60 protein-coding genes, 1 other RNA gene and 1 pseudogene (1 of these 62 running past the window's edge) are annotated in these 57,671 nt (G+C 31.3%); 46 read left to right on the top strand and 16 right to left on the bottom strand.

Translation table 11 applies throughout. The features are described 5' to 3' along the window. From AMN88_RS00310 to AMN88_RS00300, 3 genes are all read left to right on the top strand, one after another. Positions 1–209 carry the 3' end of a DUF2939 domain-containing protein gene (locus AMN88_RS00310; protein WP_075535913.1) on the top strand. The gene continues 328 nt to the left of window position 1, outside the view, so the window shows 209 of its 537 coding nt (coding positions 329–537); its start codon lies beyond the left edge, outside the window; its stop codon occupies positions 207–209. Positions 210–364: 155 nt separating this feature from the next. Beyond that, positions 365–592 carry a hypothetical protein gene (locus tag AMN88_RS00305; RefSeq protein ID WP_256997761.1) on the top strand — a complete coding sequence of 76 codons (228 nt, stop codon included), beginning with the start codon at positions 365–367 and terminating at the stop codon, positions 590–592. Continuing rightward, complete coding sequence (locus AMN88_RS00300; protein WP_075535912.1) at positions 589–1,029, top strand: opioid growth factor receptor-related protein; 441 nt, start codon at positions 589–591, stop codon at positions 1,027–1,029. Before AMN88_RS00305 ends, AMN88_RS00300 begins: the two co-directional genes overlap by 4 nt. Before the next feature lie 54 nt (positions 1,030–1,083). On the opposite strand, the gene ssrA is transcribed toward AMN88_RS00300, so the two are convergent. After that, positions 1,084–1,383, bottom strand: a transfer-messenger RNA (tmRNA) gene (ssrA, locus tag AMN88_RS00295). Positions 1,384–1,387: 4 nt separating this feature from the next. On the opposite strand from ssrA, the gene thyX reads away from it, so the two are divergent. After that, positions 1,388–2,335: an FAD-dependent thymidylate synthase gene (thyX, locus tag AMN88_RS00290; protein WP_075535911.1), complete on the top strand. Its 948-nt coding sequence runs from the start codon at positions 1,388–1,390 to the stop codon at positions 2,333–2,335. On the opposite strand, the gene AMN88_RS00285 is transcribed toward thyX, so the two are convergent. Beyond that, a complete protein-coding gene (locus AMN88_RS00285; RefSeq protein ID WP_082254597.1) occupies positions 2,316–3,191 on the bottom strand; it encodes an Mrp/NBP35 family ATP-binding protein in 876 nt (291 codons plus the stop codon). The genes thyX and AMN88_RS00285 overlap by 20 nt on opposite strands. On the opposite strand from AMN88_RS00285, the gene hflK reads away from it, so the two are divergent. From hflK to AMN88_RS00165, 24 genes are all read left to right on the top strand, one after another. Further along, positions 3,192–4,292 (top strand): FtsH protease activity modulator HflK, encoded by a 1,101-nt coding sequence (hflK, locus tag AMN88_RS00280; RefSeq protein WP_075535910.1) that lies wholly within the window; start codon positions 3,192–3,194, stop codon positions 4,290–4,292. It begins immediately after the preceding gene. A 1-nt stretch (position 4,293) separates the two neighbouring features. Beyond that, complete coding sequence (hflC, locus tag AMN88_RS00275; protein ID WP_075535909.1) at positions 4,294–5,166, top strand: protease modulator HflC; 873 nt, start codon at positions 4,294–4,296, stop codon at positions 5,164–5,166. Between the two features lie 7 nt (positions 5,167–5,173). Next, positions 5,174–5,359: a DUF2065 domain-containing protein gene (locus AMN88_RS00270; RefSeq protein ID WP_075504557.1), complete on the top strand. Its 186-nt coding sequence runs from the start codon at positions 5,174–5,176 to the stop codon at positions 5,357–5,359. A 1-nt stretch (position 5,360) separates the two neighbouring features. Then, the gene (locus AMN88_RS00265; protein ID WP_075535908.1) at positions 5,361–6,776 is read left to right on the top strand and encodes a Do family serine endopeptidase; all 1,416 of its coding nucleotides are present in this window, start codon (positions 5,361–5,363) and stop codon (positions 6,774–6,776) included. A 2-nt stretch (positions 6,777–6,778) separates the two neighbouring features. After that, positions 6,779–7,687: a tRNA (adenosine(37)-N6)-dimethylallyltransferase MiaA gene (miaA, locus tag AMN88_RS00260; protein ID WP_075535907.1), complete on the top strand. Its 909-nt coding sequence runs from the start codon at positions 6,779–6,781 to the stop codon at positions 7,685–7,687. A gap of 52 nt (positions 7,688–7,739) precedes the next feature. Next, positions 7,740–9,506: an acetolactate synthase 3 large subunit gene (locus tag AMN88_RS00255; RefSeq protein ID WP_075535906.1), complete on the top strand. Its 1,767-nt coding sequence runs from the start codon at positions 7,740–7,742 to the stop codon at positions 9,504–9,506. A 5-nt stretch (positions 9,507–9,511) separates the two neighbouring features. Continuing rightward, positions 9,512–10,060: an acetolactate synthase small subunit gene (ilvN, locus tag AMN88_RS00250; protein ID WP_075535905.1), complete on the top strand. Its 549-nt coding sequence runs from the start codon at positions 9,512–9,514 to the stop codon at positions 10,058–10,060. 18 nt (positions 10,061–10,078) lie between these two features. Further along, positions 10,079–11,101, top strand: coding sequence for a ketol-acid reductoisomerase (gene ilvC / locus AMN88_RS00245; RefSeq protein ID WP_075535904.1), 1,023 nt, complete (start codon positions 10,079–10,081; stop codon positions 11,099–11,101). 82 nt (positions 11,102–11,183) lie between these two features. After that, positions 11,184–12,746, top strand: a complete 1,563-nt coding sequence (locus AMN88_RS00240) for an ABC transporter substrate-binding protein (protein WP_075535903.1) — start codon at positions 11,184–11,186, stop codon at positions 12,744–12,746. Positions 12,747–12,808: 62 nt separating this feature from the next. Then, the gene (locus tag AMN88_RS00235) at positions 12,809–13,792 is read left to right on the top strand and encodes an ABC transporter permease (protein ID WP_256997758.1); all 984 of its coding nucleotides are present in this window, start codon (positions 12,809–12,811) and stop codon (positions 13,790–13,792) included. Continuing rightward, positions 13,785–14,714, top strand: coding sequence for an ABC transporter permease (locus AMN88_RS00230; protein WP_075535902.1), 930 nt, complete (start codon positions 13,785–13,787; stop codon positions 14,712–14,714). The genes AMN88_RS00235 and AMN88_RS00230 overlap by 8 nt, the downstream gene beginning before the upstream one ends. Then, positions 14,711–16,393 carry a dipeptide ABC transporter ATP-binding protein gene (locus tag AMN88_RS00225; protein ID WP_082254598.1) on the top strand — a complete coding sequence of 561 codons (1,683 nt, stop codon included), beginning with the start codon at positions 14,711–14,713 and terminating at the stop codon, positions 16,391–16,393. The genes AMN88_RS00230 and AMN88_RS00225 overlap by 4 nt, the downstream gene beginning before the upstream one ends. 102 nt (positions 16,394–16,495) lie before the next feature. Beyond that, positions 16,496–18,067: a 2-isopropylmalate synthase gene (locus AMN88_RS00220; RefSeq protein ID WP_075504548.1), complete on the top strand. Its 1,572-nt coding sequence runs from the start codon at positions 16,496–16,498 to the stop codon at positions 18,065–18,067. After that, entirely contained in the window at positions 18,067–19,101 is a 1,035-nt protein-coding gene (locus AMN88_RS00215; RefSeq protein WP_075504547.1) for a rod shape-determining protein, read from the top strand. Before AMN88_RS00220 ends, AMN88_RS00215 begins: the two co-directional genes overlap by 1 nt. A 5-nt stretch (positions 19,102–19,106) precedes the next feature. Further along, complete coding sequence (gene mreC / locus AMN88_RS00210) at positions 19,107–19,955, top strand: rod shape-determining protein MreC (RefSeq protein ID WP_075535900.1); 849 nt, start codon at positions 19,107–19,109, stop codon at positions 19,953–19,955. Further along, on the top strand, positions 19,955–20,473 hold the full coding sequence (gene mreD, locus AMN88_RS00205) for a rod shape-determining protein MreD (protein WP_075535899.1): 519 nt from the start codon (positions 19,955–19,957) through the stop codon (positions 20,471–20,473). The genes mreC and mreD overlap by 1 nt, the downstream gene beginning before the upstream one ends. Next, positions 20,466–22,388 carry a penicillin-binding protein 2 gene (gene mrdA, locus AMN88_RS00200; RefSeq protein WP_075535898.1) on the top strand — a complete coding sequence of 641 codons (1,923 nt, stop codon included), beginning with the start codon at positions 20,466–20,468 and terminating at the stop codon, positions 22,386–22,388. The genes mreD and mrdA overlap by 8 nt, the downstream gene beginning before the upstream one ends. Next, a complete protein-coding gene (gene rodA, locus AMN88_RS00195; protein WP_075535897.1) occupies positions 22,389–23,513 on the top strand; it encodes a rod shape-determining protein RodA in 1,125 nt (374 codons plus the stop codon). Positions 23,514–23,556: 43 nt separating this feature from the next. Beyond that, positions 23,557–24,798, top strand: coding sequence for an NAD(P)/FAD-dependent oxidoreductase (locus AMN88_RS00190; protein ID WP_075535896.1), 1,242 nt, complete (start codon positions 23,557–23,559; stop codon positions 24,796–24,798). Beyond that, positions 24,799–25,701 carry a DMT family transporter gene (locus AMN88_RS00185; protein WP_075535895.1) on the top strand — a complete coding sequence of 301 codons (903 nt, stop codon included), beginning with the start codon at positions 24,799–24,801 and terminating at the stop codon, positions 25,699–25,701. It abuts the gene before it with no gap. Next, positions 25,694–26,644, top strand: a complete 951-nt coding sequence (locus AMN88_RS00180) for a D-2-hydroxyacid dehydrogenase family protein (RefSeq protein ID WP_075535894.1) — start codon at positions 25,694–25,696, stop codon at positions 26,642–26,644. The genes AMN88_RS00185 and AMN88_RS00180 overlap by 8 nt, the downstream gene beginning before the upstream one ends. A 2-nt stretch (positions 26,645–26,646) precedes the next feature. Next, positions 26,647–27,546 (top strand): histone deacetylase family protein, encoded by a 900-nt coding sequence (locus AMN88_RS00175; RefSeq protein WP_075535893.1) that lies wholly within the window; start codon positions 26,647–26,649, stop codon positions 27,544–27,546. Then, positions 27,543–27,917, top strand: a complete 375-nt coding sequence (msrB, locus tag AMN88_RS00170; RefSeq protein ID WP_075535892.1) for a peptide-methionine (R)-S-oxide reductase MsrB — start codon at positions 27,543–27,545, stop codon at positions 27,915–27,917. The genes AMN88_RS00175 and msrB overlap by 4 nt, the downstream gene beginning before the upstream one ends. 5 nt (positions 27,918–27,922) lie before the next feature. Further along, positions 27,923–29,155 (top strand): YbiU family protein, encoded by a 1,233-nt coding sequence (locus AMN88_RS00165; RefSeq protein ID WP_075535891.1) that lies wholly within the window; start codon positions 27,923–27,925, stop codon positions 29,153–29,155. On the opposite strand, the gene grxC is transcribed toward AMN88_RS00165, so the two are convergent. Together grxC and AMN88_RS00155 are read right to left on the bottom strand one after the other, a co-directional pair. Continuing rightward, positions 29,152–29,409, bottom strand: a complete 258-nt coding sequence (gene grxC / locus AMN88_RS00160) for a glutaredoxin 3 (RefSeq protein ID WP_023854244.1) — start codon at positions 29,407–29,409, stop codon at positions 29,152–29,154. The genes AMN88_RS00165 and grxC overlap by 4 nt on opposite strands. 3 nt (positions 29,410–29,412) lie before the next feature. After that, positions 29,413–29,709 carry a TIGR03643 family protein gene (locus AMN88_RS00155; protein ID WP_075535890.1) on the bottom strand — a complete coding sequence of 99 codons (297 nt, stop codon included), beginning with the start codon at positions 29,707–29,709 and terminating at the stop codon, positions 29,413–29,415. Positions 29,710–29,826: 117 nt separating this feature from the next. Between AMN88_RS00155 and AMN88_RS00150 the strand changes: the two genes are divergently transcribed. The 15 genes from AMN88_RS00150 (at position 29,827) to AMN88_RS00080 (ending at position 43,204) form a co-directional block, all read left to right on the top strand. Next, positions 29,827–30,441, top strand: coding sequence for a LysE family translocator (locus tag AMN88_RS00150; RefSeq protein WP_075535889.1), 615 nt, complete (start codon positions 29,827–29,829; stop codon positions 30,439–30,441). An 86-nt stretch (positions 30,442–30,527) separates the two neighbouring features. Beyond that, positions 30,528–31,766, top strand: a complete 1,239-nt coding sequence (locus AMN88_RS00145) for an amino acid ABC transporter substrate-binding protein (RefSeq protein ID WP_075535888.1) — start codon at positions 30,528–30,530, stop codon at positions 31,764–31,766. Between the two features lie 64 nt (positions 31,767–31,830). Next, on the top strand, positions 31,831–32,724 hold the full coding sequence (locus AMN88_RS00140; RefSeq protein ID WP_075504533.1) for a branched-chain amino acid ABC transporter permease: 894 nt from the start codon (positions 31,831–31,833) through the stop codon (positions 32,722–32,724). A 14-nt stretch (positions 32,725–32,738) separates the two neighbouring features. After that, positions 32,739–33,788 carry a branched-chain amino acid ABC transporter permease gene (locus tag AMN88_RS00135; RefSeq protein WP_075535887.1) on the top strand — a complete coding sequence of 350 codons (1,050 nt, stop codon included), beginning with the start codon at positions 32,739–32,741 and terminating at the stop codon, positions 33,786–33,788. Beyond that, a complete protein-coding gene (locus AMN88_RS00130) occupies positions 33,785–34,525 on the top strand; it encodes an ABC transporter ATP-binding protein (RefSeq protein ID WP_075535886.1) in 741 nt (246 codons plus the stop codon). Before AMN88_RS00135 ends, AMN88_RS00130 begins: the two co-directional genes overlap by 4 nt. Beyond that, positions 34,525–35,310, top strand: a complete 786-nt coding sequence (locus tag AMN88_RS00125; protein ID WP_075484363.1) for an ABC transporter ATP-binding protein — start codon at positions 34,525–34,527, stop codon at positions 35,308–35,310. The genes AMN88_RS00130 and AMN88_RS00125 overlap by 1 nt, the downstream gene beginning before the upstream one ends. Further along, positions 35,310–36,014, top strand: a complete 705-nt coding sequence (locus tag AMN88_RS00120; RefSeq protein WP_075535885.1) for an AzlC family ABC transporter permease — start codon at positions 35,310–35,312, stop codon at positions 36,012–36,014. The genes AMN88_RS00125 and AMN88_RS00120 overlap by 1 nt, the downstream gene beginning before the upstream one ends. Further along, the gene (locus AMN88_RS00115; RefSeq protein WP_075535884.1) at positions 36,004–36,327 is read left to right on the top strand and encodes an AzlD domain-containing protein; all 324 of its coding nucleotides are present in this window, start codon (positions 36,004–36,006) and stop codon (positions 36,325–36,327) included. The genes AMN88_RS00120 and AMN88_RS00115 overlap by 11 nt, the downstream gene beginning before the upstream one ends. 39 nt (positions 36,328–36,366) lie before the next feature. Continuing rightward, positions 36,367–37,278, top strand: a complete 912-nt coding sequence (gene glaH, locus AMN88_RS00110; RefSeq protein WP_075535883.1) for a glutarate dioxygenase GlaH — start codon at positions 36,367–36,369, stop codon at positions 37,276–37,278. Positions 37,279–37,310: 32 nt separating this feature from the next. Further along, positions 37,311–38,078 (top strand): pyrroline-5-carboxylate reductase, encoded by a 768-nt coding sequence (locus AMN88_RS00105; protein ID WP_075535882.1) that lies wholly within the window; start codon positions 37,311–37,313, stop codon positions 38,076–38,078. A 5-nt stretch (positions 38,079–38,083) separates the two neighbouring features. Next, entirely contained in the window at positions 38,084–38,872 is a 789-nt protein-coding gene (locus tag AMN88_RS00100) for an ABC transporter ATP-binding protein (protein ID WP_082254596.1), read from the top strand. After that, a complete protein-coding gene (locus tag AMN88_RS00095; RefSeq protein ID WP_075535881.1) occupies positions 38,872–39,579 on the top strand; it encodes an ABC transporter ATP-binding protein in 708 nt (235 codons plus the stop codon). The genes AMN88_RS00100 and AMN88_RS00095 overlap by 1 nt, the downstream gene beginning before the upstream one ends. Before the next feature lies 1 nt (position 39,580). Then, a complete protein-coding gene (locus AMN88_RS00090; RefSeq protein WP_075535880.1) occupies positions 39,581–40,591 on the top strand; it encodes a branched-chain amino acid ABC transporter permease in 1,011 nt (336 codons plus the stop codon). A 35-nt stretch (positions 40,592–40,626) separates the two neighbouring features. Next, positions 40,627–41,958, top strand: coding sequence for a branched-chain amino acid ABC transporter permease (locus AMN88_RS00085; protein ID WP_075484366.1), 1,332 nt, complete (start codon positions 40,627–40,629; stop codon positions 41,956–41,958). A 76-nt stretch (positions 41,959–42,034) separates the two neighbouring features. Then, the gene (locus AMN88_RS00080) at positions 42,035–43,204 is read left to right on the top strand and encodes an MFS transporter (protein ID WP_075535879.1); all 1,170 of its coding nucleotides are present in this window, start codon (positions 42,035–42,037) and stop codon (positions 43,202–43,204) included. 32 nt (positions 43,205–43,236) lie between these two features. Here AMN88_RS00080 and AMN88_RS00075 read toward each other — a convergent pair whose 3' ends face one another. The 9 genes from AMN88_RS00075 to AMN88_RS00035 form a co-directional block, all read right to left on the bottom strand. Next, positions 43,237–44,427, bottom strand: a complete 1,191-nt coding sequence (locus AMN88_RS00075; RefSeq protein ID WP_075535878.1) for an ABC transporter substrate-binding protein — start codon at positions 44,425–44,427, stop codon at positions 43,237–43,239. Positions 44,428–44,534: 107 nt separating this feature from the next. Continuing rightward, positions 44,535–46,016, bottom strand: coding sequence for an aldehyde dehydrogenase (locus tag AMN88_RS00070; protein ID WP_075535877.1), 1,482 nt, complete (start codon positions 46,014–46,016; stop codon positions 44,535–44,537). After that, the gene (locus AMN88_RS00065; RefSeq protein ID WP_075535876.1) at positions 46,009–46,794 is read right to left on the bottom strand and encodes an alpha/beta fold hydrolase; all 786 of its coding nucleotides are present in this window, start codon (positions 46,792–46,794) and stop codon (positions 46,009–46,011) included. Before AMN88_RS00065 ends, AMN88_RS00070 begins: the two co-directional genes overlap by 8 nt. Positions 46,795–46,797: 3 nt before the next feature. Beyond that, entirely contained in the window at positions 46,798–47,382 is a 585-nt protein-coding gene (locus tag AMN88_RS00060) for an amino acid synthesis family protein (protein ID WP_075535875.1), read from the bottom strand. A 3-nt stretch (positions 47,383–47,385) separates the two neighbouring features. Continuing rightward, the gene (locus tag AMN88_RS00055; protein WP_075535874.1) at positions 47,386–48,552 is read right to left on the bottom strand and encodes an LLM class flavin-dependent oxidoreductase; all 1,167 of its coding nucleotides are present in this window, start codon (positions 48,550–48,552) and stop codon (positions 47,386–47,388) included. A gap of 105 nt (positions 48,553–48,657) precedes the next feature. Next, on the bottom strand, positions 48,658–49,626 hold the full coding sequence (locus AMN88_RS00050; protein ID WP_075535873.1) for a 2OG-Fe(II) oxygenase family protein: 969 nt from the start codon (positions 49,624–49,626) through the stop codon (positions 48,658–48,660). Beyond that, positions 49,623–50,576, bottom strand: coding sequence for a DMT family transporter (locus tag AMN88_RS00045; protein ID WP_075535872.1), 954 nt, complete (start codon positions 50,574–50,576; stop codon positions 49,623–49,625). Before AMN88_RS00045 ends, AMN88_RS00050 begins: the two co-directional genes overlap by 4 nt. Positions 50,577–50,616: 40 nt before the next feature. Continuing rightward, positions 50,617–51,078: a thioesterase family protein gene (locus AMN88_RS00040; RefSeq protein WP_075535871.1), complete on the bottom strand. Its 462-nt coding sequence runs from the start codon at positions 51,076–51,078 to the stop codon at positions 50,617–50,619. Position 51,079: 1 nt separating this feature from the next. Next, the gene (locus AMN88_RS00035; RefSeq protein WP_075535870.1) at positions 51,080–52,105 is read right to left on the bottom strand and encodes a quaternary amine ABC transporter ATP-binding protein; all 1,026 of its coding nucleotides are present in this window, start codon (positions 52,103–52,105) and stop codon (positions 51,080–51,082) included. Positions 52,106–52,230: 125 nt separating this feature from the next. Here AMN88_RS00035 and AMN88_RS00030 point away from each other — a divergent pair, with 125 nt between their 5' ends. Both AMN88_RS00030 and AMN88_RS00025 read left to right on the top strand, forming a co-directional pair. Beyond that, the gene (locus AMN88_RS00030) at positions 52,231–52,962 is read left to right on the top strand and encodes a class II aldolase/adducin family protein (RefSeq protein WP_075535869.1); all 732 of its coding nucleotides are present in this window, start codon (positions 52,231–52,233) and stop codon (positions 52,960–52,962) included. Further along, positions 52,962–54,113: a TauD/TfdA family dioxygenase gene (locus tag AMN88_RS00025; RefSeq protein WP_075535868.1), complete on the top strand. Its 1,152-nt coding sequence runs from the start codon at positions 52,962–52,964 to the stop codon at positions 54,111–54,113. The genes AMN88_RS00030 and AMN88_RS00025 overlap by 1 nt, the downstream gene beginning before the upstream one ends. On the opposite strand, the gene AMN88_RS00020 is transcribed toward AMN88_RS00025, so the two are convergent. The 3 genes from AMN88_RS00020 to AMN88_RS00010 are packed head-to-tail and all read right to left on the bottom strand — an operon-like array spanning position 54,097 to position 57,358. Further along, positions 54,097–55,527, bottom strand: a complete 1,431-nt coding sequence (locus tag AMN88_RS00020) for an aldehyde dehydrogenase family protein (RefSeq protein WP_075535867.1) — start codon at positions 55,525–55,527, stop codon at positions 54,097–54,099. The two genes, AMN88_RS00025 and AMN88_RS00020, sit on opposite strands and share 17 nt — an antisense overlap. A 20-nt stretch (positions 55,528–55,547) precedes the next feature. Then, a complete protein-coding gene (locus AMN88_RS00015) occupies positions 55,548–56,522 on the bottom strand; it encodes an NAD(P)-dependent oxidoreductase (RefSeq protein WP_256997763.1) in 975 nt (324 codons plus the stop codon). Continuing rightward, a complete protein-coding gene (locus AMN88_RS00010) occupies positions 56,486–57,358 on the bottom strand; it encodes a DMT family transporter (protein WP_075535866.1) in 873 nt (290 codons plus the stop codon). The genes AMN88_RS00015 and AMN88_RS00010 overlap by 37 nt, the downstream gene beginning before the upstream one ends. 58 nt (positions 57,359–57,416) lie before the next feature. Between AMN88_RS00010 and AMN88_RS00005 the strand changes: the two are divergent. Next, positions 57,417–57,671: pseudogene (locus AMN88_RS00005) on the top strand (racemase); the annotation flags it as partial.

Below are 57,671 nucleotides of genomic sequence, written 5' to 3'. Positions count from 1 at the left end.
ATAAAAAGTCTGAAATACCTGAACCAAATTTAGGAACGTTAATTGGAGGAATTTCAATAATGAAATTTGATGGTTTAAGTTCTTTCCATGTAAACTTAGAAAATGATGGAGAAGAAATTTCAGTTCACTTTAAAAGAATTGGAATAAAGTGGAAGGTTGTGGAAATAGAATTCCCAGAGAATATTTTTGATGAAATGAAACTTAACTAAGTAAAAAGGGGCGTTCTGTATCCCGCCCTCGGTCAGAGACTACCATAAAATATAACTTTTTGGAAAGGTACATAGTTAGGTACATAGTAATTTGAGGTTTTTTTGTAATAGACTTGTGTTTGAGGTACATAGCAATATCTGATTAAATTTATTTTATGAATAAATATATAGATGCATACAATACCATGGGGAATTCAGGTTTTGAATTTATAGACTTCCTCTTTAAAATATGTGTTATCGTTTTAGTTGATTTGGCAGAGTTATTTGGAATATCTTATGAATTAATCAACATCATTATTTTTGTTATTTTGCAACCAGCACTAATTCTTTTATTTTTTATTCTTTGGAGAAAAGAAAAGAAAAAAAACAGAAGTAAATTATGATTTTAGATTTTTTAATTGGAGAACAACCAGATATCTATAATCGATATCTTGAAGATATTTGGAAAATGTCTGATGAGGACATAGAGAGTGTTCATAATTTTATACAATGGACCTTTCCTCTCAATGAGAGAAGTGGAGCAGTTCCTAACTCCCCAATTCTTACTCAACAAGAAATCATCGATATCAAACAATCAGAAATTGCAAAGCAAAACGTAAAAAAGTCAGCAGATTGGTTTTTGAATTTCTTAACAAGGAATTCATACTGGATATGTCAAAGCAACCATAATCATTTCAGAATAACAAGAGCAATAAAGTCCTTGCATTTAATTCATAGCAATGAAGAGGCAGAGAATTTTAAAAATAGTGTATTGAACTTAATCAAAGGTAATGAGAATAAGATAAATCCAATAAGTTTAGAGTTTTGGAAGAATAGTTAGATTTATTTATAATTATCAAAAGTGTCTAGTTGGTAATTCTTTTTTAAACATAATATAAGGGGCGTTCTGTTGCCAGGTGCCCCAGACCCCGTTTGCTTAATTAACAAAGTTAATTAGGCAGCAAGTGCATAACTTTCGTTAGCAATTATAAATTAGCCCGTTACGGTGGAACAATCCCGAACGAAAGAATAGCCTTTAGTCACCCGTCGAATCTAGTTCACCCCCATAAGTTGTAATGGTGGAGGTGGTGGGTACTGCCCCCACGTCCGCAATGGTTATTACGAAATTCGTTTATCGTCGTAGTTGGAAAACCAACATTATTAATATAAAAGTAATTACAACAGATTCAATAACAATCATGAAATTAACTAAAGAACAACAAGAAGAAATAAAAAATCAACAATCTCAAAGCAACCAAACAAAAAGAGTTACTGCTCCTGAGCTTGAAAAAATCCTATATGAAGCAATTCCAGCTTTAGATCATGGTTTTGTAAGAGTTGTTGATTATATGGGTGACGACACATCTATAGTTCAATCAGCCAGAGTATCGTACGGAAAAGGAACCAAACAAGTTTCAACTGACAAAGGTTTAATTAAATATTTAATGAGGCATTGGCACAGCACTCCATTTGAAATGTGTGAAATTAAATACCATGTTAAGCTTCCAATATTTATTGCAAGACAATGGATTAGACATAGAACTGCAAATGTTAATGAATATTCTGCAAGATATTCAATTTTAGACAAAGAATTTTATTTGCCTTCACAAGAAAATTTAGCTGCTCAATCAACTAGTAACCGACAGGGTAGAGGGGATGTCTTAGAAGGAAAACAGGCAGAGGAAGTTTTAGAACTTTTAAAAAGTGATGCAGAGAGAACTTATGATAATTATGAGACTATGCTTAATGAAAGATTTGATGGATCAACTATTGATGAAAATAAAAAAGGTTTAGCAAGAGAACTTGCAAGAATGAATTTAACACTAAATACCTATACGCAATGGTATTGGAAAACTGATTTATTGAACTTAATGAATTTTTTAAGATTAAGAGCTGATAGTCATGCTCAATATGAAATTAGAGTTTATGCCGACATAATGCTGGATACTGTAAAAAAATGGGTTCCCACAACTTATGATGCTTTTATGGATTATAGAGTAGGTGGTACCGAGGTTTCTGCAAAAGGAAAGCTAATTATTCAAAAACTTATTAAAGGTGAGAATGTAGATGTTGAAAGCTCTGGCCTGTCTAAAAGAGAGTGGAATGAATTAATGATTGCTTTTGATCTTAAAGATAAGTTGATTTAATTTTTTCAGCAAAATTTAAATATATTTTAGAAATTTCATGTTCAGGGCTAGCTTCTACAATTGGTTTTCCTTCATCTCCAGTTTTACCAACTTCAGGATTAATTGGAATTTCACCCAAAAATTCTTTTTGAAATTCTTCTGCAGTTTTTTTTACCCCATCTTGTCCAAAAATTTTATATTTTTTTCCATCATCACCAATAAAGAAACTCATATTATCAACTAAACCTAAAATTTTAACTCCAAGTTTATCAAACATTTTAATTCCTCTCTTAACATCTAAAAGAGCCACTTCTTGAGGTGTGCTTACAATTATTGCACCATCCATTTTAATTTCTTGAGAAAAGGTAAGTTGAGTATCACCAGTTCCAGGCGGCATATCAACAATAATAAAATCTAAATCTTTCCAATTAACTTTTTGAGTAAAAGTTTTAATTGCACTTGTAACCATAGGACCACGCCATATCATTGGTGTTTGTTGATCAGCTAAAAAACCAATTGACATACATTGAATGTCATATTTTGTAATTGGATCTAATTTTTGACCATCGCTTTTTGGTTTTTCATTAATATCAAACATTTTAGGAATTGATGGACCGTAAATATCTGCATCTAAAAGACCAACTTTGCATCCAACCTTCTTTAATGCCAATGCAAGATTCGTTGCAAAAGTAGATTTTCCAACACCTCCTTTTGCACTAGAAATGGCTATAGTAAATTTAGTTCCAAGGATTGGATTTTTAGTGAATTTTTTAGGCTCTAGCTTACTTTTCATTGCGGCACTAAGTTCAGGTTTTTTATCAGTCATAAAAGTATCATTACTTGTTTTTTGCATTAAAGACACTATATAAGTTGACATATGTCAGATGATTTTAAAGGTCAAAGTCCTTGGGGAGCACCTCCTGGCGGAGGTGGTAGTGGTAATGGATCAGGTAGAGGTCCAACACCACCAAACGTCGACGAATTAATTAGAGATCTTCAAGATAAAATTAAAAGATTTTTACCTGGTGGAAAAACTTCAGGAGGAAAATCAATAAGTCTAATTTTATTAGTTTTAGTTTTTGTATGGTTAGCGAGTGGACTTTATAGAGTGTTACCCGATGAACAAGGGGTTGTGCTAAGATTTGGTAAGTTTGTAAAAACTACACAGCCTGGGTTGAACTATCATATACCTTTTCCTGTTGAGACTGTTCAAACACCGAAAGTCACCAAAGTTAATAGAATGGATATAGGATTTAGATCTGAAAGAGACAGTGGTTTTTCTACAGGTGGCGGTGTTGCTGATGTTCCACAAGAAAGCTTAATGTTAACTGGAGATGAAAACATTGTTAACATAGATTTTTCAGTATTTTGGGTAATCAAAGATGCTGGTAATTTTCTATTTAAAATTCAAGACCCAGAAGGCACAGTTAAAGCAGCCGCTGAAACTGCTATGAGAGAAGTTATTGCTAAAAGTGATATTCAACCAATCCTGACAGAAGGAAGATCTAAAATTGAGCTTGAAACTCAAGAAATTATTCAAACAATTTTAGATGATTATGAAAGTGGAATTCAAATTACTCAAGTACAAACTCAAAAAGCAGATCCGCCCGATCAAGTAATTGATGCATTTAGAGATGTACAGGCTGCAAGAGCGGACATGGAAAGATCTAAAAATGAGGCAGAAGCTTATGCAAATGATGTAATTCCAAGAGCACGAGGGGAAGCACAAAAAATTTTACAAGCTGCAGAAGCGTATAAAAAAGAAGTTGTTGCAAAAGCTGAGGGTGAGGCAAGCAGATTTATAGCAATTTATAATGAGTATAAAAATGCAAAAGCAGTTACTCAAGAGAGAATGTATTTAGAAACTATGGAAAAAGTTCTAGCAGATATAGATAAAGTAATTATAGAAAAAAATGCAGGTTCAGGAGTAGTTCCATATTTACCTTTACCTGAATTAAAAAAGAAAGCGACAAATTAAGATGAAAGCTGGAAAAATATTAGCAGGAGTATTAGTTGCAATTGGTGTTGTAGCTTTTTTATCAGTAATTATAGTTAAAGAGGTTAACCAAGCAATTATTCTTCAATTTGGTGATCCAAAAAGAATTATAATGAAGCCGGGATTAAACTTTAAAATTCCTTTTATTCAAAATGTTGTTTATTTAGATAAAAGAATTTTAAATTTAGATGCTCCGCCAGAAGAGGTTATTGCATCAGATCAGAAGCGTTTGATTGTGGATGCATTTGCAAGATTTCAAATTGTTGATCCACTGAAGTTTTATATTTCAGTTGGAAACGAAAGAGTTGCAAGATCAAGATTATCGACAATTATAAATTCAAGAATAAGAAATGTATTAGGTCAAGAGGAGTTACAAACATTGTTATCTAAAGATAGATCTAAGCAAATGGCTCTAATTAAAGAAGGTGTCAATAACGAAGCACAAAACTTTGGAATTAATATTGTTGATGTTAGAATTAAAAGAGCAGATCTACCCCAAGCTAACAGTGATGCGATTTATAGAAGAATGCAAACTGAAAGGGAGAGGGAAGCAAAAGAATTTAGAGCAAAAGGTGCAGAGATGGCAGTTACAATCACATCAACTGCAGACAAAGAAGTTACAGTAATCTTGGCAGATGCTCAAAAACAATCAGAGATCATGAAAGGGGAAGGTGATGGACAAAGAAATAAAATATTTGCTGACGCCTTTGGACAAGATCCAGAATTTTTTGCTTTCTACAGAGCTATGCAGGCATATGAAAAAGCTCTTATTGGTGGAGAAACTTCATTAATTTTATCACCTGATAGTGAATTTTTTAAATTTTTTGGAAATATAAAACCTGAAATCCAACAATAATTCTTAAATGCGTGAGCTAGTTATAGCTTTTGGTCTTTTCTTGTTTATTGAAGGAATTTTGTACGCCTTATTTCCAGCAAAAATGAAAAGTATGTTGAAAAAATTAGAACTTGTTAAAGATAGTCAGCTTAGATCAGGTGGACTTATTTTTGCATTGATAGGTTTTATAATTATTTATTTTATAAAAAGTTAATATGAATAAGATTAAACTTATATTCTTAACCCTAGTTATATCATTTAGCTTTTCGTTAAATGTAAACTCCAAACCAGTTCCTACTTCCTTTGCAGATCTTGCAGAAAAATTAATGCCATCTGTTGTAAACATTTCTACAACAACTACCATCACAACAAATTCTAATCCTTTTCCTTTTCAATTTCCTCCAGGGTCTCCTTTTGAGGATATGTTTAAAGAATTTGGAACACCTCAGGAAAGACAATCAGCTGCTTTAGGTTCTGGGTTTATAATAGACGAGAAAGGAATTGTAGTTACGAATAATCACGTTATCCAAGATGCTGATGACATTATTGTTAGGGTAAACGGTGACCAAGAATTTAAAGCTAAGGTTCTAGGTGCTGATCCATTAATGGATATTGCTGTTTTACAATTAGAAACAGATGAAAAGTTTATTCCGGTTGCATTTGGTAACTCTGATAAAGCAAGAATTGGAGATTGGGTTTTAGCAATTGGAAATCCATTTGGTTTAGGCGGAACTGTTACTGCTGGAATTATTTCAGCAAGAAATCGATCAATAGGTTTATCGAGATATGAAGATTTTATTCAAACAGATGCTTCTATAAATTCTGGTAATTCAGGTGGACCTCTGTTTGATATGGAAGGAAATGTAATTGGAATTAATACAGCAATTCTTGGACGTAATGGTTCTATAGGAATTGGATTTTCTATACCATCCAACAGTGCACAAATCGTAATTAAACAATTAATAGAATTTGGTGAAACAAAAAGAGGATGGTTAGGTGTTAGAATTCAAGATGTAACAAAAGAAATTGCTGAAGTTGAAAAATTAGATAAAGCACGAGGAGCACTTGTTGCAAGTGTTGCTGAAAATAGTCCTTCAGAAAAAGCAGGAATACTAGCTGGTGATATTATTTTAGAATTTAATGGAGAAAAAATAAACCAAATGAAAGAACTTCCAGCGATCGTTGCAAGAACAGAAGTTGGGAAAAAAGTTGAAGTCAAAGTTTGGAGGGATAAAAAAGAGATTATTAAAAATGTTGTTTTAGGAAGATTAGAAACTTCAGATGATTTTAAAATAAGTAAAAATCAAGAAACTGAAAAACAAAATAATGAAGAGATCATTGAGAGCTTAAGAATTGCAGTAAGACCATTAACTAAAGAAGATATTAAAAACAGAAAATTACCAAACCAATTAACAGGACTGGTAATAACAAAAATTGCAAACAACAGCCCTGTAGCAAATTCAATAGAGCTTAACAGTATTATAATTGAAGCTCAAAAGAAAAAAATTAGATCAGCTGATGACTTAAGAGATATTACTCAAGAAGTTCTTAATTCAAATCAGAAAACCATTTTACTTGCAATCTATAACAATCAAAATCAACGAAGATACATCGGTGTTAAGTTAGACTGATCATGGATTTAAAATCCAAGATCATATTAATCTCAGGTCCAACAGCTTCAGGTAAATCAAGTTTTGCAATTAAGTTTGCAAAAAAAGTTAATGGAGAGATTATTAATGCAGACAGTATGCAGGTATACAAGCAGCTTAAAATTTTATCGGCTAGACCAGATCCAAAAAAATACCAGAAAATAAAACATCATTTGTATGGTTTTCATAATGTTACAAAAAACTTCTCAACAGGTGATTGGCTAAACTTAGTAATTAAAAAAATTAGGGAAGTTCAAAAAAGAAAAAAAACCCCAATTCTTGTTGGAGGTACAGGTTTGTACTTTAAAGCTTTAACTGATGGTTTAGTTAAAATACCAAATATCTCATTAAAATTAAGAACTCAAATTAGAGATTTACAAAAAAAACTGGGACAAAAGAAGTTTTATGAAAAATTATTAAAATTAGATCCATCCTCAAAAGGAAAAATAAACCCTACAGACTCTCAAAGATCTATCAGAGCCTATGAAGTAAAAAAGTTTACAAGAAAATCTCTACATGAGTGGTTTAAAAACACAAAATCAAACTTCGTGGAAGATGATTTCTTTAAAGTTTACATTGATTATCCTAGACAAGAACTAATTGAGCGTATCAATTTAAGAACAAGGGAGATGATAGAAAATGGAGCAATAAAAGAAGTACAAGATTTCGTAAAGCTAAGGGTTAAAAAAGATAAAACTGCCAATAAGGCTATTGGAGTTAATGAAATTAGAGAATATTTAAAAAAACAAAAAGATTTGAATGATACTAAAGAAAAAATAGCCATAAAAACTAGACAATACGCCAAAAGACAAAGCACTTGGGCTAGAGGTAATATGATGAGCTGGATGAAACTTAAGCCTCAGGACATAAATAAATTTTTGAAAAAAATTTAAAATTTTCATTCTTAAACTTGACCAATGAGCACAACTTCAGCTAGATTGCCTAATGCCAAAATTATTAACTGGAGCAGAAATTGTATTTAAGTGTCTTGAAGACCAAAAGGTAGAACATATCTTTGGTTATCCAGGTGGAGCAGTGCTACCGATTTATGATGAATTAAAAAATCATCCTTCTATAAAACATATTTTAGTTAGACACGAGCAAGGTGCTGGTCACGCGGCTGAAGGTTATGCTAGATCATCAGGAAAACCAGGTGTAGTTTTAGTTACATCAGGCCCTGGAGCCACTAATGTAGTTACAGCATTAACCGATGCGTATATGGACTCTGTGCCATTGGTTTGTATTTCTGGTCAGGTTCCAACGCATTTAATTGGAACAGATGCTTTTCAGGAATGTGACACCACGGGAATCACAAGACCTTGCACGAAACATAATTGGCTAGTTAAAGATATTAATGATCTTTCAAAAGTTATTCATGAAGCATTTAGAGTTGCAACAACAGGGAGACCTGGACCAGTTTTAATTGATATTCCAAAAGATATTCAGTTTGCAAAAACAAAATACAAAAAACTAAACAAAGAAAAAAAATTAAATGGAAAATCTCACAATAAATTTTCTCAAGATCAAATCGATCAATTAGTAAATTTATTAAGTAAATCTAAAAAACCAATTATTTATAGTGGCGGAGGAGTAATTAACTCAGGTCCAAAAGCAAGTCAGGCTCTAAGAGAATTTGTTGAGCTCACTGGTTTTCCTATAACTTCTACACTCCAAGGATTAGGTGCTTACCCTGGAGATGATAATCAATTTTTAGGAATGCTTGGTATGCACGGTACTTACGAAGCAAATAATGCCATGCATGACTGTGATCTTTTAATTAACATTGGCGCAAGATTTGATGATCGTATTACTGGAAAAATTGATGAGTTTTCACCAAATTCAAAAAAGGTTCATATTGATATAGATCCATCATCAATTAATAAAATTATCAAAGTAGATCTTGCAATAGTTGGAGACGTTACGAGTGTTATCAGTAAAATTAATAAGACAATTGCTAAAAGAAAAAATGGTCATAGCAAATCAAATAAATCAAATATAGCTAAGTGGTGGGAACAAATTGAAAAATGGAGAGAAAAAAATTCTCTTAATTTCGTAAATAGTAATGAAAGTATAAAGCCTCAACATGCCGTTCAAAGACTTTATGAATTAACTAAGAACAAAGATACTTATGTCACTACCGAGGTTGGGCAACATCAAATGTGGGCTGCTCAACATTATAAATTTAATAAACCAAACAGATGGATGACATCAGGTGGTTTAGGAACCATGGGGTATGGATTACCAGCAGCAGTTGGGGTTCAAATTGCTCATCCTGAAAAATTAGTAGTTGATATTGCTGGAGAAGCTTCAGTTTTAATGACTATGCAAGAAATGTCTACGGCAGTTCAATACAATCTTCCTATAAAAATATTTATTTTAAATAATCAATATATGGGAATGGTAAGACAATGGCAGGAATTACTGCATGAAAAAAATTATTCTGAGAGTTATTCCGAAGCATTACCTGATTTTATGAAAATGGCAGAGGCATATGGTTGCAAGGGAATTAAAGCAGACAATCCAGATGAGCTTGATGATAAAATTCAAGAAATGATTGATTATGATGGACCAGTTATATTTGATTGTCATGTAGATCCTAACGAGAATTGCTTCCCAATGATTCCATCTGGAAAACCTCATAACCAAATGATCTTAGGTCCAAATGATCAAGAGGAAAATAAAATCAAAGGAAAAGGCAAAGCCTTAGTATAATCAAAATGCCGAAATCAAAATCAGCTTATAGCATTCCTACAAAGAAACAAAAATCAGACACATATATATTTGTTGTTTGGGTAGATAATGAAGCTGGAGTTCTTGCAAGAGTAGTCGGTTTATTTTCTGGTCGAGGTTATAACATCGAGTCGTTAGCTGTTGCTGAGGTTGATGCAGTTAAAAATATTTCAAGAATAACAATTGTTACTACTGGAACGCCTCAAGTAATTGAACAAATAAGACTTCAGTTAACTAAATTAGTGCCTGTTCATAAAGTTGCTGAGTTTAAAAGAGAAGACAAAGACGTAATATTTAAGGAAATGGCTTTATTTAAAGTAGTAGGCAAAAGAAATAAAATAGAAAAATGCTTAAATGCTTGTAAAAAATTTAATCCCGTAATATTAGATGAAACAAAATCTTCAGCAGTAATTCAAATAACTGCTCTTAGAAGAGAGATTGATGTAATGAATAAAAAATTAAAGCCTTTGGGACTTATAAGTACTTCGAGAACAGGGGCAGTAGCTATGACGAGAGGTGCTAAAATATTTAATTAATTTAATAGGAGAGAAGATATGAAGATGTTTTATGAAAAAGATGCGGATGTAAACCTGATTAAGAGTAAAAAAGTTGCTATTTTTGGTTATGGAAGCCAAGGACACGCTCATGCATTAAACCTAAAAGATAGTGGAGTAAAAGAAATCGTTGTGGCATTAAGAGAAGGTTCATCAAGTGCAGCTAAAGCAGAGTCAAAAGGATTAAAAGTAATGAATTTATCTGATGCTGCAGAGTGGGCTGATGTAGTAATGATACTTACACCAGATGAACTACAAGCAGAAATTTATAAAAATCATATTGAACAAAGAGCAAGAGAGGGAACAAGTATTGCTTTTGCTCATGGTTTAAATGTTCATTACGATTTAATTAAAGCTAGAAAAGATCTAGATGTTTTTATGGTTGCGCCCAAAGGACCTGGTCACTTAGTTAGAAGTGAATATGAAAAAGGAGGTGGAGTGCCTTGTTTATTTGCTGTTCATCAAGATGGTTCAGGAAAGGCAAGAGACTTAGCTTTATCTTATGCTTCGGCAGTTGGTGGAGGAAGATCAGGAATTATTGAAACTACATTCAAAGACGAAGTTGAAACAGATTTATTTGGTGAACAAACAGTACTTTGTGGAGGTTTGGTTGAGCTAATTAAAAATGGCTATGAAACTTTAGTTGAAGCTGGATATGAACCAGAGATGGCATACTTTGAAACAGTTCATGAAGTTAAATTGATTGTTGATTTAATTTATGAAGGTGGAATTGCGAACATGAATTATTCTATTTCGAATACTGCTGAATATGGCGAATATCAATCTGGACCTAGAGTAGTGAATAAAGAAGAGACCAAAAAAAGAATGAAAGAAGTTTTGGCTGAAATTCAATCTGGAAAATTCACTAAAGAATGGATGGAGGAATGCAAAAATGGTCAAAAAAACTTCCTTGCTACAAGAGCTAAATTAGCCGAGCATCCTGTTGAAAAAGTAGGTGCAGAACTAAGAGCTATGATGCCTTGGATAGGTAAGAAAAAATTAGTTGATAGCGATAAAAGTTAAATTTTATCAGTAAATTATTGCTACTATAATTCAATTATTTCACTTATACTTTTTTAAATAAATTTTAAAAACGAGGGGAATAATGAAGACTAAAAATATAGTAAGAATACTATTGTCATTAGTTCTAGTATTCGGATTTTCTTCAGCATGGGCAAAAACTATTAAATGGTCTATGCAAGGAGACAGTCTAACACTAGATCCACATGCACAAAATGAGGGTCCAACTACACAAGTATCTAGACAAGTTTATGAAGCTCTAGTTCAAAGAGGTTTGGACATGAAAATAGGACCTGCTTTAGCAACAAAATGGAAAGCTACAGATCCAAATACTTGGATATTTACTTTAAGAGAAGATGCTAAATTTTCAGATGGTTCAGGAATGACATCAGCTGATGTTGTTTTCAGTATATTAAGAGCAAAACAAAGAACATCTGACTTTAAAGAATATATCAGCACCATTTCTAATGTTGAGGCAGTTGGGGATTATGCTGTTAAAATAACAACGAGCAAACCAAACCCTATTCTTTTAAACCAGCTATCAAACATTTTTATAATGTCTAAAGCATGGTCAGAAAAAAACTTTGCAATGTCACCACAAAACTGGGATGCAGGACAAGAAACATTTTCAGCTACTAATGCATTAGGAACTGGTCCTTTTAAAATTACTTTAAGAGAGCCAAATACTAAAACAGTGTTTAAAAGAAATAAACACTGGTGGGGTGAAATGAAGGATAAAAAAGTAACTCAAATCGAATTAATGCCTATTAAAAATGCAGCGACTAGAGTTGCGGCTTTATTATCTGGTGAGATTGATTTAGTTACTGATGCTCCTGTTCAAGACTTAAAAAGAATCGGATCTTCTTCAGGCCACAAGGTTGAAAGTACAGCTCAAATGAGAACAATTTTCTTAGGTATGGATCAAGCAGCTGACAAATTAAGAACTGGTAATACAGGTGATAATCCATTTAAGAAAAAAGCAGTAAGACAAGCTCTTTATCAAGCAATTGATATTGAAGCGATCAAGAAAAAAGTTATGAGGGGTTTAAGTGAACCAGCAGGAATTATAACTTTCCCAGGTGTAAATGGATATACAGCTGATCTTGATAAAAGATTACCTTACGATGTTAATGCTGCAAAAAAACTTTTAGCTGATGCAGGTTATCCTAATGGTTTTGATGTTGAACTTAGATGTCCTAACGACAGATATGTAAACGATGAAGCAATTTGTACTGCTGTTGTTGGTATGTTAGGTAAAATTGGAGTTAATGTTAACTTATTCGCTCAAACTAAAAGTAAACACTTCAAAGAGCTTAAAGATGATCAAGGTGATTTCTATATGCTAGGATGGGGTGTTCCAACTTTAGATAGTCACTATGTTTTCCATTATTTATATGAAACTGGTGCTAGCTGGAACAAAGTTAACTTTAGTAACGCTGATGTTGATGCTGCAATTAGAGTTATGGAAGGTGAAGTTGATTTAGATAAAAGAAATGCTGCAATTGCAAAAGCTTGGAAAATTGTAAAAGATGATATTTCTTATCTTCCTTTACATCACCAAGTAATTTCTTGGGCATCTAAAAGCAATGTTAATGTTCCTATCAGACCGAATAACGAACCGTTATTTAGAACTGCTAGTTTTAACTAATTAAAAATTATTACAAGCCCTTTAAAAAATTTAAAGGGCTTGTATATTTAAACCTTCACAAATTGATAAAATATTTTTTTAAAAGGCTGTTTCAATCTGCTTTGGTGATGTTGGTTGTCGCCTTTGTTTCTTTCTCTTTATTTAATTTTGTTGGAGATCCAATCAATAACATGGTTGGAGAAGAGACTTCTGATGAGGAAAGAGCAGAATTAAGAGAAACATTAGGTTTAATGGATCCAATTCATGTACAGTTTTCAAGATTTATAGTTAATGCTTCTAAGGGTGAGTTTGGAATTTCATATCAATTAAGAAGACCTGTTTCAGAATTAATAGTTGAAAGATTGCCTGCAACTATTGAACTTGTGGTTATTTCAGCACTAATTGCACTTGTAAGTGGTACATTATTGGGAGTTTATACAGGTATAAATCGAAAAGGTTTTTTAAGTGATTTTGTCTTAGCCGTCTCCTTGCTTGGAGTTTCACTCCCCACATTTGTAATTGGTATATTATTTATATATCTGTTTGCGGTAATATTAGGAATTTTACCCTCTTTTGGGAGAGGAGAAGTTGTTGATTTAGGTTTTTGGACTACAGGTTTTTTAACAGTTTCAGGACTGAAAGCAATCATACTTCCTTCAGTAACGTTAAGCCTTTTCCAAATGACTTATATCATCAGACTTGTACGAGCAGAGATGATGGAAATATTACAAACAGATTATATTAAATTTGCACGTGCTCGAGGTATTAGTGAAAATAGTATTAAATATAAACATGCTCTAAAAAATGGATTGATACCTGTAATAACTATAGCAGGAATAAATATTGGAACTTTAATTGCGTTTTCAATTATTACTGAAACTGTTTTTCAATGGCCTGGTATGGGTTTCTTATTTATTCAAGCTGTACAATTCGTCGATATACCAATCATGTCAGCTTATTTAGTTTTTATAGCTTTTGTTTTTGTAATGATAAATTTTATAGTTGATATTCTTTATTATCTAATTGATCCAAGAATAAGAGTTAAAGGAGATACAGCAAGTGGATAACAAATCTTTAAGTACTTGGGAAAGAGTAAAAGATAGTGATATTTATCATAGCTTTATTAAATCTCCTACTGCAATTGTATCATCTACTATTTTATTTATAATTTTTTTCTGCTCTTTTTTTGTTGAGCTGATAACACCTTACAATCCTTTTGATCCATCTTCTCTCTCACTGATGGATGCATTCACACCACCATCATGGACAGAAGATGGTCTTGCTAAATTTATTTTAGGTACTGATGGACAAGGAAGAGATATGCTATCAACAATTTTGTATGGATGCAGGATTTCTTTAATTGTAGGTTTTTCTGCGATAATTTTTAGTTTAATCCTTGGAGTTGGATTGGGATTAACGGCTGGATTTTTTGGGGGAAAATATGAAATGATAGTAATGAGGTTAACCGATGTTCAGTTAACAGTACCAAGTATTTTGATGGCATTGTTAGTAGATGGGATAGCAAGAGGATTAATCTCAAGAGAAATGCATGATGAAATGGCAATTTATGTTTTAATATTTGCTATTGGAATTTCAGAGTGGCCACAATTTGCAAGAGTTTCAAGAGCAGCAACTTTGGTCGAAAAAAATAAAGACTATGTTTCAGCATCAACAATAATCGGGGTTTCAAATATAATTATTATGTTTAAACATATTTTACCAAATATTTTAAGGCCGGTTTTAGTAATTGGAACTATTGGTTTAGCTCTTGCTATCTTAGCTGAGTCTACTTTAAGTTTTTTAGGAGTTGGCGTGCCTCCAACAACACCTTCTTTAGGGACATTGATACGACTTGGTAATGACTTTTTATTTTCAGGAGAGTGGTGGATAACTTTTTTTCCAGCAATTTTCTTAGTTATTTTAGCATTTTCAATTAATTTATTAGGGGATTGGATGAGAGATACTTTAAATCCAAAATTAAAAAAATGACATTTTTAAAAATAAATAATCTTAGTGTTGATTATCAAATGAGAAAAGAAACAGTTAACGCTGCTAAGAATGTAAATATTGAGGTTAACAAAGGAGAAATTTTAGGATTAGTAGGAGAATCCGGATCAGGAAAAAGTACTGTAGGAAACGCTATTATAAATTTAATTGATGAACCTGGTAAGGTTTCTAGTGGCTCAGTTATTTTAGGCGATCTTAATATTCATGAAAATTCTGAAAGCATTGTAAAATATAGAGGAAATAAAATTGGATTGATATTTCAAGATCCTCAAACTTCACTTAACCCAATTCTTACTGTGGGTGAACAGTTAATTGAAACAATTCAAACTCATCTTAAATTAAGTAAAGAGGAAGCAAAAAATAAATCTATAAATCTATTGAAAGAGGTTGGCATAAAAGATGCAGAAACAAGATTTGATAATTATCCTCATCAATTCTCAGGTGGAATGAGACAGCGAGTAGTAATTTCTTTAGCTCTATGTTGTGAACCAGAATTGTTAATTGCGGATGAGCCAACAACAGCATTAGATGTATCAATTCAGTCTCAGATTTTAGAACTTATTAAAAAATTAACAAAAGAAAGAAATCTTGCAGTTATCTTAATTACTCATGACATGGGAGTTATAGCTGAAACAGCAGATCGTGTAGCAGTTATGAAAAGTGGTAATTTAGTTGAAATCGGTGAAACTAAAAAAATATTAACCAACCCACAGGAAAATTATACCAAAAGTTTAGTGAGCTCAGTTCCGCCAACTAACAAAAAAATTTCAAGATTTGTAATAGTTGAAAAAGAAAATAATGATAATAAAGAAAATAATATTAAGATATTAAATAGATGGTCAAAGAAAGAAATTGTAAACCAAGATTTAGTAGAAGTAAAAAATCTTAATAAAAGTTTTGATGATAATTTTTTTACAGAAAATTCTAAAAATTCTGTGATGGCTGTTAATGATGTTTCATTTGAAATAAAAGAAGGCGAATCTTTTGGCTTAGTGGGAGAAAGTGGGAGTGGGAAATCTACAATAGCTAAAATGATTGTAAATTTATTCAAACCTACTTCCGGTGATATTTTCTTTGACAATGTTTGTATAACAAAAATTAAACATAGATCTGAATTAATGAAATTTAGAAAGCAAATTCAAATGATATTTCAAGATCCCTATTCTTCACTAAATGGGAGATTAAAAGTAAAAGATATAATTGCAGAACCAATTAAACTTCATAACCCATCAATATCAAATACAGATTTGAATAATTACATTTATGATTTACTAGAGTCTGTAGAATTAACTCAAAAATCTGCAGATCGATATCCACATGAATTTTCAGGAGGACAGAGACAGAGAATATCAATTGCAAGAGCTCTTGCCACACAACCAAGACTTTTAGTTTGTGATGAACCTACTTCTGCTTTGGACGTAAGTATCCAGGCGCAAATATTAAATTTACTTAAAGATCTTCAAGAACAATTAAATTTAACAATTTTGTTTATAAGTCATGACCTACCTGTTGTTAGACAAATGTGCGATAGAATTGGTGTCTTAAAAGATGGCAAATTATGTGAAGTTTCAAACACTGAAGATTTATTTTTAAAACCCAACCACGAATACACAAGAGAACTTTTACGATTAATGCCTAAAATTGAGTCTATTTATAATTAATTTTTCGTAAGCCTAAAATGGTCCATTAAAAATGATTATTTAACTAATTATTTTGCAATCTCTCTCATAGATTGTATTATAGATTTTCTAAAAATTTTAGTTATGAGCAATAAAGATAGAGTCTTTATATTTGATACTACTATGCGTGATGGTGAGCAATCGCCAGGCGCATCTATGAGTTTAGAAGAAAAAATTCAAATCGCCAGAGTATTTGATGAATTAGGTATTGATATTATCGAAGCAGGTTTTCCAATAGCTTCACCAGGAGATTTTGAAGCTGTTTCAGAAGTAAGTAAAATTCTAAAAAATTCTATTCCCGCAGGACTTTCAAGACATTCAGTAAAAGATATTGATAGAGCTTATGAAGCTTTAAAACATGCACCAAGATTTAGAATACATACATTTATTTCTACAAGTCCATTACACATGAAGCATAAATTAAATATGTCTCCAGAAGATGTTTATGAATCAATTGGAAAACATGTTGCTTATGCAAGAAAGTTTACTGATGACGTTGAGTGGTCTTGTGAAGATGGAACAAGGACTGATATGGATTACATGTGCAAAACTGTAGAGCTTGCAATTAAAAATGGAGCTACAACAATTAATATTCCTGATACAGTTGGTTATACAATCCCATCTGAGTTTACTACAATTATAGAAACTTTATTAAATAAAGTTCCAAATATCGATAAAGCAATTTTATCAACTCATTGTCATAATGATTTAGGTTTAGCAGTAGCTAACTCATTAGCTGGAGTTCAAGCTGGTGCAAGACAAATTGAATGTACAATAAATGGTTTAGGAGAAAGAGCTGGAAATGCTGCACTTGAAGAAGTTGTAATGGCAATTAAAACAAGACCTGATTTAATGCCTTATGAAACTGGAATAAATACTACTCTTTTAAGTAAAGCTTCTAAAATTGTTTCAAATGCAACTGGGTTTCCTGTTCAATATAATAAAGCAATAGTTGGAAAAAATGCTTTTGCACATGAAGCAGGAATACATCAAGATGGAATGTTAAAAAATAGACAAACTTACGAAATAATGACACCTGAAAGTGTAGGAGTTAAACAAACTTCTTTAGTAATGGGTAAGCATTCAGGCAGACATGCATTTAAAGATAAAATGAATAGTTTAGGTTACCCTGATCTTACGGATGATGTTGTAAGTAATGCATTTGCAAAATTTAAAGTTTTAGCTGATAAGAAAAAGCATGTTTATGATGAGGATATTATTGCTTTAGTAGATGATAGTTTAATAACTGATAATAAAGTTAGTGCTATTAGTTTAAAATCATTAAAAGTTTTTGCCGGAACAGGCGAACCACAAAGAGCAGAAATGACTTTAGATGTTTATGGAGATGTAAAACAAGCTTCAGAAACTGGTGATGGACCAGTTGATGCAATATTTAAATGTATAAAAACTTTGTATCCTCATGATGTTAACTTGCAACTTTATCAAGTTCATGCTGTTACAGAAGGTACAGATGCACAAGCGACTGTTAGTGTAAAAATTGAGGAGAAAGGTAAAACAACTGTAGGTCAGGCAGCTGATACAGATACTTTAGTTGCATCAGCAAATGCTTACATAAATGCATTAAATAAAATGATAATCAAACGAGATAAAACAGCTCCTATGGAGCAAGAAAGTCAGAAAGTAAGAGGGATATAATGGGGTTATTTAGCAGTGTTAAAAAAATATGGAGCCAAGATATGGCAATTGATCTTGGAACAGCAAATACACTTGTAGTTTTAAAGGGTCAAGGTGTAGTTCTTAATGAGCCATCAGTGGTAGCGATAGTTGATCAAGGTGGAAAGAAAAATGTATTAGCTGTTGGAGATGAAGCGAAAACAATGCTTGGAAGAACTCCTGGTAACATTAGTGCAATTAGACCTTTAAGAGATGGTGTTATCGCAGATTTTATAGTCACCGAAGAAATGATCAAACATTTTATTAAAAAAGTTCACAAAGGAAGTACATTTGCTAACCCTAGAATTTTAATTTGTGTGCCAACTGGTTCAACACCAGTTGAAAGAAAAGCAATTCAAGATAGTGCTCTAGCAGCAGGTGCAAGAAGAGTTCAGTTAATTGAAGAACCAATTGCAGCAGCTATTGGAGCAAATCTTCCAATTTCTGAAGCAACTGGTTCAATGATTGTAGATATTGGCGGGGGTACAAGTGAAATCGCAGTCATGTCTTTAGGTGGATTAGTTTACTCTAAATCTTTAAGAGTTGCAGGTGACTCAATGGATACAGCAATCGTAGATTATATGAGAAAAGAATATAATTTATTAATTGGCGATACTACTGCTGAAAAAATAAAAAAAGAAATGGGAACAGCTGTACCAACGGGAACAAATACTTATCCAGTTAAAGGAAGAGATTTAAGATCGGGTACTCCAAAGGAAGTTAATATTACAGAGGAAGATACTGCTGAAGCGCTAAACGATATTATGAAACAAATGGTTGGTGCAATTAAAGATGCGCTGGAAAATACTCCACCTGAGTTATCAGCTGATTTAGTTGATATGGGTTTAACTTTAACAGGTGGTGGTGCTTTGTTAAAAAATATCGATAAAAGGTTTTCTAAAGAAACAGGTTTACCAGTTCATATAGCAGATGATCCATTATCTTGTGTTGCTGTCGGTACAGGTAAAGCTTTGGATCAAGAAGAAACTTTTTCTACTATGTTATCTGAATATTAGGAAAAATGGCTACTGGCAGAGATGATTTTGTAATTGCCATTAGGTCAGCTTTCTTAAAAAAAAAAGATAAACAAAAATTTTCTTTACTAACTTTAATTATTTTATCAATTTTTGTAATTGTTCTAAGTAATTTTAATTTTAAAGCAATACAATTTGTTAAATTAGGAATTAATGAAGTAATTTATAGATCATCTCATATTGCATCAATCCCGGAAAATAAATTAAAAGAAATTACTTCAAAATTCAAATCACATATGGACTTATATGAAAGTCATCAGAAAGATTTAATTAAAATAGAAAATTCTGATCAACTTAAAATACAAAATGAGTTTTTAACTGCAGAAAATAAAAAGCTTAGAGAGTTACTTGATGAAAGTATAAATTCTGAAGAAATTTTTGCCAGAGTTTTAATTGATAAAGACAGCCCATATTTAAAATCAGTAGTATTAAATAAAGGTACAAAAGATAAAGTAAAAATTGGAATGGCAGTTATTGATGATGTTTATCTAGTTGGCCAGATAATTGAGGTAAATTATACTAATTCAAGGGCATTACTATTGTCTGACCTTAATAGCAAAATACCATCTGTTCTAGAGCCAGATGACATACAAGCTGTAATTTCTGGTACAGGAAGTGATTTTGGAAAAATTGAACATACTCAAGAAGAATTTAGAGAAGATTTTAAAAATAAAGAAATTTTTGCTTACACCTCAGGTCTTGGTGGTTTATTTAAACCTGGTATACCAATTGGAAAAATTAACAGCATATCAGAAGGAAAAATTAATTTTTTTTCTGATTTTACACAACTCAACTATGTAAAAATAGTTTCTTATAAAATAGGTGGAGAAGAATAATGTCATCACTTAATAAAAGTCCTTTTTTAAAAATATTCTTATCCTACGTACCATTTATAATGTTATTTTTTTCTGTATTTAATGAATTTGATTTTAATTACTTAAAACTTGATTATTTTTCTTTTAATTTTGTTCATCTATTAATTTTCTTTTGGACTTTGAGAAATCCTGATCAATTAGGTTATCTAGCAATTTTTTTTGCAGGGATAATTAATGATGTTGTGATAGGTATACCAATAGGAATTAGTAGTTTTTGTTACCTTATTCTTTGCTCAGTAACAGCTTATATTAGAAACATTACTTTATCCCCAAACTTTATGAAGGACTGGATATCATTATTATTCACAATTTTATTAATAAATTCAATTCAAGTAATTATTTTGGATTTAGTCTTTTTAATTAAAGTTGATTACACTAATTATTTGATTAACTCAGGTTTTACTTTTTTATTTTATCCAATATTTTTTTTATTTTTTAATTTTTTAAACGAAAGAATTTCATATCAAATAAATGATTAAATCTAATTCAGGAATAAGAAAAACAGATGTAATTAATAGAAGGATGTTCATAATCGGAGCAGCAAAAGTAGTAGTTTTTGTTGGTATCATTGCTCGTTTATTTTCTCTTCAAATAAACGAAAATAAAAAATATTTAACACTTTCAGACAAAAATAGAATTAGAGAATGGAAACTCCCTCCTACAAGGGGAAATATTGTTGATTATTTTGGAAATGTAATTGCAGGGAATTTAAAAGTTTATCAATTACATATAATTCCAGAGCAAGTTGAGAATTTTAATTATCTACTAGTTAGATTGAAAAATCTTTTAAATCTAAGTGACAAAAGAATTGCAAGAATAAATAAATTAAAAGCAGAGCTAAAACCGTGGGACAGTATTATTGTTTCTGAAAACTTAAGCTGGAGTCAATTTGTAAAAATTAATAATTATTTATACGATCTTGTTGGTGTTAAACCAGTAATGACAATTTCCAGAAACTATCCATTTAATGATGTGTACACACATGTTCTTGGATATGTGAGTCAGCCAAACGAACAAGAAATTTTAGAAAATGAAATTATCCAAGAAAGATTTGTACCTGGGATGAAAATTGGAAAACTGGGCTTAGAGAAAAGACTTGAAAATCATTTAATTGGAACAAATGCTATTCAAAGATATGAAGTAAATGCTTACGGTAAAAGAATTAATCAACTCGAGCATCAAAAAGGTAAGCAAGGATCAAAAATACGTTTAACTGTAGATACAGAAATACAAAAAGCTTGTGGAGAATTATTAAATGAAAAAGCAGGATCTATAAGTGTAATGGATATCTATACTGGAGATATAATAGCAATGTATTCATCTCCATCTTATAATCCAAATTTATTTTTATTCGGAATAAGTCAAGATGAGTGGCAATTAATTAGAAATAATCCATTAAAACCACTAATAAACAAAACTCTTTCGGGTCTATACTCACCAGGTTCAACAATAAAACCTATCGTTGCGCTCTCTGCTTTAGAAAACAAAGTAATAGATACAAAGTTTAAAGTAAAATGCACAGGAAAAATGGAGTTATATGGACAAACATTTCACTGTTGGAAGGAAAAGGGACATGGTTGGGTTAGTCTGAAAAATGCAATGAAACAATCTTGTGATACATATTTTTATGAGGTTGCTAGGTTATTAGGTGTTGATAGATTAAACATTACAGCTGAAAAGTTTGGCTTAGGTAAAAAAGTTCTCGGAGATTATTTTGATAATGAAAAAAAAGGATTATTTCCAAATACAAAATGGAAAAAAAACAATCTTGGTAAAGGCTGGGTATTAGGAGAGACCTTAATAACAGGTATTGGACAAGGTTATATACAATCAACTCCTTTACAACTTTGCATGATGACTGCACAAATTGCAAATGGAGGATATGCAATAAAACCAAAAATAATTGTGGACAGTAATCCAATTTCTTACGAAGATGCAAAACAATCAATGGAAAGTGGGTTATTATTTGATACCGACTCTGAGGAATTGTTAGACAAAAAGTTATTTAAGAACCAAAAAAATATTAAGATTGTTCAAGAGGCCATGTTTTCTTCGACAAATGAGAGATTTGGAACCTCTTATAAATCAAGAATTGATGACCCTAAATATCAATTTGCAGGAAAAACTGGAACAGCTCAGGTCAAGAGAATTAGTAAAAGAGAGAGGGAATTAGATTTAGAATTAGAGCAAATACCATACAAAGATAGAGATCATGCGTTATATGTTGCTTATGGTCCCTATATAAATCCAAGATATGCATTAAGTATAATTGTAGAGCATGGTGGTTCGGGAAGTAAGGCGGCAGCACCAATTGCAAAAAAATTATTTAAATTAATCATCGATAGACATGATTTAAGAAATAAACAATCAAATTTTGAAAGGATCACTGTTTAAATGTTTCAACACGATAGATTGAGTAATGAGATTACATTATTTCAAAAAATAAAAAACTTAGACTATATATTGTTGATTTCTATCATCCTTCTTTCTGTATTAAGTGTTTTTGTTATGTATTCTACAGATGGAGGTGAAATACTTTTTCATACTAAAAATCATTTTGTAAAACTTGTAGTTTTTTTTCCTTTAATGATTTTTGTGGCTTTATTTAATATAAAGTTTTGGCATAATTTTTCTTATATAATCTATTTTATAGTAATACTTTTATTAATTTATGTTTCATTTTTTGGATTAAAGTCTTCTGGTTCACAAAGATGGATGGACCTTTATTTATTTGTTTTGCAACCTTCAGAACTTATGAAAGTAGCAATCATAATGTGTCTTGCAAAATATTTTCATAGAATAAAAATAGAAAATGTTAATTCATTTACCAGTATAACTGTTGTGTTATCGATTATAATAATTCCAATAATTTTTGTAATTTCTCAACCTGATCTTGGCACTTCAATATTAATTGCTTTAAGTGGATTAATTATTTTGTGGTTAGGAGGGATGAAAATTAAATATTTTATATATTCATTTATTACTTTCTTAATTTCGCTCCCATTTATAATCTCATTTCTTAAACCATATCAAAAACTAAGAATATTAACTTTTTTAGATCCAGATAGAGATCCATTGGGTGCTGGATATCAAATTATACAGTCAAAAATAGCTATTGGCTCAGGTGGCCTTAATGGAAAAGGTTTTTTAAAAGGAACTCAGAGCTACTTAGATTTTTTACCTGAAAAACATACAGATTTTATATTTACTTTATTTTCAGAAGAGTTTGGTTTTATAGGCTCAGTTGGTCTATTAATATTATACTCAATAATAATTTTTAGAATTGTAAGAATAGGAGCAATTTCGAGAAGTAATTTTGCTAGACTCTTTTGTTTTGGTTATGCTTTTGCGATATTTATTTATATTGTTGTAAACTTATCTATGGTTTTGGGTCTACTACCTATAGTTGGCTCTCCATTACCTATCATGTCGTATGGAGGTTCTTCAATGTTGGCTACAATGATTGGCTTTGGTATAGTTTTGAGTGCTAAAATCAATCATAAACAAATGATTGCATAATTTGTCACTCTGATAAATTAATTTTTACTTGTATAACAATCTTATGAATAAAAATCTTAAAGTAGGAATAGTTGGAGCAGGAATTCAAGGTGTATCTAACGCATTGTTTCTTCAAAAAAAAGGTTTCAATGTAACTATCTTTGACAGAGACAACCCTGGTAGCCAAGCCGCCTCTTATGGTAATGCAGGTCACTTTTCACCTTATGCATCTCTTTCTTTAAATAGAACTGATGTTTTAGCGGACGTCCCAGCTATGTTACTCAGTTCCACAGGTCCCCTTGCTTTAAAATGGAATTATGTACCTAAAATGATTCCATGGTTTATAAAATTTATTATGAATACTACCAAAACTAAGATGATGCATACTGCTAAAAATATGCACCAAATTTTAGATCTAGCTTTACCTGCATATGATGAATTATTTGAAGAGATAGACTTAGAAGGTTTGGTTGAAAACAAAGGAATTCTTTATATCTGGAATGATAAAGATTTAAAAAGTAGAGAATTAGAAATTAAAGTTAGAGATGAATTAGGTGTTGAACAACAATTGGTCACTAAAGCCGAAATACACGATCTTGAACCACATATTAAACCATTTTACCATGCTGGCGTATATTATCCTTATGCAAGACATGCAAGAAATCCGAAAAGAATTCTTTTAAAACTATTTGATTTATTTTTGCAAAAAGGTGGAAAATTTAACAAAGTAAATATTAAAGATATTAGTTTTGATGAAGAAAAACCAGTTTTTAAAACTGAAACTCAAAGTTATGTTTTTGATAAAGCAGTAATAGCTTGTGGAGCTTTTTCAAAAAAATTAACAGATAATCTTGGTGAAAGAATTCCTTTAGATACAGAGCGTGGATATCATGTTCATTTTAAAAATTGTGATCATTTATTAAGTAGACCCGTCATATTTTCCAACCGTGGATTCGGAATTACACCGATGGAACAAGGTTTAAGAGTTGTTGGAACTGTAGAATTTGGTGGATTAGATAATCCATTATCTAAATCAAGAGTTAAAAATTTGATAAATAATGCAAAATATATGCTTGGTGATTTACCTGAACATGAGGATGAGTGGCTAGGTTTTAGACCAACTTTACCAGATTTTTTACCTGTTATGGGGCCATCAAAAAATTACAAAAATATTTATTATTGTTTTGGGCATCATCATTTAGGATGGACTTTAGGTCCAATTTCTGGAAAGATTGTTTCAGGGATGATAGCGAACGAAAATACAAATTTAGATTTAAAACCTTATAGTTCGCTTAGATTTAGTTAAGTGACTAAAGATAATAATTTTTTAGCTTATTTATATCTATTTTTAACAGTAACTTTTTGGGCAGGAAATTTTGTAGTAGGTAAACTTGCAAGTTTTTATGAAGTTCCTCCTTTTTCATTAAATTTTTATCGATGGCTTTTTGCTTGGTTAATTTTAGCACCTTTTACAATTCCTGAAATATTAGAGAAAAGAAACTATATAATTAAAAACTATAAACTTTTTATTGTTTTGGGAGTTACTAGTATTACAGTTTTTAATTCAATTGTTTATTATTCATTAAATTTTACTCAGGTGATTAGTGGAGTTTTAATGATTTCAACTATACCTGTGATGATTATGTTGTTTTCTTCAATTTTAAAAATTGAAAAGACAAATATTTTTCAAATTATAGGGGTAGTCTTTTCTTTTGCTGGTGTAGTTATGATTATTACAAAAGCAAATTTGGAAATATTAAAAAATTTAGATTTCAATAAAGGTGATATTACAATGGTGATAGCAATGTTTTCATGGGCATTATATTCAACATTGTTAAAGGGAAAACAATATGAGTTAACTCAAATATCATTACTTCAAGTAGTAATTACTTTTGGTTTAATATTTTTGATACCAGTTTATTTTATAGAATATCAAATTGGCTTTAGGATTAATTTAGAATTACCTTTTATTTTAATTTTATCTTATGTAGTTTTGTTTCCAGGTTTGGCATCTTTTATTTTATGGATAAAAGGAATATCTATGATTGGTGCTAATCGTTCTGGTGTTTTTTTACACCTAATGCCAATTTTAAGCGCAATAATGGCGATGATTTTTTTTAGTGAAAAATTTATGTTTTATCATATTTTAGGCGCTTGTTTTATTATTACAGGAATATTGTTATCAAATAAGAAAGTTAAAAATGCTTAAAGTTGCTATATTAGATGATTACCAAAACGTTGCCCAACAGTTTGTAGATTTAGAAAAACTATCTGGGAAATATGAGTTTAAGATTTTTAGCGAACCTTTTTTAGATGAAGCAGATGCAATTGATCAGTTAGCTAATTTTGAAGCTTTACTAATAATGAGAGAAAGAACTCCAATCACAAAAAATTTAATTGACAATTTAAATGATTTAAAATTTGTAATCACAAGTGGATTACGTAATAGATCTATTGATTTAGAAGCTGCAAAGAAAAGAAAAATTACAGTTTGTGGTACAGATATAAATTTAAACCCAACACCTGAATTAACTTGGGCATTAATTCTTGGCTTGGCTAGAAATTTTAAAGAGGAGTTTGACAATATGTATCAAGGGTATTGGCAAACTACAATCGGAGTAGAATTAAAAGGAAAAATCCTAGGCTTAATTGGTCTAGGCAGAGTAGGTACAGAAGTTGCAAAAATTGGAAAAGCATTTGGAATGCAAGTAATGGCCTGGAGTGAAAACTTGAGCTTAGATAAGTGTAAAGAATTAGACGTACTCCCTTGTAGCAAAGATGACTTAATTACAAACTCTGATGTACTTTCAATTCACGTTCAAGGAGGTGAAAGATACAAAGACTGTATTACCATAAAAGAATTTGATAAAATGAAAAAAACAGCATTTTTGATTAATACTTCTAGAGGACCTATTGTTAATGAAGATGACTTAATTATTGCATTGTCAACGAATGTAATTGCAGGAGCTGGAATAGATGTTTATGACAAAGAACCCTTACCAGAGAATAACAAACTTCGATTTTTACCAAATGCATTGCTTACTCCGCACATAGGTTATGTAACAGCTGAAAATTATAGCATTTTTTATAACCAAATGATTGAAGGACTAGAGGCTTGTGTAAATGGAAAGCCTATCAGAGTTCTAGAGTAAAAATGGATCTCCCTGTTGTTAATCATGAGGATTATTTTGCCAAAATTGGCGATGATCATAAATTTCCAATTAATAAATTTGGAGAGTTAGCAAACTACTTAACTCAAAACAAAATAGTAAGTAAATTTCATAAACCTTCAGCCTGTTCATTTGAAACATTAAGCTACGCACATTCAAAAAATTATATATTGGATATTAAAAATAAAACTTTAAGCAAAGAAGGAGTAAAAAAAATTGGATTTCCACTTGTAGATAGTGTTGTGCAAAGATCCTTAGTTGCTACAGGCGGAACTGTTCTCGCATCTAAACTTGCAATAAATTATGGTATTTCATGTAATACAGCAGGAGGTAGTCACCACGCAAGTTATGACGGAGGTGCAGGTTATTGTGTGTTTAATGACGTTGCAGTTGCAGCACATTATTTACTTAATAGAGGTCTAGCAAATAGAATTTTGATTGTTGATCTAGATGTTCACCAAGGTAATGGCAATTCAGAAATCTTTAGAGACAACAGAAGTGTTTTTACATTCAGCATGCATTCCAAAACTAATTATCCTGCTAAAAAATCAAATAGTGATTTAGATGTAGAACTTGAGGATAACTTAGAAGATGACGCTTATATCAAAACACTTAAACATTATTTAAAAGAGCTAAATCAAGAAAATTTTGATTTTATTTTTTATATAGCAGGTGTTGATATTCATTTTAATGATAGATTGGGTAAATTAAAAATCTCTGACGAGGGAATAAAACTTAGAGATGAGCTTGTGGTAGAAAACTTTTTTTCTAGACGGATACCATTTTGTGGAGTTTTGGGTGGTGGTTACAACAAGGATTTCAATAAACTTGTTGAATTACATTCATTGTTACATCAATCTTGTGCTAAATATATAGGATCATGACAAAAAAAATAAATCCAAATTTAACTGCAGAACAAAAATTAATTTTATTCGAAGAGGGGACTGAGCGTGCAGGATCAAGTGAGTTAAATTATGAAAAAAGGGAAGGAAGTTTTCATTGTGCAAATTGTGGAGAAAAATTATTTGACTCGAAAACGAAATATGAGAGTGGATCAGGTTGGCCTTCTTTTTATGAGTCTCTACCAGATGTGTTTGAAACAAAAACAGATCACTATTTAGGTTATGCAAGAACCGAATATCATTGTAAAAAATGTGGCGGACATCATGGTCATATATTTGATGATGGTCCTAAACCAACTGGAAAGAGATTTTGCAATAACGGAGTATGTTTAGTTTTTAAACCAAAGAGCTAAATTTAATGTTTGAAGATATTGATATAAAGACAATAAAAAAAGAATTAAGAAATTTTTCAAAAAATTACATAGAAAATTTCAATAAAATAGAAAAATTTTTAAAATCTGAAATAGATGAAATTTTAACTCTTAAAAAAAAGAATAAATCTATAATTCCTGAGATAAGTTTTAATCAGATAGATCAGGAAAATATTCAAGAAATAAGAAATATTAAAAAAAGAGGCTGCGTAATTATCCGTGATGTTTTTGATGACAAAATGATACAGAATTTGAATGAGAAATTAGAGAAATACATCGATGAAAATAATTATTATGAGGATCAAAAAAAAAAATCTAATTTAGATAAATATTTTAGTGACTTACAGTCTGCAAAACCTCAAATTTATGGTCTTTATTGGTCAAGAGCACAGATTGAAATTAGACACTCAGAGCAAATGGCTAAAGTAAAAAAATGGCTAAATAATCTTTGGATTTATGAAAACTCTGAATATAAAGTTTTTGATCCAAATAAAGAATTATCTTATGCAGATAGAGTAAGAAGAAGAGAGCCAGGGGATGATACTTTGGGACTTTCTCCTCATTGTGATGCTGGATCAATTGAAAGATGGACCGACAGTTATTATCAAAAAATTTATAGAGATATTTTTTCTGACAACTTTGAAAAATATAATCCATTTGATGCAAAGTATAGAGATAGAACAATAGAATTCGAGTCACCTGCGGTTGCACATGTATTTAGAACATTTCAAGGATGGACTGCTTTAACAGAGCAAGGACCAAGTGATGGAACTTTACAATTAATACCTATTGCTAAAGGAATTGCTTATGTTTTAACCAGAGCATTACTAGATGATGTTGAAGAAAATGAATTGTGTGGATCAAAACTTGGTAGAGCTTTATCAGTAAACAAAGATTATCATTCATTACTGTTAAAAGGTTTAGTTTCAATTCCAAAAATGAAACCAGGTGACACTGTTTGGTGGCATCCAGACGTTGTTCATGCCGTTGAAGACAAACATTCAGGAAAAAATTATTCAAATGTTGTTTACGTTGGTGCAACACCATATTGTAAAAAAAATTTGGATTATACAGTAAAACAATCAAAAAAATTTTTAGAAGGAAAGAGTCCACCAGATTTTGCAGCTGAAGATTATGAAATTAAATATAAAGATAGAGTTAAACTAAAAGATTTAAGCACTTTAGCTAAGAAACAATTAGCTTTAGAGGAATGGAATTAATTATTTAAAAGATCTTGAAGTTTATTTTCTTTTTCTAATGCTCTTACTTCATCATAACCACCAATATGCTGGTCATCAAAAAAAATTTGTGGAATAGTTCTTTTTCCATTAGCTTTTTTAATCATTTCATCCATTGCTCCATCAACTTTTGAAATATCAATTTCATTATAAGGCGCATTATTTCTAGCTAATAATCTTTTTGCAGCCTCACAATAATTACATAGCGGACCTGTATACATGGTAATTTTTTTCATGAACTATAGATAGTCACCTTTCTTAATTTTACTAGCTATTTCTTTTCTAGAATATTCAAATTTTTTTCGATGTTTTATACTTTTTTGGTTTACTCTTTTTCTCCATAACCGGAAAGATGATGGTTTTAGAGATCTTCGCATAATTTTAATTACATCAGACTCTTTCTTTCCTGTTTTTTTTTCAATTTCCTCGAAAGTGATCCTATCTGCCCAGGCTGCCCAAATGATCCAATCCGGATCGTCCATTTTGGGCTCTGGATTTTTGACTCTGGTAATTGGCCTGTGACCTTTTTTTTTCATAAATCCTTTATATTTGAAAAAAATATTTAATGCATTTTTTTTAGCCTCTGATATTATGTATTAGATAGTCCTTCTTAGCCATCTTTAGCTCCCGGTTTTTAAGGACTATCTTTTTTTATGCTCCCCCTAGATTTTATACTTTATCTACAGATAATTATTTTTTTATTTATTACACCCGGAACTCCCAGGATTGTAATTATCTCTTATTCAATGAATTATGGAGTTGGAAAATGTATATGGTCTGCTTTAGGTGATGTTACAGCAAATTTAATTCAAGCAACTTTAGTTATTTTTGTCATTGGATCTTTTTTTTCAGAGAACTCAATGATACTTAATGCGTTTAAATGGATCGGAATAATTTATTTATTATATTTAGCTTATGATATTTATAAATCTCGACCAAAAAGTATTTCAAGCGATGGAGAAATAGAAAAAAGTAACTTATCTTTTTTTAGAGATGGTTTTTTAGTTGCTGGTACAAGTCCTAAGGCTTGGATGTTTTTTCCTTTTATTTTTCCTCAATTTATAGACTTTAATTCTAATTTAGTGGTTCAGTTTGTAATTTTAATTACAACTTACATAGTTTTAGATTTTTTATCTTTGATTGGCTATGCAATGCTCGCACAAAAATTAATAAAGTGGATAACTGCTAATCCAAAAACAATTAATACAATTTCTGCGAGTGTTTTAGTAATTATTGCCGCAATAATTGTTGTAACTCAACAATATTAATTAGATTTGGCCTTTATTGCCACTTGCATAAAATAAAATTTCTTTATTTAATCATTACATAATTAATTAATTAAAGAGGAAATAAAATGAGATTAAATAAAATAATTTTAAGTTTTGTTTCTGCATTAGTAATTTTATTCTCAACTTCAGTTGCATCATTTGCAAAAGTTGTTGGTGATAAAATTATTTTAGGTGCTGCAATTTCCCTAACTGGTAAATACTCATCTAATGGTGTTCATACTCAAAATGGTTATAACATGGCCGTTGACAGAATTAACAGCATGGGTGGTGTTAAAGTTGGTGGAAAAACTTATAAGTTTGATATTATTTATTACGATGATGAGTCAAACCCTAAGAGAGCTGCACAGCTTGCAGAAAGATTAATTTCACAAGATGGTGTTGAGTTTATGCTTGGCCCTTACAGTTCTGGTTTAACTAAAGCGATTGCGCCAGTGACTGAAAAATATGGTGTTCCAATGGTTGAAGCAAATGGTGCATCTAGATCTTTGTTTACAAAAGGTTACAAATATCTATTTGCTGTATTAGCTCCAGCTAACTTGTATCTTGATGTTGCTATCGAAACAGCGGTTGAGTTAAATGGTGGAAAACCAGTAAGAATTGCACAAGCGTTTGAACAAGATGCATTCTCACAGGACGTTAGATTAGGTATTTTAGATGCTGCAGAAAGAACTGGTTCTAAAATTATAATCGACGATAAATTACCTAAAGAGCTTAATGATATGGCTGCTACTTTGGTTAAAGTAAAACAGATGAAACCAGATGTACTTGTTGTATCAGGTCACACAAAAGGTGCGTTAACTGCGATCAGACAAATTGCTGAAATGAAAGTTGATGTTCCTATGTTGGCTATGACTCACTGTGATGCTGCTAAGCTATCTAAACAGCATGGTAAGAACTCACAGTACGCTCTTTGTGCTTCTCAATGGCACAAGTCATTAACTTATAAAGATGATTTCTTTAAAGATGGTATGACTTATGCTGCAGACTTTGAGAAAGAGTTTGGATATGATCCACCTTACCAATCTGCTGAATCTTCAGCTGCTTTATTGGTATTCAAAGATGCATTTGAAAGAGCAAATTCTTTCGATCAAAAGAAAGTAAGAGATGCTCTTGCAGCTACGAATATGCAAACATTCTATGGAAATATTAAATTTGCACCTGGTGGTCAGAACGTTGACAAACCAATGGTACTTTTCCAAGTAATGTGTGATGCTTCAGGAAGTTGTGAAAACAAAGTTGTTGCTCCATTAAAATGGGCATCAGCTAAGTTGATACATCCAATTCCTAAGTGGTCAGAAAGATAAAATAAAATACTAAAGCCCCCTAGTCATAGGGGGCTTTTTTTTATATAACCCAAAAATACTTTTTATGGATTTTCTTGTATTCCAATATCCTATGATAACTCTTCAAGCTTGCTTGGATGGTATTTTGCTAGGAGTTTTGTTTGCATTGATTGCATATGGAATGGCACTTCAATGGGGTGTGATGAATATAATTAACATTGCACAAGGAGATCTTGTAATTTTAGGAGGATACATTGCATACTTTATGTATCTCTATGGTATTCATCCAGCATGGGGAGTAATTGTTGCGCCAGTAATAATGTACTTTGTTGGTATAGCGATTTACAAACTCGTAATTAATAAAGTAGTAGATAGAGATCTATTTATCTCTATTTTAGCAACTTTTGGAATAAGTATTCTTTTCATGCAACTAATGAATTTTGCATTTGGTGCAGACGTCGTACTTGCAAATTCTGGTTACGGAACAACTATGTTGTTTGATAATAATGTTGTGTTACCAAATTCAAAAATATTTTCAGCGTTTATAAGCATTGTATTTGCAGTTTGTTTGGTTATTTACATGAAAAAATCTAAGTTAGGACGTGCAATTAGAGCTACAGCTCAAAATGCAAGAGCTGCAAAGATTTTAGGTGTCGATACAGAAAAAGTTTATGCTGCAACATTTGGAATAAATGCTGCTCTTTGTGGTGTTGCTGGTGCTTTGATATCTATAACTTTCACAATTCATCCTTACATGGGATTGCCCTACACAATCAGATCTTTCATGATCGTAATTGTTGCAGGATTAGGAAACTTACCTGGTGTAGCAATGTCGGGAATGGGATTAGGAGTATTTGAAGAATTTGCAGATTATATACTGGGTACAGAATTTAGAATTGGTTCAGTATTTTTATTATTAGTATTAATCCTTGTTTATAGAAGGTTTAAACTTTCAAGAAAAAGAGAATATTTAAAGTAAGATTGAGATGAAAAATGAATAAGAATTTTGTTTTATATGCAGCAATATTAATATTTGGATTAGCTGCCCCTTTTCTATTTCCAGCCTTTAAAGTTCAGCTCTCAATTCTTTGTGTTTTAATAGTTCTTGCTACTACTTGGAACATCCAAGGTGGGGAGATGGGGTATAATTCATTTGGAAATATATTATTTTACGGATTAGGAATGTACTTATGTGCTTCTGTTCAAGTTGGAATGTTTTTTCCATTAGCTGAATGGACAGAGAGTGGAGGGGAAAAAACATTTGTTCATACTCCAACACAGTTTTTTCAAGGTATGGCAGTTGGACTTGTCGTAGCTGCTGTAGTTCCAACTATTGTAGCTGGTTTGATAGGATATTCTATTCTTGGGCTTAGAGGACATTATTTTGCAATTTGTACATTAGGTTTAGGTGTAGCTGCGGGTGAAATTTCTGGTGGAATAGAAATTATTGGAGCAGGTCAAGGCTTTACTACACCACCTTTTCCAAATGTTGGTAGCTTAGAAGCAAGGGGGGAGTTTTTCTATTTCTTAAGCTTCTTTACATTAGTGCTCACATTCATTGCAGTTCGTTCAATCTATTCTACAAGATTTAAATTAATACTTAACGCTATTAGAGATAATGAGGATAAAGCTGAAGCAATGGGTATTGAAACAATGAAGTATAAAATTATTGGTTGGATGATCTCAGCTTTCTTTTGTGGATTGGCAGGAGGAATTATGGGTGGCTTGGTTGGATACATCGATTCAACAGATGTTGCATTTGACGGAAGAGAAATGGGAGTATTCATGGTACTGATGGCAATACTTGGAGGTAAAGGAACTCTTTGGGGCCCAATTATTGGTGCAACTATATTTCACATTTTTAAAGAAGGCTTTTGGACATTCTTTTTGGGTTGGCAGTATGTTGCTCTTGGAGTTTTGATTGTTGTGATTGTGATTTATTTTCCAGAAGGAATTATGGGATGGCTTAGAGAAAAATATCCAGAGCGATTTGGTGAAGTGGTTGATGAAAAAGATCGTAAAGCACAGGTGGAACTTAAATGAGCATTTTAGAAGTTAGCAATGTAAGTAAATCTTTTGGAGGTGTTAAAGCTAACGTTGACATTTCAATGAATGTTGAAAAAGGGAAGATAGTTGGATTAATTGGGCCAAATGGTTCAGGAAAAACTACATTATTCAATTCGATTGTAGGAACTTACCCAATCGATAAAGGATCTATTAAATTTAATGGAAAAGAAGTTTCTGAGTTACCAGTCCCTGTAATTGCTAAGTTAGGATTATTGAGAACTTTTCAGCAAACAAGAATTTATGGAAAACTTAATTGTATAGAAAATATGCTTATTAGTCATAAAGGTAGTGACGCAGATTTAATGAAAATATTTTCAAAGATCCCAAAAGAATTAACAGATAAAGCTGAAAATTTATTAAATTTTGTGGGATTATATCAAAAAAGAAAGCTAAGAGCTGGAGATTTATCTTTTGGTCAACAAAAATTACTGGAGCTTGCTATGGCATTAATGAATGAACCAGAGATGTTATTACTTGATGAACCCACAGCTGGGATTAATCCAACACTAATAAATGGTATTATTGATAGATTAATTAAAGTTAACCAAGATTTTGGAATAACGCTTTTGGTTATTGAGCACAATATGAGAGTGATTATGCAATTAGCAGAGAATATTTTTTGTTTAGCTCATGGTAAAATGTTAGCCAATGGATCGCCAGATGAAATTAAAAATGACAAACGTGTCATTGACGCGTATTTAGGAGCTCAATAATGTCTAACCAATATGAAGTATTAGGAAAAGCTCCGACACCAGATGATTTAAAAAAATTATCTCCAAACGAAGTTCATTTAACTATTAAAAATTTAAACGCAGGTTATGGAAAAATGGAAATTTTACATAATTTTGATTTATTCGTAAATAAAGCTCAGTCTTTATGTTTAATTGGACCTAATGGTGCAGGTAAATCTACAATTCTTCATTCAATATATGGTTTTACAAATATTTTTTCTGGTCAAATTGAACTTGAAGGAAAAGAAATTACAAATCTTACCCCAGCAGAAAAGTTAAAGTCAGTTGGTATAGCTTATATATTGCAAGATAACTCTGTATTTCCGGATATGACAGTAGAAGAAAACCTATTAATGGGAGGATATATAAAAGAAAAAACAGATGAGTCATATGAAGAGGCTGAAAGAATTTTTGAAAAGTATGAAAGGTTAAGAAATAGAAGAAACCAACCAGCAAAAGTTTTATCTGGTGGGGAGAGAAGATTGTTAGAAATATCTAGAGCATTAGTTATGAAACCTTCAGTGCTTTTAGTAGACGAGCCGTCAATTGGACTTGAACCCAGATATATTGAGATGGTTTTTGAAATATTAAGAGATCTTCAGCAAAATGAAAAAAAAACAATCATTCTAGTAGAACAAAATGCCAAAAAAGGATTGGAGTTTGCGGATATAGGATACGTTTTAGTATCAGGGCAAACTGCAATTGCAGGTAAAGGAGACGATTTACTCCAAAATCCTGATGTTGGTAGACTGTTCCTAGGTGGATAATGATTAATAAAAATTTTTTCTTTAAAGGATATAGATCTATATTTACTTATGATAGTCCAGCTATAGCTCTTACTTGTTGCTTTATAGCAATTGGTGCTCTCTTTAAAAATTTAGGTTTTAATATCCAGGAAAGTATTTTTTCAACTGTTTTAACTTACGCTTTACCAGGTTCATTGGTAATGGCAGAGTCTATGTTGATTGGAGCATCTTTATTAAATATTTTTCTAGCAGTTTGGTTTGTAAATGCTCGACTTTATCCAATGGCTGTATCTTTATTTCCATTAATGATGCACAAATCTCAACCTAAGTGGAAGTATTACTTTTCTTGTCATTTTATTGCTGTTTCGGCGTGGTTAATCATGAAAAGCAATTATAAGAAAATTCCAAAAGAATATAGGATTGATTATTGGATTGGAATCGGAAGTGCAACAGTAAGTGTATCTGTTATTGGAACATTTATAGGTTTTTATTTTTCAGAGTACATGAATAAAGATATGATGGTTGGATTGGCAATTCTTAATCCTGTATATTTTTTATGCATGATGGTTGGAGCATCAAAAACTATACAAGTTACATTATCTGTATTACTTGGAATAATTTTAGGACCAATTATTTATTTATTTTCACCTGAGTGGTCAATTCTGTTAGCAGGTGTAATCGGTGGAACGATAGCCTATTTAGTTGGAGAGTATAATGTCAGCTAATATCGTTTATGCAATTTTAGTTACATCTCTTGCTACATTTTTATCTAGATTTTTAGGTGCTCTTACCTCTCAGGGTATTAAAGAAACATCAAAACTTTTTAAGTGGTTCAATTGTTTAGCCTATGCAACTTTAGCAGCATTAATAGCAAGAACTATAATTTTTCCTGCTGGTGTATTAATAGAATCTAGTTATTACAGTAGATCAATTGTTGTATTTTTATCCTTATTTGTTTTTTTTATTTCTAAGAAAAACTTTGTTTATCCTACAATTTTTTCAGCTATTTGTATGGCAATAATTAATAATTATATCTGATTAAATTGATTTATAAAATAAGGTAAAATAAAATTTGAAATGCAAAAAATTAAAGGCATAGACATTCAAAAACACGATAAATCAAATAGGATTATAAAAATTAGTTTAGAAAATGATATAATAGATAAATTAATTTTTCCGTTTAATAAATTTGATTTAACAGCATTAGAGCTAAAACCATTTACAAGATTTACTTTAGCTAAAAGTTTAGATGATTTATCAAATAATAAATTAAGCGAATTAATGAACTCAATTATTAGAGATAGATCTACAGGTTGCTTTATTATTGGACCAAAAAATATAACTGCAAAAATTAATGATACATTTTTAGTTAAGTTATCAACTGCTATAGCTCATCTAATTGGTGTACCTAATCATGATGCCATGGCAGGAAAATATTATGCTCGTTTTCATGTTAAACATGAAGATAGTAGCGACTCTTATTTAAGAAAGGCTTATAGGAATATGGATCTTCATACAGATGGGACATATGTGAAAGATATAACCGACTGGTTAATTATGACAAAAATTGATGAGCAAAATGTTGAAGGTGGTGAAACAGCTATGTTGCACCTTGATGACTGGGAGCATTGTGATGATTTATACAATGATCCAGTTGGGAGACAAAATTTTGTTTGGGGGTCACCAAAAAGTAAAAATATTGATTACAAGGTAGAGCATCCAGTTTTTTCAACTGATAAAGAGGGAAGACCAACGATATCTTATATAGATCAATTTCCAGAACCTCAAAATATGGATCAAGGAAATTTTTTACAAAGATTATCTGATGGATTAGAGGAAAGTAAAAATAAAATAATTACAAAATTACCTGTTGGATTCTCTGTGATTGCAAATAATTATTTCTGGCTTCATGGAAGAAAACCCTTCAAAGAAAACAAGGAATTAAGCAGAGAATTACTAAGAATTAGAGGTTCTTTTTTTGTTAATTAATTCAATATAATCAATATAAAGTATCCAAAATTATGAATTTAGGTTTTATTGGTACTGGAAAAATTGCAGCTTCAGTGATTACTGGAATATGTAAATCAAAAATTTCCTATAAGAAAATTATTATTTCTCCAAGAAATAAAAAAATAGCTCTTGGGTTAAAAAGAAAGTTTAAAAAAATAGTTATTGCCAAAGATAATCAACAAATTGTAGATCAATCTAATTGGGTATTTTTATCTGTTACACCTACTGTTGGTGAAAAAATTATTAAAGATTTAAAATTTAAATCGACCCAAACAGTTATTAGTTTTATTTCAACAATTACTTTATCTCAATTAAAGAAAGCAATTAAAGTAAAAGCAAAAATTGTAAGAGCAATACCTCTACCTCCAATTTCATTAAAGAAAGGTCCTGTACCTATTTGTCCCCCTAATTCAAAAGTTAAAGCGTTTTTCAATAACTTGGGCACAACTGTAGAAATTAAGAATGAAAAATCGTCTATAAATTTTTGGTCAACCTCTGGCATGATGGCGCCTTTTTATGAGATGTTGAGAGTAATGACTGATTGGTTGGTTAAAAGAGGGGTAAAAAGAAATAATGCACAAAAATATATTACTTCTTTATTTTTAGCTTTATCTGAAGATGCTGTAGTAAATTCAAAAGAAAATTTAAAGAATTTAGTAAAAGAGTCTCAAACGCCAAAAGGGTTAAATGAACAAGGCGTGAAAGAATTAACCAAATCAGGTTTTTATAAATCTCTAGAAAAAACTTTAAATAGTATCCACAGAAGACTAAACAAATAAATCAAATGTCTGAAAATATTTTAGAGATTAATAATTTAAGTAAATATTTTGGAGGATTAGCTGCAGTTTCGGATTGTTCAATAAAAGTTAAAAGAGGAACAATCACTGGTATTATTGGACCCAATGGATCTGGTAAAACAACTTTATTCAATTTAATTGCTGGAAACTTAAAATCCTCTGGTGGCAATGTTGTTTTTGATGATGAAAATATTACTGATGTTCCATCTTATGAATTATTTTCTAAAGGGTTATTAAGAACATTTCAAATTGCACACGAGTTTTCAAATTTATCTGTTTTAGAAAATTTAATGATGGTTCCTGGAAATCAATCTGGTGAAAAGATAATGACTGCATTATTTAAACCAGGTTTAGTTGCAAAAGAAGAAGCTGTAGTTAAAGAAAAAGCAAAAGAAGTTGTTGAATTTTTAAATCTAGGACATCTATCTAATGAGCTTGCTGGAAATCTTTCAGGCGGACAAAAGAAATTACTAGAACTTGGAAGAACCATGATGGTTGATGCAAAATTAGTACTATTAGATGAAGTGGGGGCTGGAGTTAACAGAACTTTGTTAAAAGATCTTGGAACTGCAATAGAAAAGTTAAATAAAGAAAAAGGTTATACTTTTTGTATGATTGAACATGATATGGATTTTATTGGAAGATTGTGTGATCCAGTGATTGTAATGGCTGAGGGGTCAGTATTATTTGAAGGAAGTGTTGAAGAAGCAAAAAAAGATGAGAAAGTTATCGAAAGCTATCTTGGAAGAGGATCAAAATTAAAGGATAAAAATTAATGGCATATTTTGAAGGAATAGAAATGACAGGTGGTTATGGTAATGGTCCTGACATTATTAGTTCGTGTTCAGTAAATGTTAATAAAGGTGAAATAGTTTCTATTTTAGGTCCTAATGGAGCTGGTAAATCAACTGCCATGAAAGCAATGTTGGGCTTGCTGAATTTAAAGTCCGGATCAGTAAAGATTGACGGTAAGGATATTTCAAAATTATCTCCTCAAGACCGCGTTAAGCAAGGTATTTCTTTTGTGCCACAGACTAAAAATGTTTTTGCAGGGATGACTGTTGAAGAAAACTTAGAAATGGGTGCATTTCTTGTTGAAAATGAAATCAAAAATATAATTGAAGAAATTTATGAATTGTTTCCAATTTTAAGAGAGAAAAGAAATCAGATGGTTGGTGAACTTTCTGGAGGTCAAAGACAACAAGTAGCTCTAGGTCGAGCTTTAATGATTAAACCCACAGTTTTAATGTTAGATGAACCAACTGCAGGTGTATCACCAATTGTGATGGATGAATTATTTGATCATATCGTAAAAGTAAAAAGGACAAACGTTGCAATCTTAATGGTAGAACAAAATGCAAAGCAAGCCTTAAGCATTTCAGATAGAGGCTATGTACTAGTGACTGGAGAAAATCGTTATTCAGGAACTGGAAAAGAATTATTAGACGATCAAAGAGTAAGAAGCTCTTTTTTAGGAGGGTAATATGGATTTTATAAATGCAATAATTCTTTTATTAAATTATATTTTTATTCCTGCATTAACTTATGGTTCTCAGTTAGCACTGGGTGCAATATTTGTAACACTTATTTATGGAATTTTACGCTTTGCTAATTTTGCAACTGGTGACATGATGTCTTTTGGAACCATGGCAACGATTTTATTTACATGGTATTTTCAATCTTTAGGTGTTTCTTTAGGGGTTTTACCTACCGCTTTGTTAGCTATCCCATTTGGAATTATTTTCATGATTCTTTACATGCTTTTAATAGATAAATTTGTATTCAAATATTATAGACATCAGAAAAGCCCTCCAGTTCAGTTTGCAATGGTAAGTATTGGTGTAATGTTTGTAACTCAAGCAGTGGTAAGAATTATAATTGGACCTGGTGACAGAAGATTTTTTGATGGAGAAAAATTTATTATTAAAGCCCGTGAATTTAAAGAGATGACGGGTTTAAATGAAGGTCTTGCATTAAAATCAACTCAAGTAATAACTATTTTTGTAACAATAGTTTTAGTTTCTTTATTATTTTGGTTTTTAAATAGAACCAAAACTGGAAAAAGTATGAAAGCTTATTCTGATAATGAAGATCTTGCTTTATTATCAGGTATTGATCCAAAAAAAATAGTTTTAGTTACTTGGATAATTGCTGGAATTTTAGCTACAATAGGTGGAGCATTGTATGGTTTAGATAAAAGTTTTAAACCGTTTACTTATTTTAACAATATGCTTCCAATTTTTGCTGCTGCAATTGTTGGAGGAATTGGAAATCCATTTGGAGCTTTTTTAGGCGGATATGTAATTGCTTTTTCTGAAATACTGCTCACTTACGCATATAAAAAATTCTTTATGTATATTTTACCAGAAAGTATGGAGCCAAATAGTTTGGTTCAGTTACTATCTACTGATTATAAGTTTGCAGTCTCGTTCTCTATTCTGGTAATTGTTTTAATTTATCGACCTTCGGGAATATTTAAGGGGAAAGTATTGTGAGAAAAAACCTAAATGTAATTGCAGCTTACAGCATCATGATGGTGCTTATTTTAATGGTTGGGATATTTCAGTCTTGGAATATTGCTTTATCAATATTTAATCTTTGTTTGATTTCTGCAGTGATGACAATGGGTGCGAATATTCAATGGGGGTATGCTGGTTTAATTAATTTTGGAATTATGGGTTATACAGCTTTAGGTGGTTTAGCTGCGGTATTGATATCTGTCGATCCTGTTCAAGAAGCCTGGAGGGCAGGAGGTTTCGACATTCTAATGTCATTATGGCTGATAGTAGTAATGGTATTAGTTATACGCTTTATTTTAAAAAGATTTGAAAAATCAAAAATCAGAACATACAGCATAGCTGCAATAATAATTTCAGGTATTTTACTTATTAGATTTTCTGCAGAGCCAGGTATAGAAGCTATTGAAGCAGTTGATCCTGCTAAAACTGGTTTCTTAGGAGGATTTGGGTTACCAATTATATTTTCTTGGATAGTTGGAGCTCTTTTTGCGGGGGGTTTAGCATTTATAGTTGGAAAAGTTGCACTTGGTCTTAGAGCAGATTATTTAGCTATTGCCACTTTACTTATTTCTGAAATTGTTATTGCAATTATTAAACACGAAGATTGGCTCACAAGAGGAGTTAAAAATGTTATTGGATTAAAAAGACCTGCACCTTATGAAGTAGATCTTCAAACAACAGATTGGTTTATTAAATTAGTTGAAAAGTTTAATGCAGGAAAATTAAGTGTAATTGAGAATTTAGCTGATAGACAAGCTGCTTTAAACCAACTTGTTATTGAAGGTTCATCAGTATTTGTAAAACTGTGTTATTCAGGATTATTCTTAGTAGTAGTAATTATTCTTTTAATTTTAACCCAAAAAGCTCTTTATTCTCCTTGGGGAAGAATGATGAGAGCAATTAGAGATAATGAGGAAGCTGCAAATGCAATGGGTAAAAATGTTGTTAAGCAACATTTATTAATTTTTATTTTAGGCTCTGCAATTGTTGGAATTGCGGGTGCAATGCTTGTTACACAAGATGGTCTATTTACTCCAGGAAGTTATAGACCTATGAGATATACTTTTTTGATTTGGGTGATGGTAATTGTTGGAGGAAGTGGAAATAATTTTGGAGCAATTTTAGGAGGATTTGTTGTTTGGTTCTTATGGATTGAAGCTGCACCAATATCATTATTCTTAATAAACTTTTTCACTGCGGGAATACCTGAAACAAATGCACTTAAAGCTCATTTAATTGAAAGCGTTCCTTATTTCAGATTTTTACTGATGGGATTAGGATTATTGTTTATAATGAGGTATAGACCTAAAGGTATACTTCCTGAAAAAATAGAAATAAAGTAAACGTAATGAAATATATTATATTAGGTGCTGCTGCTGCTTGGGCTTTGTATATTGCTGACAAGTATTTATTCTTTTAATGAATAAAAATCTTTCGTTACTTATATTAAGCCAGATTTTTGCTTTTACAGCTGCCCCAGTCACTGTTTTTTTAAGTGGTATAATTGGTTCAAAATTTAGTCCAATAAAATCTTTAGCAACTCTTCCAATGGCTTTGTCAGTCGTTGGAATTGCCTTATTCGCTTTTTTTGCTGCAAAGTTAATGAGTATAATTGGACGGAAATTGGGTTTCATTTATGCATCAGTAGGTACATGTTTTGCATCTCTTTTAACTGCATACTCTATAATTATAGAAAGCTTTGTCTTATATAATTTAGGATGTTTTTTAATTGGTGGAGGAATAGCGTTTAGCCATCAGTATCGTTTTGCAGCAGTGGAGGTTGTGGATAAGGATTATGCACCAAAAGCAATTTCTATCATTTTGTTAGCAGGAATAGGTTCAGCGTTTATTGGTCCAAACATTGCAAACATTTCTAAAGGATTTATTTCAGATCATATGTATGCAGGTTCTTATCTTGCACTTGCCATTTTATCTATCTCATCAACAATATTTTTAATTTTTTATCAGGAACCAAAAACGATATCTAGTAATCAATATAAAACTGGAAGAAGTTTTTTTGAGCTTATCTCTCAACCTAGATTTCTACAGGCGCTCGTAGCTTCAGCTTTTGCCTATGCTGTAATGACTTTTTTAATGACAGCAACTCCTATAAGTATGCATCTGATGGAGAAAATAAGTTTAAGCAAGACTGGATTTGTTATTCAGCTTCATATAGCAGCCATGTTTTTACCTTCACTAGTTACAGGAAATTTAATTAAAAGGTTTGGTCATAGTAAAATAATGTACGTGGGAGTTTTATTGTTTTTAGTCACAATTATTACCAGTTTATTTGAACAGAATTATATTAACTATATGGTTGCACTTATTTTTCTGGGGCTAGGGTGGAACTTTCTATTCATTTCAGGAACAAGCTTACTTGTTTTGTGTTACAGAGAAGAGGAAAAATTTAGAGCTCAAGGTTATAATGATTTAATTGTTTATTCTATACAAGCATTAGCTTCTTTATCTGCAGGAGTATTTCTTAGCTTAACTAGCTGGAAAACTATGAATTTAATATGTTTGATTTTTCTAATTATCATAGCTCTATCTACAATAAGAGCTGATTTAAAAAAAAACCCCAGTAATTAAATTACTGGGGTTTTTTTAATTAAGATGAAAAATTATCTTTGTTTTTTAGTTTTGAATTTTCCGCCTTTAACTTCTTGTTCTAAGAAAGAACCTTCAGCTTCACCAACACTAGTAAAAGTTACTCCAGTAGCACCTTCGTAATTAATCTTTTTACCTTTTGCTAGTAAGTCTAAACCTTTCTTAATTTCACCTGGATAAATTTTAGTTCCAGGAGCATTAGCAACATCCATTACATTTTTTGCAATTGATGCTCTATCAGCAGAGTTACCTGCTTGCATTGCAAGAACGATTAAAGCAGCTGCATCGTAAGATTCACCTGTGTAAGGACCAGAAGCTTCTACACCCCCAGCTTTTGCAACTTCAGCAAATATACCTGCACCTTTACCAGTAGAACCTGGTAATGATCCAAATGATTTACTTAAATCTTTTCCGAATGCATCAACTAAAGATTGACCAATCATACCATCTGATAAAATAAATCTATCAAACGCACCAGAGTCTAAAGAAGCTTGAATAATTCCTTTTCCTCCTTGGTCAAGATAACCAATAACTGCTACAGCATCACCACCAGCAGAAGCAAGAGTTGCTACTTCAGATGAGTAATCTGCTTTTCCATCTTCGTGAGCAGTTACAGTTGTAACTTTGATACCATGAGCTTCAACTGCTGCTTTGTAAACATCAGCCAAACCTTTACCATAGTCATTGTTAGTATAAGTGATTGCAACACTTTTTACTTTTCTGTCTTTAGTTATATCAGCTAAAATTTGACCACCTCTAGCATCTGATGGAGCAGTTCTAAAGAAATACCCTTTGTCATCTAGAGTTGTTAATCCTGGAGAAGTGGCTGAAGGTGAAATCATTACTACACCATTTGGTACAGCAACGTTAGTTGCAATAGCACCAGTTACACCTGAACAGTCTGCTCCCATAATTGCAGCTACACCACCTGAAATTAACCCTTCAGCTGCAGCTGTTGCTGCTGCTGAGTCAACACAAGTTGAGTCTGCTCTTACTGGCTCAATTTTTTTTCCGCCTAATAGTGAACCTGAATCAGAAGCTTCTTTAAATGCAAGCTCTGCAGATGCAGCCATAGCTGGAGTTAGAGATTCAATAGGACCAGTGAATCCTAAGATGATCCCCATTTTAATCGAATGTCCGTCTGCCATTACATTTGAACCAAAACTTGATACAAACATAAATACAGCGATAAATAGTTTTCTCATTATCTTCCTCTTTATTGTTAACAATTTATAAAATCCAATTTAAGTATGAATACAATCAATATTCAATGACAAAATTATCCTATTTTAGATGGGTAAATTGGTACAGATTATCTTATTGAGAAGGGGTCTAGCGAGGGTTCATCCGATGTGTAGAACCAAGTTGTTTTTACTCTTGTGTAGTCTTTAATTGAGTCAATTCCTGCTTCTTTTCCATATCCACTATCTTTGATACCCCCAAATGGAGCTGAAGGTGAAATTAATCTATAAGTATTTACAAATGTTATTCCTGCTCGGATAGCATTAGATACCCTCATGCCTCTTGCAAGATCACTAGTATAAACACCTGAAGAAAGACCATATTGATTGTCGTTCATTAATTCTATTACCTCTTTTTCAGTATCAAATTTCATCACCGATAAAACAGGTCCAAACAATTCATTCTCAGCAGCCGGTAAATTATGATTTTCACACTCAATAATTGTTGGAGGAAAATAATAACCTTCATTTGAAAAGGGATGTCTTTTACCACCACATTTAATTTTTCCACCTTGTTCAACAGTTAATTTAATATTTTTTTCTATTACTTCTAATTGTTTGAAGTTACTTAGTGGACCCATTTCAGTATCAGAGTCCATAGGAGCACCTATTTTAATTTTTTCTGCTCTTGATGCTAACTTATCTAAAAATTCGTTATAAATTCCTTTTTGTAAGTACAACCTTGAACCTGCTATACAACTTTGACCACTTGCTCCAAATATTCCAGCGGTTATTCCATTAATTGCATTTTCTTGTTTAGCATCATCAAAAACAGCAACAGGACTTTTGCCTCCTAATTCTAAACTTACCTCAGATAAATTTTCTGCAGAGTTTCTAATTATATGCCTTGCAGTTTCAGGACCTCCTGTAAAAGCTACTTTCTCAACTAAGTTGTGAGTAGTTAAAGCTTTACCACATGGATCTCCAAACCCAGAAACTACATTTACAACACCTTTTGGTATTCCAGTTTCTTCAACTAACTTTGCAAATTCAAACATAGTTGCTGGTGCTAGTTCAGAACATTTAATTACTACTGTATTGCCCATAGCTAAAGCAGGAGCGACTTTTGTTGCAGTTAAAAACATTTGAGAATTCCAAGGAATGATAGCTGCAATAACACCTATTGGAATTCTTGTTGTGATCGCTTGAATATTTGGTTTATCTATTGGAAGAACTGTTCCTTCAACTTTATCAGCTAAACCTGCATAGTAATCATAATATTCTGCAATGTATTTTGCTTGTTGATAAGTTTCTCTGTACAGTTTTCCTGTATCAATGGTTTCAATTTTTCCTAATAATTCAGAATTTTCTCTTAGCTTATTTCCAATGGCTCTTAAATATTTTGCTCTATCTCTTGCAAGCATCTTTGGCCATTCACCTTCAAAAGCTTTTTGTGCAGCTTTTACAGCTCTATCTACATCATTTGCGCTAGCTTCAGGAACTATAGCCCAAGGCTTATTATTTTCTGGATTTAAAGTTTCAAAAGTTTTTTTTGTATCAGAGTCTACCCACTGACCATCTATAAACATTTGATATTTTTTTAATTCAGGCATTATTTATATGTTTCATTATTGCATTATTTACTTCGTCTGCATATTCAATAGTGCATAGATGTTTTCCATTTTTGATTTCAACATATGTTGAATTTTCTATATCTTTATTTAAATTTTTAGACATATCAGGTGTAGATCCTGGATCATCCGATCCTGTTATTATTAAAGTATTTGTTTTTATATTTTTTATATTTTCAAGATTGTCCTGATAGTTTGCAAACACCTCATAAGATTTAATAAAATTTTCTTGATCAATTCCTTTCTTGTTAAGAATTTTCATAAACTCATCATATAACTCAGGATTTTGTTCAAGGTATTTATCTGAAAACCATCTCTTCATTGCCATTTGAGATATTGGCATATTTTTCTTTGCCAAATTCACTCTATCAATTACATTTTGTCTTTCCTCTGCTGTTCTTTGATATGTAGTGGATATTAGAGTTAAAGAATTTAAATAATTTTCATATTTTGAAGCAAATTCAATTGCAATCAAAGATCCGATAGAAAAACCAATTAAATTGAATTTCTCTATCTTTAGGTTTTTTACTAAATTTGATAATTGATCAATAAAATTTTCCATTGATAAATTTGGCTTTTTAAAAGGTGTTTTCCCATGTCCCAACAGATCATAAGTTATAAAGGAATTGTTCTTAAAAAATTCAATTTGTGGTTTCCACATTTGTTGATTTAAACCAACACCATGAATAAAAATTATTGGTAACGAATTTTTGTTATTAAAATAATAATGATTTTGATTGTTATCAAAATTGTAAGACATCAATTAGTTATCGATGCCCATCTCTTTCATATCCTGATATCTATCACCCGTTCTTGCATGAGCTCGTCCAGTTGGAGCGCCTCCAATTGCAACAACTATTTCATCTTCATTAGGTGCATCATGAATTGTAAATTCATGCGTTAGATAAAAAGGTCTTAATCCAGCATCAGTTTTATGCATCATTGGAATTGAAATTTTTGCACCTGCGGGACCTCTAGTGTTAGTAAAACTTAAATAAGAAGTTCCACCAACAGCATCTCTAAATTTATTTCCAAATCTTAAAGTATGAATAAATGCAGATGCATGTTCTATTTCACCATTCAATCCAACCATAGCAGCTTTTCCATAAGCTAAAATTTTTTCACCTGATCCAATTTCTTTTGTTAACTCTGGCACTAAAAGATCTCCTAATTGAGGTGCAAGATCTAGTATTTCTGGTTTTAAATCTTCTACAAAACCTTTTCCAGCCCAAGGGTTTTCTATAACAGCTGCAACCGAAACTAACAGAACAGGTTCTTTTGCTTTTTTTCCACCTTCAATAAAAGTTTTATCTACAAATTTTGCAAATTTTCTCAGTTTTAAATTCATTTACTAGCTAGCTCTTTGTATGTTTGTATCTATTGGTTTTATATTTGGAATAACTTCTTCTGTAAATAACTTGATACTTCTCATACAGTCTTCATGTTTGATACCTGGAAAGTTAGACCAGACTTGTAAATTTTGAAGATTTAATTCTTGTTGAAGTTCTTTTATTTTTTCTATTACAAACTCAGGTGTTCCAAATAAAAGATTTCTTTTATGAAGAAATTCATAATTTAATAAATCTAGCTTATTTTTTGTCTCTGGTAATTTTTCATCTGGATCCATATGATTTCCCAATCCTCTCCAATGGCAAACCCATCTCATATAATTAACTATATGTTCTCCAGCCATTTTTTCAGCCTCTTCCATAGTTTCTGCAACAAACATATCTCTAACTAAACTAATACCTTCACCCAGTGGTACATCTCTATTTTCAGCTTTAGATTTTGCCTCTTTATAAATTTCAAATCTTTTTTTCAAAGCTTTTACAGTTGGGATCCACATAATTGTATTAAGTCCATTTTCTGCTGCCCACTGAATTGATCTTTCTCCATCAACAACTTGAGAAATTGGTGGAAAGGGTTTTTGATAAGGTTTTGGTAAAACAGATATTTGTTTTAATTCATTTGTTTTTAAATCTACTACATTTTCTCTAGGAGGACTCATATCGTGCTGCCAAATAAAATTTGGTGAGGGATAAGTATAGAATTCACCTTGGTGAGAAAAGAAGTCCTCAGACCAAGCTTTTTTCATTATGTCCAATGTTTCAGAAAATAGTCTAAAATTTTTTGCTTGATCTTTTAAGTCAGCTTCTATGTTCATGTTAATGGCTTCTCTTCCGTAAACCCCTCTTCCAATACCAACTTCCACTCTTCCTTTTGACATTTGGTCAAGGGTAGCAATATCTTCTGCAAGTCTTATAGGATTATGAAATGTTATTACGTTGCAAGCTTGTCCTAAACGAATATTTTTAGTTCTTGCAGCAGCATCAGTACACATCATTAGTGGGTTAGTGCAAGACTCCATTCCCTCATGATTAAAATGATGTTCGGTATACCAAATAGAATTCCAATTATTTTGATCACAATATTCAGTGATTTCTCTAGCTTCGTCTAGAAGTTGGGTATAAGGTTTTTTATCCCAATTAGTAGTATTACAAAAATATCCAAAGTTCATAAAGCCTCCTTTAAAAATTAATTTAAAGACGACCGATCCCACTTTCGTAAATTTTTGAATTTAACGACGAGTTATGTATCGCTTTATAGGTAAACTTTATTATTACTAGCGTTGATATTCAATAAATTTCTTTAAGGATTTGTTAAGAAATTTCTCATAAATTGGACCATTATTTTTGAATTTGCTTCCATTTAAAAATGATTGGTTCATTTTGAAATCATATGAAGGTTCAAAGAAAAAAGGAACAGAGAGTCTCTTACTTTTATTCCACAAAACTCTGTGATTAGTTGCTTTAAATTTACCTTTGCTTAGAAACTCCAAAGCTCTACCAGTGTTTACTACTAAAGCTTTTTTGTTAAATGGCACATCATACCATTTTTTATTTTTTCTATTTTGTACCTGCAATCCACCTTTTCTATCTTGATAGAGAACTGTGAATACACCACTATCAACATGTGTTTCACATCCAAGAGCAACCCCATCTTGTTTAGATATTTCTACCGGTTTTGTTTGATTAGGATAATAATTAAATCTTAATGTACTTAATGTTTTTAATCTTGAAAAAGCTGCACTAGAAATATCAGGATTTTTTTTATTAAGTTTTATTAAACTTTTAAATAAAGTTTCACTTAATTTATAAATATTGTCAAAATATTTATTTAAAATATCAATTGAGTTTTTATTAAAACATAAACTCAGATTAAGATACTCTATGTACTGATTGTTTATATCTGAAGAATATTTTTTAGTTACCTTTAAATCACCTATATCTAAACCTTCTTTTCCGTTCACATCATTAGGAAAATATCCTCTGTATAAATTTTTATTTTTTTTATTCCATTTTTTAGGTGATAATTTTCTTTTATTACTGTCTGGTAAATTAAAAAATTTATTTCCTACTTCACAAGTTTTTTTAATTTCTTTAAGATTAATTCCATGACCAGTAATTTGAAAAAAACCTACATTGACACAAGCTTTTTCAATTTCTGAAATTGTTTTAAGTGCATTTTGGGTTTCAAAATTATTTTTAATTAGAGAAGATATATTGATTGTAGGTATAAAGCTTTTACTCATCTTCTTACTGGAGTTTCAGTTGCAATATATTGATCTCTAACTCGCTCTCTCATATAAATATAAATTCCAGCTGCTATTATGCACGCAACTCCAATGAAGGTTCTAGCTGAAGGTATTTCGTTAAATAGAAAATAACCAGGTATCATAGACATTATAATTAAAGAATATTCGAACAATGAAACAACAGATGGTGAAGCAACTATATACGCTGAAAAAATACATACAAAAGCAATCGATGCAGCAAAACCAAAAAATAAAATAAACTTCCAAGTATAATCAAAGTTTGAAAACCATTCTCTAAATATAAATTGCGTAGTGGGGTCAAAATTAGGATCGTTAAGTTGACCATTGCCCATAAAAACGAAGATAATACCACAAAGTATTAGTGCTATTAGGTAGAAATAAAAAAGTTGAGTATTAACGTCATCTTTATCAGATGTATATTTTGTTATTGTCATTGAAGCTGCATAAAAAAATGCGCATAGGACTGGTAGTAGACTTTTATATTCAAAATCATCAAAGTTTGGATTTAAAACAATAAATACACCAATAAAACCAAACACAATTGCAGACCATCTTCTTATACCAATAAATTCTTTCAAAAAAAATTTTGCAAAAATTGAGACAAAAAATGGACATGAGAAAAATAAAGCATTTGCTGTAGCTAAAGGCATATAGGTTAAAGAAATAAAGAATGCAGAAAAGGCTAAAAAATGAAGAATTACTCTAATAAATGTTAAAAAAGGATAATAGGTTTTTAAAGAAACTTTTTGACCTCTAAATTTAATGTAACAAAATAGCAAAATTGCAGCAACAAAATATCTTCCAAAGAAGATTTCATAAAGTGCCGCTTTTTCAAAAATAAATTTAATTAAAGAATCCTGCATTGCAAACAAAGTCATTGCCGCAATTATTAAAAGAATTCCTTTTGAGTTATTATCAGTGCTCATTATGCACCTATATCAAAAAAAAAATCTCTCGAAAATTTAATTATTTCTTCAATTTAGAGGTGAACAGAAGACCTTCATTTGAAAATTTTGACTTATTTTGTTCAATAAAATCTCTCATTATTTTTACTTTTTCTTCCTCAAATTCTGTGACTTTCCTTTTACTTAAATCAATATACAGCGATATCCATTCCATAGAGGCTGAAATTTTATTAGTTTTTTGAGAAATCATTTCCATTTTTAAATGAAGTCTTTTTTTGTCATGGTCGAAATAGGTTAGATTAACATTTACTTTTTCACCTTCTTTAACTTCATTTAAGTATTTAGTATTTGTTTCAACAACCATAGTGCTTCTACCAAGATTTTTTGCTGCAGTTCCTCCCATTTTAAATTTTTCAAGAGCAACTTCCCATGCTTGATCAAAAACAAGAACATAATAAGCCATGTTCATGTGATTGTTGTAATCAACCCATTCCTTTTTTACTTCGAAATTTTTTAAAAACACTTTATGATCTTGTTAATGAAGACTGTAATTCTTGATTTGAAATGTATCCCTTTACATTTCCACTTTTATCAACCACTTCACAATTTGAATCAGAGCATACGATTTTTGGTAAAAAATCCTCTATAAATTCATCTTCATTTACTTTTATTAAGTTTGATTTATCTATATCATTAGCTTGATCAGCAGTTTTCATAATAATTTTTGCCTTGATAACTTTTGCTCTATTCACATCTTTTACAAAAGCTTTTACATAATCATCAGCAGGGTTCATAATAATTTCCTCAGGAGTTCCTACTTGAACCAATTTACCAGAATTTAATATCCCAATATGATCACCCAATCTTAATGATTCATCTAGATCGTGAGTAATAAATACAATTGTTTTTTTTAGTTCTGCTTGAAGATCAATTAATTGTTTTTGCATATCACTTCTGATCAAAGGATCTAGAGCGCTGAAAGCTTCATCCATTAACATAATATCTGTATCAGTAGCTAATGCTCTTGCTAAACCAACACGTTGCTGCATTCCTCCTGATAATTGGGCAGGGTATTGATTTTCAAAACCAGTTAGACCAACTGAATCAATTTTTTCCATTGAGATTTTATTTCTTTCATCCTCACCTTTCCCTTGCATTTCTAGTCCGTATCCAACATTTTGAATTACTGTTTTATGTGGGAACAAACCAAATCTTTGAAATACCATGCTCATTTTATGTCTTCTAAATTCAATAAGCTTATCTTTATCAAGTGACATTACATTCGTGCCCTCAACTAAAATTTCACCATCAGTTGGATCGATTAGTCTATTTAAATGTCTTATTAGTGTTGATTTTCCTGATCCCGATAAACCCATACAAACAAAGGTTTCTCCTTCTTCAATTTTAAGAGAAACATTATCTAATCCAACGGTATGACCAGTTTGCTCTAAAATTTCATCTTTTGTTGCACCTTCTTTTACCATTGGCAGTACAGAAGATGGGTTGTTTCCAAAAATTTTGTATACGTTGTTGATCTCAATTTTTGACATGATGTAATGTTCTAACAGTTACAAACATCATATGTAAAACAAATATTATACAACTTACAATTGTTTTAAGAAATAAAGGTTGTATTTATTTGCTTTTAATTATTTTTTAAATAAGAATTTTGTATATGGCGCAAACAGATAAAGATGTGCGACTAGAGTTGTCTGCTCTCTATAGAATTTTACATATGTACGGTATGACAGACCTTGCTAACCAATGTGCGGGTGCAAGATCTGCTGAAGACAAGAATTGTTCTTTTGTTCATCCATATGGAATGTTTTATGAAGAAATTACTGCTTCATCTTTAGTTAAAATTGATCAAAACGGAAAAAAATTAGATTCAAACGGACCTTGGTTAAACGACGGATGCATTAATCTTGCTCAATGGATTTTTAATAAAAGAAATGATGTAAACTTTTATGTTCACGGACATGCCAATGATGTGATGGCAGTTGGTGGCACTAAAGAGGGTTTAATGTATCTTTCACAGGCTGCAGTTTATTTAAATCATCTTGTTGGATATATTGACTATGAATTTGTTGAGGACAAAGAATTTGGAAGTAAATTTGAAAATCTAATTAGCAAACATGATATTTTGATTACTAGAAATCATGGATATTACACAGTAGGAAAAACTGCTGCAGAAGCATTTTTCAGAGCTTATTATCTAGAGCAAGCATGCTCAGTTCAGGTAAAAAATCTTGCTATGGGTTTAAATAAACATGAAATAGATAAACAAAAAGCTGCATATTTTTGGGAAAACATGAGTGACTCTGATGATTATAATTATGATGGAAAAACAGAGTGGGCTGCTTTATTAAGAAAACTAGAGAGAGAACATTCAAATTATAAAAATTAATGGAACAAAATTTTACAATTAAAAACATAACTAAAAATTCTACAAATTTAGAAGTTGACTGGAGCGATGGAAAAAAAAGTAAATTTAATTATTTATGGTTAAGAGATAATTGTCCAACTGCACACGATAAAGACTCACGTCATAGAATGTTTAATATTTTAAAAGTATCAAACAAAATTAATCCGAAAAAATTTGCAGTAAATAATGAAGGTAAGCTTGAAATTGAATGGAGTGAAGGTGATCATATAAGTTATTATGATCAAAATTGGTTAAGAGAAAACTGCTATACAATAAAAAATAATTTAGAATATAAATCACCATATCAACTTTGGGATAACTCTTTGCAAAATGACCTGAAATCAATTGAGATTGAACATGATGAAATTATGAGCTCAGATGAAGGACTTATTAGATGGTTAGAGCTTTTACATCATACTGGAATTGCTATAGTAAAAAATGCTCCAACTGAAAATAATTCTGGCTTTAAAATTTTAAATAGAATTAGCCATACCAGAGAAACTTTTTTTAAAACACCGTTTGAAGTAATTAACATCCCTAAACCAAATAATTCTGCTTACACAGCACATGCCCTAAGAAATCATATGGATTTACCATGGTTTGAAACACCACCTGGTTACCAATTTCTTCATTGTTTAGTAAATTCTGCATCTGGAGGAGACTCGTCCGCCGTAGATGGCTTTGCAGTAGCGGATTATTTAAGAAAAAATGAGAAAGAAATATTTGATACGCTAGTAAACGTTCATTTAAAATTTAGAGACATGGATTATACACAAGAGTCTGTTAGAAGTTATTATGCACCCGCGATATCTCTAACAAAAGATAACGATTACCATGATATAAGGTTTAGTGTAGCAACCATGGATGCTTTAGATTGCCATCCTGATTTGATGGATAAAGTTTATAAAGCTCATCACCGATTTGGAAATTTGCTTCATGACGATCAATTCCAGATTAAATTTAGATTAGGGCCAGGCGATATTTTTTCTTTTAACAATAGAAGATTATTACACGGTAGAACAGAATATGATCCAAACTCAGGACATAGACATTTACAAGGTTATTACATGGATCGAGATGAAATTATTGGAAGACTTAGATATTTAAAAAATTCGGTTAACTCCAACCAGTAACATTCTTTACTTCAAGATATTCCTCAAGGCCCCAAACACCTCCTTCTCTCCCATTACCTGATTGCCTGTAACCACCAAATGGAGTTCCAGCATCAGCTCCATTGCCATTAATATAAACACAGCCTGATCTTAATTTTTTTGCAACTCTATGTGCTTTCTCTCTATCTTCAGTTTGTAAATAATTTCCAAGACCATAAGAAGTATCATTTACAATATTGACTGCCTCATCTTCAGTTTCAAATGGAATTATAGATAACACAGGTCCAAAAATTTCTTCTTTAGCAATTCTCATTTCATTAGTTACATCTGTAAAGATAGTTGGTTTGATAAAGTATCCTTTGTTCAAACCATTCGGTAGCTCAGGTCCACCTGCTGCAAGAGTTGCACCTTCAGAAATTCCACTTTCAATAAGATTTATAATTTTATCATATTGAATTTTAGAAATTACTGGTCCTATATGATCTCCTTTTTTTGAAGCTTGATCTACTTTGATTTTGTTTGCTTCATCTACAGCTTCTTTAACAGCTCTTTCGTAAATTGATTTTTCAACCAGCATCCTTGTTGGTGCATCACAAGATTGACCAGAATTGCTCATTACATTTCTAATACCGTCTCTTACTGCATTTTTATAACTGTCAGCAAAAACAATATTTCCACCTTTTCCACCTAATTCAAGACAAACTCTTTTAATTGTTTCTGCAGCGTTTTTTGAAATTAATCTTCCTGCTCGTGTTGAACCTGTGAAAGAAACCATATCAATATCAGGGTGGCTTGAAATGTGGGTTCCCACTCCTGCGCCGTCTCCATTTACCAAATTAAATACTCCTTTTGGAAAACCTACTTCATCAATCATTTCTGCAAATAATATTCCAGAAATAGGAGCTATCTCTGATGGTTTTAAAATCATTGTACATCCAGTTGCGAATGCTGGAATAACCTTCAAAGCAATTTGATTAATTGGCCAATTCCACGGTGTGATTAATCCACAAACTCCAATTGGCTCATAATAGATATGATTATTTGATTTATTATCAAAGTGTTCATCAAATTTAAAATTTTTTAATCTTAAAATAAAATCATCTAAATGATCTTTCCCTGAAGCTGTTTGAACATTTGTTGCCCAATCTATTGGCGCACCCATTTCAAGAGAAATAGCCTCAGCCATTTCATTAAATCTTTTTTTATAAACTGATGATAACTTTTCAAGTAATCCGAGTCTTTCTTCTTTGCTAGTTTCTTTCCAAGTATCAAAGGCATTTTTTGCTGATTTAACAGCTAAATCTGTATCCTCTTTTGAACCTAGAGAAATAACAGCAAACGGGTCTTCATTGCATGGATTAATTACGTCAAAATCATTTTTTTTAATTGGATCAACCCACTTACCATTTATGTAAAATTTTCTTTTATCTAACATTTTTTATCTTAACACATTAATTAAATTTCATATCCTTTTTCCTCAGGTTCATTATCAACCAACTCATCAGGAAAACCATTAGCTCTAAAATTAATATTATTTAAATCCTCCATCCTTTTCACAATCATTGATGACCAAGCTCTGGAACCATATTTTTTTTGACCATCTTTAAAAATTTCAACTATTTGTGGAGAAATTTCTAAAGGAGCATTCAGTTTTTTTGCAAGATTGTCAAATAGACTTGTGTCTTTTAAAACCAAATCCATTGTAAAATTTATATTATAAGATCCATTTAATATAACCTGACTTTCAGTTTCATGCACAAATGAATTACCCGAGGAAATAGCAATTCCTTTATAAGTTTTTGCTAAATCTAAATTAGATTTTTTTGCTACAGTCCAAGCCTCACCTAAAGCAACTAAATGTGTAGATGCTAGATAATTTGTAATTACTTTTAATACACTTGCTGTACCAAGTTCACCAGTGTGTAATATTTTTCTCCCCATAACAGTTAATGCAGGTAAAATTTTTTCAAATGCTTTTCTTTCTCCACCCACGAATATAGCAATATTACCTGTTGCAGCTCTATGACATCCACCACTCACAGGTCCATCCAAAGGGATAGCTTTTTTTTCTATTACTTTTTTTCCAAGTCTTTTTACTTCATTTTCGTCTGTGGTACTCATTTCTAGCCAAATTTTCTTTTCTGATAAACCATTTAGAATTCCATCTTCACTTTCCATCACTTCTGCAGAAACCTCAGGAGAAGGAAGAGAGGTAATGATTAAATCGGATTGTTCAGCTAATTCTTTTGGAGATTTTGCAACTTTAGCACCTAAGTCTTTCAAAGAATTTGTTAAAGTTTCATCTAAATCTCTTACTGTAAGATCAAAGTTATTTCTTAATAAACTTCCCGCAAGTTTTCCTCCAACATTACCTAAACCAATAAATCCTATTTTCATTTTATTTCCTCTTCTTTTTTGTTTTTTGTAAATACAATTAAAATCACACCAACTATGATTATTGCACCACCTATAAATAATTCTGGCGTTGGTTTTTCTCCTAAAAGAAAAATAGCAGCTAATAAACCTGTTGGCGGTATCCCCATAGTTACAATCGGCAGTACTTTATAAAGTGGGTTGTTTTTCAAAACATAATAGAAACAACCATAAGTAATTGGTTGCATGATGAAACCTATATAAATTGCAATAATCCAATGATCAAATTTTGCATTTGTAAAATAATTAATTGTGTTTCCATCAATTATTGCAGATAGCATCACTAATATTGGTCCAGAGAATAAGGCTAACCAAGCAACTAACGCTAAAGGATTTATTTCTTTACTTAAAGGTTTAACCATAACTTGCCCAAGAGCCCATACAGCCGAACCTAAAATCGTAAGTCCAATTCCAATAAATTTTCCATCCAGGTTAGGGGATCCGGTTAAAATGTAAACACCAACAAAAGCGATAGCTATACCAATCAAAGCTCTAATAGTTGGTTTTTCTTTAAGCATGAAGTAAGCAAAAATAACTCCAAACGGAACTTCTGTTTGAACCAAAAGAACTGCAGCAGATGCATCTATTAAATCTAACCCTGAATAAGTAATGCTATATTGTAAAGTATTAGCAACTAATGATGCAGCAAATATTCTTTTTAAATAACCTTTTGGGATTGGAAACCACCATATCAACAATAAAGCTGCAAAAGTAAATCTTATGCCCATCAAAAGAATAGGAGGAAAAGATTCAAATGCTGGTTTAGCTATTACAAAACCAAACCCTAAAAAAATAGGCACCAAGGACGCTACGAAAGTATCTTTTATATTCATACCTATTTTTTATATTAATGATTATTAAAGAACTTCTGATATATTCACCTTTTAAAATATGAATTCAACAAAAATAGATCCCAAATATATTACTAAATCAAATCCAAGAATTGGACTTATTGCGCTTGCAAGTGATTTTATGATTGAAAGAGATTTTATAAACGTAATTAAAGACAGAGAAGTTGATTTCTTTGTAAATCGTATCGAATGCTATAACCCGCTAACAAAAGAAAATTTGATCAAAATGTCAAATAAAGTAACTGAGGTAACAAAAGATATATTGCCTGATCAGGATATCGATTGTGTTGTTTAT

Origin of the sequence: Candidatus Pelagibacter communis (genome assembly GCF_001180165.1) — a bacterium.
Taxonomy (GTDB): Bacteria; Pseudomonadota; Alphaproteobacteria; order Pelagibacterales; family Pelagibacteraceae; genus Pelagibacter; species Pelagibacter ubique_P.
This window is presented reverse-complemented; position numbering and strand designations above follow the sequence as displayed.

Bases quoted from the DNA above. Each gene is read 5' to 3' on its own strand.
- AMN88_RS00305 (WP_256997761.1), top strand. From the start codon at position 365: ATGAATAAATATATAGATGCATACAATACCATGGGGAATTCAGGTTTT.
- AMN88_RS00300 (WP_075535912.1), top strand. From the start codon at position 589: ATGATTTTAGATTTTTTAATTGGAGAACAACCAGATATCTATAATCGA.
- thyX (WP_075535911.1), top strand. From the start codon at position 1,388: ATGAAATTAACTAAAGAACAACAAGAAGAAATAAAAAATCAACAATCT.
- AMN88_RS00285 (WP_082254597.1), bottom strand. From the start codon at position 3,191: ATGTCAACTTATATAGTGTCTTTAATGCAAAAAACAAGTAATGATACT.
- hflK (WP_075535910.1), top strand. From the start codon at position 3,192: ATGTCAGATGATTTTAAAGGTCAAAGTCCTTGGGGAGCACCTCCTGGC.
- hflC (WP_075535909.1), top strand. From the start codon at position 4,294: ATGAAAGCTGGAAAAATATTAGCAGGAGTATTAGTTGCAATTGGTGTT.
- AMN88_RS00270 (WP_075504557.1), top strand. From the start codon at position 5,174: ATGCGTGAGCTAGTTATAGCTTTTGGTCTTTTCTTGTTTATTGAAGGA.
- AMN88_RS00265 (WP_075535908.1), top strand. From the start codon at position 5,361: ATGAATAAGATTAAACTTATATTCTTAACCCTAGTTATATCATTTAGC.
- miaA (WP_075535907.1), top strand. From the start codon at position 6,779: ATGGATTTAAAATCCAAGATCATATTAATCTCAGGTCCAACAGCTTCA.
- AMN88_RS00255 (WP_075535906.1), top strand. From the start codon at position 7,740: ATGCCAAAATTATTAACTGGAGCAGAAATTGTATTTAAGTGTCTTGAA.
- ilvN (WP_075535905.1), top strand. From the start codon at position 9,512: ATGCCGAAATCAAAATCAGCTTATAGCATTCCTACAAAGAAACAAAAA.
- ilvC (WP_075535904.1), top strand. From the start codon at position 10,079: ATGAAGATGTTTTATGAAAAAGATGCGGATGTAAACCTGATTAAGAGT.
- AMN88_RS00240 (WP_075535903.1), top strand. From the start codon at position 11,184: ATGAAGACTAAAAATATAGTAAGAATACTATTGTCATTAGTTCTAGTA.
- AMN88_RS00225 (WP_082254598.1), top strand. From the start codon at position 14,711: ATGACATTTTTAAAAATAAATAATCTTAGTGTTGATTATCAAATGAGA.
- AMN88_RS00220 (WP_075504548.1), top strand. From the start codon at position 16,496: ATGAGCAATAAAGATAGAGTCTTTATATTTGATACTACTATGCGTGAT.
- AMN88_RS00215 (WP_075504547.1), top strand. From the start codon at position 18,067: ATGGGGTTATTTAGCAGTGTTAAAAAAATATGGAGCCAAGATATGGCA.
- mreC (WP_075535900.1), top strand. From the start codon at position 19,107: ATGGCTACTGGCAGAGATGATTTTGTAATTGCCATTAGGTCAGCTTTC.
- mreD (WP_075535899.1), top strand. From the start codon at position 19,955: ATGTCATCACTTAATAAAAGTCCTTTTTTAAAAATATTCTTATCCTAC.
- mrdA (WP_075535898.1), top strand. From the start codon at position 20,466: ATGATTAAATCTAATTCAGGAATAAGAAAAACAGATGTAATTAATAGA.
- rodA (WP_075535897.1), top strand. From the start codon at position 22,389: ATGTTTCAACACGATAGATTGAGTAATGAGATTACATTATTTCAAAAA.
- AMN88_RS00190 (WP_075535896.1), top strand. From the start codon at position 23,557: ATGAATAAAAATCTTAAAGTAGGAATAGTTGGAGCAGGAATTCAAGGT.
- AMN88_RS00180 (WP_075535894.1), top strand. From the start codon at position 25,694: ATGCTTAAAGTTGCTATATTAGATGATTACCAAAACGTTGCCCAACAG.
- AMN88_RS00175 (WP_075535893.1), top strand. From the start codon at position 26,647: ATGGATCTCCCTGTTGTTAATCATGAGGATTATTTTGCCAAAATTGGC.
- msrB (WP_075535892.1), top strand. From the start codon at position 27,543: ATGACAAAAAAAATAAATCCAAATTTAACTGCAGAACAAAAATTAATT.
- AMN88_RS00165 (WP_075535891.1), top strand. From the start codon at position 27,923: ATGTTTGAAGATATTGATATAAAGACAATAAAAAAAGAATTAAGAAAT.
- grxC (WP_023854244.1), bottom strand. From the start codon at position 29,409: ATGAAAAAAATTACCATGTATACAGGTCCGCTATGTAATTATTGTGAG.
- AMN88_RS00155 (WP_075535890.1), bottom strand. From the start codon at position 29,709: ATGAAAAAAAAAGGTCACAGGCCAATTACCAGAGTCAAAAATCCAGAG.
- AMN88_RS00150 (WP_075535889.1), top strand. From the start codon at position 29,827: ATGCTCCCCCTAGATTTTATACTTTATCTACAGATAATTATTTTTTTA.
- AMN88_RS00145 (WP_075535888.1), top strand. From the start codon at position 30,528: ATGAGATTAAATAAAATAATTTTAAGTTTTGTTTCTGCATTAGTAATT.
- AMN88_RS00140 (WP_075504533.1), top strand. From the start codon at position 31,831: ATGGATTTTCTTGTATTCCAATATCCTATGATAACTCTTCAAGCTTGC.
- AMN88_RS00135 (WP_075535887.1), top strand. From the start codon at position 32,739: ATGAATAAGAATTTTGTTTTATATGCAGCAATATTAATATTTGGATTA.
- AMN88_RS00130 (WP_075535886.1), top strand. From the start codon at position 33,785: ATGAGCATTTTAGAAGTTAGCAATGTAAGTAAATCTTTTGGAGGTGTT.
- AMN88_RS00125 (WP_075484363.1), top strand. From the start codon at position 34,525: ATGTCTAACCAATATGAAGTATTAGGAAAAGCTCCGACACCAGATGAT.
- AMN88_RS00120 (WP_075535885.1), top strand. From the start codon at position 35,310: ATGATTAATAAAAATTTTTTCTTTAAAGGATATAGATCTATATTTACT.
- AMN88_RS00115 (WP_075535884.1), top strand. From the start codon at position 36,004: ATGTCAGCTAATATCGTTTATGCAATTTTAGTTACATCTCTTGCTACA.
- glaH (WP_075535883.1), top strand. From the start codon at position 36,367: ATGCAAAAAATTAAAGGCATAGACATTCAAAAACACGATAAATCAAAT.
- AMN88_RS00105 (WP_075535882.1), top strand. From the start codon at position 37,311: ATGAATTTAGGTTTTATTGGTACTGGAAAAATTGCAGCTTCAGTGATT.
- AMN88_RS00100 (WP_082254596.1), top strand. From the start codon at position 38,084: ATGTCTGAAAATATTTTAGAGATTAATAATTTAAGTAAATATTTTGGA.
- AMN88_RS00095 (WP_075535881.1), top strand. From the start codon at position 38,872: ATGGCATATTTTGAAGGAATAGAAATGACAGGTGGTTATGGTAATGGT.
- AMN88_RS00090 (WP_075535880.1), top strand. From the start codon at position 39,581: ATGGATTTTATAAATGCAATAATTCTTTTATTAAATTATATTTTTATT.
- AMN88_RS00085 (WP_075484366.1), top strand. From the start codon at position 40,627: ATGATGGTGCTTATTTTAATGGTTGGGATATTTCAGTCTTGGAATATT.
- AMN88_RS00080 (WP_075535879.1), top strand. From the start codon at position 42,035: ATGAATAAAAATCTTTCGTTACTTATATTAAGCCAGATTTTTGCTTTT.
- AMN88_RS00075 (WP_075535878.1), bottom strand. From the start codon at position 44,427: ATGAGAAAACTATTTATCGCTGTATTTATGTTTGTATCAAGTTTTGGT.
- AMN88_RS00070 (WP_075535877.1), bottom strand. From the start codon at position 46,016: ATGCCTGAATTAAAAAAATATCAAATGTTTATAGATGGTCAGTGGGTA.
- AMN88_RS00065 (WP_075535876.1), bottom strand. From the start codon at position 46,794: ATGTCTTACAATTTTGATAACAATCAAAATCATTATTATTTTAATAAC.
- AMN88_RS00060 (WP_075535875.1), bottom strand. From the start codon at position 47,382: ATGAATTTAAAACTGAGAAAATTTGCAAAATTTGTAGATAAAACTTTT.
- AMN88_RS00055 (WP_075535874.1), bottom strand. From the start codon at position 48,552: ATGAACTTTGGATATTTTTGTAATACTACTAATTGGGATAAAAAACCT.
- AMN88_RS00050 (WP_075535873.1), bottom strand. From the start codon at position 49,626: ATGAGTAAAAGCTTTATACCTACAATCAATATATCTTCTCTAATTAAA.
- AMN88_RS00045 (WP_075535872.1), bottom strand. From the start codon at position 50,576: ATGAGCACTGATAATAACTCAAAAGGAATTCTTTTAATAATTGCGGCA.
- AMN88_RS00035 (WP_075535870.1), bottom strand. From the start codon at position 52,105: ATGTCAAAAATTGAGATCAACAACGTATACAAAATTTTTGGAAACAAC.
- AMN88_RS00030 (WP_075535869.1), top strand. From the start codon at position 52,231: ATGGCGCAAACAGATAAAGATGTGCGACTAGAGTTGTCTGCTCTCTAT.
- AMN88_RS00025 (WP_075535868.1), top strand. From the start codon at position 52,962: ATGGAACAAAATTTTACAATTAAAAACATAACTAAAAATTCTACAAAT.
- AMN88_RS00020 (WP_075535867.1), bottom strand. From the start codon at position 55,527: ATGTTAGATAAAAGAAAATTTTACATAAATGGTAAGTGGGTTGATCCA.
- AMN88_RS00010 (WP_075535866.1), bottom strand. From the start codon at position 57,358: ATGAATATAAAAGATACTTTCGTAGCGTCCTTGGTGCCTATTTTTTTA.